This window comes from Vibrio sp. 1-Bac 57, from assembly GCF_037546855.1.
Lineage (GTDB): Bacteria > Pseudomonadota > Gammaproteobacteria > Enterobacterales > Psychromonadaceae > Psychromonas.
Genome location: NZ_JALAAC010000029.1, coordinates 1 through 55,759 on the forward strand (window position 1 = coordinate 1; position 55,759 = coordinate 55,759).

Sequence of the window (55,759 nt, forward strand, 5' to 3'; positions counted from 1 at the left end):
AGATGTTAACTTTGTCCCAGTCGAAAATGAAGCAACTGATAAATTTATCGTTGGTGGTGGTTCTGGCAGTTCAGATAAAAACTTAGATGGAGATCTAGACAATATTGCAACTTGGAACGTTGCATTAACTGAAGCACAAGTTATAGAACGAGCAGCTTTGTTCGGTTTATAAGGCTTAGCTTATGCCCTCCTAATTAGGGGGCATAAGCTCACAATTAAAAATACAGCATCTTTTATATGCATGAAATGTATAAATATAAAGCCTAGCTTTATTAATCAGATGCAAAAATAAAAATATTCTTCCTCAAAATATATACCTCTCTATCGATTATCATGAACATGGAATTCCACAATGAAACATAAATTAGTCAGTACCGCTTTATTCTCTGTATTCCTTGTCGCGTGTGGAGGAGGTGGAAGTGGAGGTAGCACAAAAACCACTTCTGTTAGTTCAGGTAATAATGCCTCATATACCGGCATCCCTTATGATTACCCGCAATATATCAATGCACTTAAAATGGCAAACTTACAACAGAGTGAACCATCCGATGGAACAAAAAGTGATGTAGTAAAAGCAGGCCAATATCAATACTACGATAATGATTACTTTTATATTGACAAAAACTCAGGCTGGCTTACTTTTGAAATGAATGGTGAAAGTAACCGTTCGGAATTACGCTTTATAGACAACTTTAAAAGTGACAACAGTGATACTTATACATTAAGTGCCGAAATACTGCCCATTAATCCCACTCAGTCGGTAATAGAAAGTAGTGACGGGCAAGAGATGACTTTATTACAAGTGCATAATAAAGGTAAAAATGGGGACACCGATGATACCGTTTTATCGCATCCTTTGTTGCGCGTAATTTGGGATGGAGAAAGCCGTAGCGACGATAGTACAGGTGATTCTTACAAGAATGCATATTGGGCGATCATTAAAACCAATGCATTAGAATGTAAAAATCAAGACAACCCGAATTACAATGCTAACTGCCCCGATTCATATAACTATTATTATCTAGCTGATTACAATGCTAATAGCCCAACTAAGTTTGGAATAGAAGTAGGTGACAGTAAATTAATCATCAACGTTGATGAATATCAAAAAGTAGATTTTGATATTAGTTACTGGTCTGACTTTTACAGTTATTTTAAAGCAGGTGTCTACAACCAATATCAAAATGGTAATAGTATCGTGCAATTTAAAAGCCTGATTTATAATAACAAGTTACCAATAGCAACCTTAAACCCCTCTTTACCACCCTCTGATAACTTCACCTTAAATGATTGGTATTTGAGTGTGCCCATTGATGATGACAACAGTGGTACGGTGGACTCGATTAAAGAAGGTGAATTAAGCGATGGTTACGAGTCGAGCGACTATTTTTATACCGGCATCGATGGTAGCATGGTCTTTAAAGATGATATTAATGGTTTTAAAACCTCTACCAACACATCTTATACGCGTACCGAATTACGTGAGATGTTGCGTGAAGAAAATACCGATATTGATACCCAAGGTGTTAATAAAAATAATTGGGTTTTCTCAACGGCTCCTAATAGCGAGCAAGCTAAAGCGGGTGCGGTCGATGGTATATTAAATGCTACTTTAGCGGTTAATAACGTCACTACAACGGGAGCTGATTATCAAGTTGGCCGAGTTGTCATTGGGCAAATACACGCCAATGATGACGAACCGGTGCGACTATATTATCGTTTATTGCCAGGACATAGCAAAGGTGCTATCTATTTTGCCCATGAGCCAAGAACAGGCGACGAAGTTTGGGTGGAAATGATTGGTAGTAGAAGTGACAACGCTAGCGAACCAAGTAATGGTATCGAACTCAATGAAAAATTCTTTTATCAAATTAAGGCCGTTGGTAATAACTTAACCGTGACTATCATGCGAGAAGATAAAGCAGAGGTAACCGCCTCCATTAATATGACAAATAGCGGTTATGATCAAGCTGGTCAATACATGTATTTTAAAGCGGGTGTCTACAACCAAAATAATACCGGTGAGAATGATGAGTTTGTTCAGGCCACTTTTTATTATTTAGATAATCAGCATTAAATCCTAAATTCATACCTAGATTCGCATAATAGGTATGAATTTAGACTTAAATATATTCATTATATTGAAATGAACCAACCTGTTATTGAGCTAGTTACACATAGAGTATCAATAACGGGTACCCCCCTATTCTCGACTATATCAAAGCACTCAAGATGCTGATAATTAGCACAACTTTAATCTACTGCATACATTTTCATAAAGATTATTAAAGCTTTTAGCCCTCCCATAACTTATATACCGGTTACCAATCAATAGGCATGATTCAATCATCAATTCGAACATCATGCGATGTGGCATGATGTGCCTTGGACATTTGGTGCATTAACTTCCCATCTGAAAGTGTAAAATAAGTATTTTATTTAAATACCTAATTCTCAGTGCTTAATGCTTACTTAGTGCTTATCGAATATTACAACGTCACCCTATATTTAAAATAAGAGTTAGTGCTCCACAGGGCAAGCCGTGATGCACACATCCTTATTCCTATTATGAAAGGGTAATAAAGCAACAATTTAATCCGTTAGATCTTTATGTTTATTGAACCGATTCACCGAAGCGTTAACTAATTTTTGTATCTTGATGGTAACCGATATAAATGGAGGTATGAGGTTTGTTTCAAATAACAGCAAACGAGTGATTTAAGGTGATAGCGGATGTAAAACTGAAGTTAAAGCAGGGTTTATTTAACGCAAAAAAAAGCGGTTAGATAAACTAACCGCTTTATATTAGAAAGTAAGATTAAAATTATATACGAATGAAATTAGCTCAATTCAGGCAATTTATCGTTATTATCGTCATCATCATCTTCATTAACAACACTAACAGCTTTCACTAGTAGTAGACCTATAGCGAACACGATACCGCCACATAAAACAAAGATTAAACTTTCGCTAAATGTATTTGGCAAGAAGAACATTCCCATAATACCAATACCAGCAATCGCAATTAATTTACCTAGCATTGTACGTTGTTTGTTATCAAGGTGAGCTTGAGCACTAGACGTATTATGTAAAGGTGTTGCTAAGTTAGTAAAGAAAGTATCAATATCTTTTTCACGATGCTCTGCTAAAGGTTTGTAGAACGCCATCGTACAGATGAAGAAACCACCAGTAATAACAATATGACCGATTAGACCAAGAGCAACTTTAAGATCTTTCCATTCACGACCAGTTAAAGCAGTATCTAGATTAAACCAGTTTTGAATATCTCCTGCCGTGATAACTAAACCAACGTAGTAAGATACACAAGCGCCCACTAGTAGTGTTGCCCATGCAGCCCAGTCCGGTGTTTTACGAATGAAGAAACCTAGGAACGTAGGTACTGTCATAGGGAAACTGATCAAGGCACCTACATACATCATGGTATCAAATAAGCTCAAACCTTTAAGTGAGTTGATGAATAATGCAACACCAATGATAATTAAACCAAACACAGTTGAGGTAATTTTAGAACAAGTTACTAACTCTTTCTCAGTTGCTTTAGGACGAACTACAACTTGATAGAAGTTTTTAACAAAGATACCTGAGTTACGATTTAGACCTGAATCCATTGAAGACATTGTCGCCGCAAACATTGCAGAGATAAGTAAACCAACCATACCAGCAGGCATGTACTCATCAACAAAGTATAGGTAAGCATAATCAGCTGCTTTTTTACCCGCGTCAGGGTACATAGCTGATAAGTCAACACCAGTAGATGCAAGGAACCAACTTGGTAGGAACCAAATTAATGGACCCATTGTCATTAATACACAAGCTAATAGTGCAGCTTTACGAGCATTTTTTGAATCTTTTGCTGCAAGGTAGCGGTATGAGTTAAGCATGTTATTAGTAATACTGAACTGCTTAACAAAAATAAAGAATGACCATATAGCAAAGATACTTAAGTAGTTAATCTGTGTACCAACAAGGAAGGTTACTTCACGTGTTTGCTCAAAACCATCAATGATATTTGAAATACCACCACCAAGATTAAGTGCCACAATCGCACAAGTAATAGTTACTGCCATGATGATAACCATCTGCATAAAGTCAGATGCGATAACCGCCCATGAGCCACCTGTTACAGACATTGCTAATACTACAAGTCCAGTAGCCCATATAGTATATTCAATATCTACGTTGAAGAGACCAGAAGCAATGATAGCGAGTGCGTTTAACCAAATACCAGCATTAATAACACTGGTTGGCATGCTAGTCCAAGTAAACACTTGCTCATTTTTACTACCAAAACGTTGGCGAACTGCTTGAATTACCGTTACAACACGTAGTTGGCGGAATTTAGGAGCAAAATAGGCGAAATTCATAAAGTAACCGAATGCGTTAGCCATGAAGATAATCGCTACGGTAAAACCATCGTTATACGCCTTACCGGCTGCACCAGTAAATGTCCAAGCACTAAATTGTGTCATGAAGGCAGTTGAACCTACCATCCACCAGAGCATGTTACCGCCCCCACGAAAGTAATCACTTGTATTGGTTGTAAATGTTCTAAACATCCAGCCAATGGCAATGAGAAATAGGAAATAAACTCCTACTACTAATAAATTAAAATCCATATTGATGTCCTTTAGAGTTAATAAGATTATGTAGACCATATAACAGACCTATGTTTATTTGTATTACAATAGTAGAAGTATGTGATTAGAATCATGTTTAATGATGACTGTTTACAAATAACCTAACCTAGATCAAATTCAAGCGGCTTCTTAATAAATGAAATAAATCCAGTGACAAAGCAAAAGCTTAAAAATAATTGCTGCAATTACTTTAATAAAAAAATAAAAATAACATTAAAAAACAATGACTAACTATAATTAAAGAATATTAAAGCTAATTTTTATTAACCTTACGCTAATGGAATTTAAATATAAAAGGCTAAAAATAAAGTTTGGATAGTTTGCGGCATATGAATAAAAAAAGAAGAAACGAAGTATTTATAATAATGTCATTAACAATAAGAAGGCTTTGCCACATAAAAAACACAAAAACAATACACCACCAAAAAGTAACACAAATTAAATACAATAAATGTTATCCACCTCTCTATAAATACCAATACCTTACATTTAAAAACAAAGAAATTAAACACAAGCCATTGATATAAAACAAATTTAAAATAAGTGAAAATACAGGAAATAATTTAACCATAAAAATAAGAGCCCTATCACAGAACAAAACAACAAAAATTATGTATTCTATTTGTATTATGAAATGCTAATTAAGAATCGGTATGGAATAAGAGATTTAAGTTTTACTGCTCAAGATGTAACAAAACCTATTTGGTTTTAATTGAATGTAACAACAATCGACTTATTAGCAATAAAACTAAAACATAAATTTAACACATCAACATCAACATGGATGATAACAATGAAATTACAAAATAAATTAATATTTGCTGTTGCAACAACCTTATTATCAGGTGCAGCTTCTGCTGCGCAAATCGATTTCCGTCATGAATGGCGTTCGCATGATAATAAAGAAGCGAGTCGCGTAAAATTAGGTACTGGCTTCAATATTGAGAGTGTTGATAACCTAAAAGCAAACGTTGGTATTGAGATGAAGTTTGCCAGCTTTGACAGAACTAAAACGCTGAGCAATACAGAATTGACGGAAACAGAATTAGACTTAGGTTTAACTTACAAAATGGGTAAGTGGCAAATTAAACCAGGTATGCCCATTGCTTTAACAGATCGTAAAACAACATTTAAACCACAAATTCGTGTTGTTTATAAATCTGATTTTGGTTTAACCACTGCATTACGTTACCGCCATGAATTTGCAAACTATTCAGATCCTACGGATGGTGATACCAACGTTGAAACAGGTTTAAAGGTAAACGATCCAACCAAGTCTAAAGTGACATTAACGGGTTCTTATAAATTTGAATCTTTACCTAACTTAAAGTTAAGTTACGAAGCTAACTACATTAAGTCATGGGATAAAGTTAAACAATTTGATAATAAAGATTGGGAATACGATGCAGGTATTGTTGTCGGCTACCAATTCGGCAACTGGCGTCCATTTGCAGAAATTTGGAGTATAGATGAAGGTTCAAGTTCAAGTAAAAGACAAGCTAAGTATCGCGCTGGTATTAAATACAAGTTCTAAAGCAATAAAATGATTTGGGTCCTTAAAAGGCGGCTTACGTAAAGTGAGTCGCCTTTTTTGCAAATTATAAATATCAACTTATTAATGTGTACTCAGTTGTTTCAACATGTTGTTAAGTGTTTCGAGCATATTGTTAAGTGAGCAAGTATCACCCCTCATTTCATTAAGTGTATGAAAAAGTTAAAATACTCTGCTGTAATCAAATTTCATATGACGTACCCTCGAATCTGCACCTTCAAAACATTTTTTTAATAATGCTAAGTACAACTCCCCGGTGGCTAAAGAATCTACCAGTGCACCATGTGCTGCATATTCGGGTAAATTATGTCGAGCACGAATAGATCCTAGCCTAAAGTCTTCAGTCTCAGCGCTATCTTTATAGGCATGTAAGGACTTCTCCATCTGTAAGGTATCAACCCATAACAGAGGTAAAGGCGGTAATTGATATTGTTGCGCAATGTAGTAGTTTAGAAAACGCTTTTCCACGACACTACCATGCACGATAAGCACTTTTCCTACCAGTTCATCTAATAATGTATCAAGCACCTCAGCCCAAGGTTTACCTTGTTCAAGCATTTCAGGGACAATATGGTTGATCACTGCGGTTTCAGCTTTAATATTTTCTGCACTGTTAATTAAGGTTTCTACAGCTTCAGATAGTAACAATTGTTGATTAATTAATGGTAAGTAACCAACACTCAATAAAGAGTCATATTTAGGGTCAAAACCCGAGGTTTCAAAATCCACAGAGAGGTAATCAAGCGAAAAAATATCTTCGCCTAAATCAGGTAAAGGTGCGGATAATAGCGCTTTTATATTATCAGGCACTTGGTGTTTATTGAGATAACGTTCACGCTCTCGCTTTAATTTATTGAGTGGATGAAAATGTTTTAAAATCAGACGCATAGTTTCCTTTTATTAATCAATAACCCTATAACATAAGTCTTTTTACTAACCATTAAACTTTAGCTTGGTGTAATCTTGCAAGTCTGCAATGATCCTAAAGGCATCTTTTAAGTGCTTTCTTTCAAAACTACCAAAAGTTTCAGGAACAATATTATTATCAGGTACTTTACCTTCCTGTAAGGCACTTAACTGATGTGATAAACGTACTTGTGTCAGGAATTGAAATGAACCTTGTACATTTTTAAGCATATCTTCGCTTAATAAATTATGTTCATGAGCATGTTCAAAACGAGCCATTGTTTCTGCTTTTTCTGAGCCCGATGACAATCCGTAAATACGCGCTAAATCAACCAACAAATTAATCGCAAACTTTTTGATATTTAAGGTTTTAGAATTTTCACCGCTTTTCTCTAATACTAATGAGTTAAAAATACCTAGTGGTGGACTCACTGAGACAGAATCCCTCACCATTGAAGATAGAAAAACATTTGAAGCCTTAATACTGGAAAAGAGATGTGCTTGAAGTTCTTTGTTGAAGCTTTCATTGCCATATAACCAACGTGTTTCTAAAAAAACAGTGACATTCAAAAGGCTCTCGTACTCTGGATTAGCTACCCACTTACTATAAGAGGCTTTCCACACCTTTAATGGCACACACCATTTAGGATTAACGGCCATAAATTTACCACTACACAAAGGATAAGCACAGGCATCTAACGCATTACATACCCACATCGCAACTCCCTGAAAATAAATACGATCTGCTGCCGTTGCATCATCAGCCAAAATAATTGCATTATCTTGATCTGACAACATATGTACTTCATTACGCGCATGGGAACCTGCCACAATCCAAGCAAATTCACAGGGAGGTTTACCAAAATGACCTTCTGCTATTTGCAATAAACGACGATTATAAGCATCCATGATCATGGTCATAACATGGCCAATAATATCGCCACTAACTTTACCTTCCACTAATGCTTCAAAAATAGCTTGTCGCTCGGGTGTCAGTTTTGTCAGGTCTGCGACACTATTGGCGTATTTAATTTTTTCAATTAAGAATACTGCCTGTATTCTATTATTTCGAACTAAATGTGTTGTTGTCAGTACACCAAGTACTTTATTCCCCTCAACCACGGGTAAACTACGTACATTATTTTGCATCATGATTGATGATGCCTTAAGTACTAAGTCATTTGGTCCAATAGTTAGGGGATTCGGAGTCATGATCTCTTTGACTGGGCGGTTATAATCTAATCCAGCGACAATTACCCGTTTAGTCATATCACGGTCAGTTATCAAACCAACAATTTCACCATTTTCGGTGATCACCGCCGTTGGTGAGCACACTGCCATGATCTCTTCAGCGACTTTTCTGATTGGTGTACTGGAGTCTGCGACTACAATTTTATCACTGGCGACTTCAGAGACTTTTTTAACAAAAATGCCCTTCTCACTATCTGACCAGACAACATCGAGTGCAGAATGCAAGCGTACTTGAACGTTACCAGCAAAGTGTTCTGCGAAATCAGGATACTCTTCTAGTAAGCGTAACAAGTCTGAATGCGGCACCAAATAAAGCAGGGTATTTTCAATGGCAATGGCATTGTAATCTTGTTGAGACTCTTTATGTTTATCCAAAAAAGTAAAACCAAACAGATCTTCAGGCCCTAATTTGGCTCGCAACATACCATTATGCTTACGCTGTTCCATGGAGCCAGTACGGATCACATATAGATAACGCAGCTCCTGATCGCCACCAAATTGAATTTGCTCACCTTTCGCCAGATAAGTTATTTTTATACAACAAGCTATTTTACGCTGTAAATCTTTTGGCAACTTATCAAAGGGGTCAATGGTTGCGATGAAGTCATGAACATTGGGGATTAAAGTTTGAGGCATAAATAGTCCTTTAAATGGCATCAATAGATTAAACCCAAAAACCATCTCTAGAGCAGTGAATTTCCCGAGGTTATTTTCAAGTGACTTGTATAAGATACAATCTATGTAATTGAGTAAGTTTATATAAAGTAATGTTATATAAACAGATGGCAAGCTTACAAGAAACAGCGAAAGAGAGTGGCTTTAAAATTTAATTAAATTATTGTCTGCTTCTTTTCAAGCATACTAGCTGTCTTCAGCGCACTAACTACTTTCAAGCGTACTGAACTAAATGTTTTCAGGCATAGCAATTTTGACAGTTTAAGCATAAACATCTAGACCGCTAGGTATATAAATATCTAGGTATATAAATATTTAGGCATCTAGCTAAACAGACACTTATTCTAAGAGCCTAGAGATCCTACTAGATCCTCTAATTACTGTTCAGTAATCGTTAAAGTACCCTAAGACTAAAAACTAACTTTTATCTTACAAGTCAAAATCCTAATAAAATATTGTAATACAATAAAAATAAAAAAGTTATTATTCAGTACTTGGTAAGCGGCGCTTACTTTTACTTAACAGCTCTACATTTGCTTGCCGCGCTTTGTTTGCATCTCCTGCCATTATTGCAGAATAGATAGCTCGATGCTCTCCAATACAGGTGCTGCCTTTAATTGAAGAATGAGCAATAAAGCTTTTAAACATGGTGCAGAGAACGTTTGCAAGCGGCAAATAAAAACTGTTTCCCGTAGACAAAAATATCAATCGATGAAATTCCATGTCAGCTTCAGTCCAGCGCTCAAGGTCGAAGTTTTTAGATATATAATCCATCTGTTGAAACGTAGCAGACAATAAAATACGCTGCTCTGCGGTTGCGTTTTCAGCCGCCAACGCTGCAGCTTCAGGCTCTAATGCATTGCGTAGTGATAAGAAATCACGATAAACAGCATTATTATCACCAATACCTGTCAACCAATCTAACAATTGAGAGTCTAAAAAATTCCAGTTTTCCCGACTTGTTACACGCGTTCCAACTTTAGGTTTTGATTCCAACAGCCCTTTTGATGTCAGCAACTTAATTGCTTCACGCAGTGAGGTTCTGCTGACCTTAAACTGTCCGCATAGTATCATCTCACCTGGAATTATTTCATTTTGAGCTACTTCTCCTGAAAGGATTTTACGCGCGATCTCACGTGCGACTTGCACATGTAGGCTACGTTTTCCTCCAGCGATTTCTTCAAATGCATTATGCATAAGGTATATTCCTTTAATAAAGTCACTTAATAGTAATACAAATAGGGCGGATTTCATATACACAAATACTAAGGCTATTTGTCTTCTGTGATTTATGTAGGTAAATAACTTTCATGTTTTGTAGTATTTGTGAACTAATACTCAGGTATAAATCTAAAGCAAGTCAGAAATGCCATCGTTAATGTGAAAAAATCCTAATTTCATTAAATGAGTTTTGCCAAAGCAGTCGCTAAGAGAAAATAGCTAGTAAAAAGCCCACTATGAAGTGAGCTTGAGTTTATTGTTTCGTGTATTACACGATTAACGTCTTGAAATGCTTATACTGAGAAAGGATATTTAATCGCCTCATGGCATTGGTAATTAAGCACTTCAAAGTCATCCATCGTTACCCACGTTTCTAAGTCTTCAAGGGATTTAATTTCTGGATTAATCTTCAATTGTGGAGATGGAAAAGGCTCTCTTTTTAATTGTACCTCTTGCATCAAGGACAATTGATCTTCATAAATATGTGCATTGACAATTTTATGGTATGCCTTACCCGCTTTTTTACCGGTGATTTGTGCCATTAAAGCCAAAAAAGCAAAGACTTGTACTTGGTTAAAATTAAGGCCTAAAGGCACATCACACGAACGCTGATAGCTAGTCAGGTGCAGCGTATCGCCTAATAATGAAAAAGTGTGCGTGTGCATACATGGACGAAGACAGCCCATATCAAATTCACCGGGATTATAAAAAGTAAGTATCTCAGCACGGTCATCAATACCGTTTCTTAAATTATCAACAATTTTTCTTAGTTGATCTAAGGTAGTTCCATCGGGTTTTGCCCAAGCGCGCCCTTGCACGCCATAGACTCTCCCCATATCATCTTCACCTTTACGGTATTTATTATTTAACCATGCCTCATTTAAATTAGCATTCGCATCCCACGTTTTTGTGCCTAAAGCACGGAAATCTGCAGCATTATCATAACCACGGATATAACCCAAAAACTCCGCAATAGCAGATTTATAAAAACTCTTACGAGTGGTGATCATGGGCAATTGATTATTACCGACGTCATACTCTAAATCTGCATTGATCACTGTTAAACAACGTTTACCAGTGCGCTCGTTTTCAATCCAAGTACCTTGATCAATAATGCGTTGGCATAACGCTAAATACTGTTTCATTATTTCTTACCTTTATTTTTTTTAGGTTGGCTTTGCGCTACTTCAACTGGATTGGTTTTGTAAGCATAAACCATCAAACCAGACCCAATCACGATCATAGGTAAAGACAGAATTTGCCCCATACTCAACCCTAACGTTAATAAACCAAGCTGTGCATCTGGTTCGCGTGCAAATTCAATAATGAAGCGGAATATACCGTAACCTAATAGGAATAAACCAGCGACAGAACCTGCGGGTTTTGGTTTGCGAATAAATAATAATAAGATAATTAAAAGTAATACACCTTCTAATGCAAACTCATAAAGCTGTGAGGGGTGGCGTGCTAAAGGCCCTGCATTTGGGAAAATGACACCAAAAGGTGAATCGGTTACTCTTCCCCATAGTTCAGAGTTAATAAAGTTACCAATACGACCAGCTCCTAGGCCGACTGGTAGTAATGGCACTATAAAATCGCCAACAGATAAAATTGAACGTTGATGACGTTTAGCATAAATAATGATCGCAGTAACCACACCGATTACGCCACCATGGAATGACATGCCACCTTCCCAAATCCTAAATAGGTATAATGGGTTATCTAAGAAGCTAGGCAATTGATAAAAGAAAACATAGCCAATACGTCCGCCGAGAATAACCCCCATGAAACCAGCAAATAAAAGATCACTTGCTTGTTCACGAGTCCATACACCATTGGAGTTATCACAAACTCTATTCGCCATCCAAAAGGCATAAGCAAATCCAACTAGGTACATCAGGCCATACCAGCGAATATCTAAGGGGCCAAGACTAATAGCGATCGGGTCGATATGGGGTAATACATAATGAGATGATGACATTTTATACTCTGGTTAGTGATTTTAATGGCGATATCATAACGTAATCCTCCTTCTACATTAAGCCGTTTTTGTCTATGATATTTTGAAAGATAAAGTCAATGCCCAACGCTGAAGTTTTAAATCCACTTACTATCATTAGATCCACTGCTACCAATGATATTTAATCAAATGCTCTTGTTGCCCTAGATGTTGTTGTTTACCTATATATTATTATTTTATATATCGTGCTCATAGTTGTAACATCGATATACGATAGCTATTTAACGGTTATCTAATTAACAGTTATCTAAATTCAAGGTCTATTCAGCTAAAAGTTAAAGTAATCTTCCTTCACTTGTATATAAATAAAGCAATCAACAAATAAGTTTAATGCAACATGTCTTCACAACGACTTCAGTAATGAAGCGTATTACTACCTCTATCACCTTATTGATTAAAAGTTATTAATTACAGCACTATATCGCAGTTAATTATGCTATTTTCTTTGCCAAATTCTGATCTGTAATAATTTCTAACATATATGAGTTGTTACAATCACCCTAAATCAATCATTATAAAAATAACGTTATGCCAATTATATTTAATAAGTGTGGTTGGTATTACTTATCGCTGAATGTCTAAATTAAGCATTTATGCCTTAATCGCTTTTAAAATAAAAATAGGAATATTTATGAGTTCAAATCCCACTCTCATTCAACGTATGATGAATGGCAGCTTAGTTTTACAGATTGTTGTCGGTATTATCGCAGGTGTGTGCCTTGCATCTATCTCACCAAGCAGTGCAACTTCTGTTTCTTTTCTTGGTGGATTTTTTGTTAGTGCATTAAAAGCTGTTGCTCCTATTCTTGTTTTTATTTTGGTTGCATCATCAATTGCTAACCAGACTAAAGGTACACATACTAATCTTAAGCCTGTTATTCACTTATATTTAGTAGGCACTCTATTAGCAGCAATCACAGCAGTATTATTTAGTTACGCTTTTCCAACAGAGTTAGTACTGATTACTACTGATATTAACGCCACTCCGCCAGAAGGTATTTTAGAAGTATTAAATACATTGCTATTTAAAATAGTAGATAACCCTGTTAATGCATTATTAACAGGTAACTTCATTGGTATTTTAGCTTGGGCTGTAGGCTTAGGATTAGCACTACGACATGCTAACCAATCGACTAAAGATATATTACATGACCTAGCACACGGTGTTTCAAGAATCGTACAACTGGTTATTCGCTTAGCTCCGATCGGTATCTTTGGTTTAGTGGCAGCAACTTTTGCAGAAACAGGCTTTGATTCGTTAATTGGTTATTCACATTTATTAGCCGTATTAATCGGTTCAATGTTATTTATTGCTTTGGTTGTAAACCCAATTATTGTGTACATCAAATTAGGCACGAATCCTTACCCATTAGTATTTCAATGTTTACGTGAATCAGGTGTGACTGCATTCTTTACACGTAGCTCTGCGGCTAATATTCCGGTTAATATGGCTTTATGTCACAAATTAAAACTGCATGAAGATACCTACTCTGTATCTATCCCATTAGGTGCAACTATTAATATGGCGGGTGCTGCGATCACTATTACAGTATTAACACTTGCAGCAGTAAATACCCTAGGTATTGAGTTTGATATTCTAACTGCTATTTTATTAAGTGTTGTAGCGGCTATTTCTGCATGTGGTGCATCCGGTGTTGCCGGTGGCTCTTTATTATTAATACCATTAGCTTGTAGCTTATTTGGTGTTCCTAATGAAGTCGCAATGCAAGTGGTTGCAATTGGTTTCATCATTGGTGTGGTACAAGATTCAGCTGAAACTGCATTAAACAGTTCAACGGATGTTATTTTCACTACAGCTGCTTGTCGCGCTGAAGAAGCAAGAGAGTTAGCAGCTAATCGCTAAGTTTTAATCGTATCAAAAGTTAATTTCAAATAATTGGCTTCAAATAAAAAAACCGAGCAATGCTCGGTTTTTTGTTTTTGTTATATACTTTTTTGCTGACTTAAGTTGTTAGTGAAGCTTCACATTAAAGTTTACTTTTTACCTGCTCGAACAAAACCACCCAAACCTTTGGTATCTAAATAATCAATAAAGGTTTTTTTAATAAATGCACCATCATGTCCTTTTAGAGCAACTTGCGTGCATGCTTCTAACTCTGGAATGGTCACTTTATTAAGTAAATATTTAACCTTATTAATATTAAAAGCATTCATACTTAGTTTACGATACCCTAAACCTAACAACATTAATAAACCGATAGGATCCCCAGCAAGCTCACCACAAATACTCACTTCAATGTTATTTTTTTGGCTCTGCTTTAAAATAAACTGCATTGCTTGTAGTACTGCAGGATGATAACTATCAAACAGGTCTGCAACACGGCTGTTATTTCGGTCAACAGCCAATAAATATTGTGTTAAATCATTGGTCCCAATGGATAAAAAGTCCACCAGCGGAGCTAATTGATCAATAATAAAGATAGCCGAAGGCACTTCAATCATTACACCAATATCAGGTAGAGGAAATTGTTCGGCGGTTAAATGTTGCTCCCAACAAATCTCTTGCCATGCTTGTTCAATTAAACGCTTCGATTCTTCCACTTCCCCTACAGACCCGACCATCGGTAACATAATGCGCAAATTCTGTGTATTAATACTGGCACGTAACATAGCACGGATTTGAATCAGAAATATCTCAGGGTGATCCAGTGTTAAACGAATACCACGCCAACCTAAAAATGGATTTTCTTCAGTGATTGGGAAATAACTGAGTTGCTTATCGCCACCAATATCCAAAGTACGCATGGTTACCGGTAGATTTTTGTATTGTTCAAATAAAAGTTGATAAGTGCTGACTTGCTCTTGTTCTGTCGGAAAAGCGTTACTGAGCATAAAAGGTAGCTCAGTACGGTATAAACCAATACCAGAAAAATTTTGTTCTATAAACACGTCCGGTGTGGTGTTGAGTCCCGTATTCAGAAGCACTTCAATCTCACAGCCATCTTGGGTAATTGCCGCTTGATTTGCAACCAGTTCAACCAGCGCTTTCATCTCATTTTCTTCATCAAGCAGTATTTGATATTCTGCAATTAAAGAAGGCTCTGGTTCAATAATAATAGTGCCGGCATAGCCATTAATAATAATATTTTTATGCGCTAGATTTTTAACCCTTAAAGACACACCCAATACAGCAGGGATCCCTAATGCTCGCGATAAAATGGCAACATGAGAACTCAAACCACCTCGTACCGAGACGATACCTTTTAGTTTATCAGGTGGGATCATTGCTAGCATCGAAATAGTGACTTCTTCAGCAACGAGAATAATCTCTTCAGTAAAGTCTTGCTTTTCATCATCACGATTTGAGAGATGGTATAATAAGCGCTGGCCAACATCTCTAATCTCAACAGCCCGTTCTCTTAAGTACGGATCACTCATGCTCTCAAACTGTTGAATATAAGTTTCTGCTACGGTTTTAACGGCACTTTTAGCGGTTAAATGTTGTTCCCTGATTTGCACTTCAACTGCAGTTAGTAATGCTTTATCTTTTAATAAATGACCGTAAACATCAAATAACATAAAAGCATCTTTAGACACTTGTTCCTTAAGTGTAATCGAAACTTTAGAAAATTCATCTGCACAAGCTTGTACCGCATTACTAAAAGATTGCATCTCCAAATCAGGATCTTGACTTAACTCGATACCAACGTCACTCAGTAATAAATGAGCTTGTAAAACATGTGCTTTATTGATCGATATACCAGAACTCGCTGGGCTACCTTGTAAATGCACCGAGCGATTTTTGGGTGCTTTTTCATCGGGTAAATCTAATAAAGTCCCACCTAATACACTGCCCAGGTGGACAGCTAAGGTCACTAAAAATGATTCTTCTAACTCATTAAACAATCGTGGTAATCGCTGCTGAGCAACTAATACACCTAATACTTGACGTTTATGAATAATAGGGACGCCGAGAAATGAACTAAATTGTTCTTCATTACTTGATGGTAGATATTTAAACTGAGGATGTTCTGAAACATTTGCTAAATTAATCGGTTCACCTTTTTGATAAACCAGACCAACAATACCTTCATCAAAATTAAAATGCGTTGCACCAACGACTTGGCTATCTAGACCTTCACTAGCCATCAATGTCAGCTTTTGAGTTTCTTTATTAGTAATAAAAATAGAACAACAATCCAAGATCATTGTGCTTTTGGTTTGTTCTACTAATAAGTTCATAGCATCAGAAAGTGTACTTGCCTCACCGAATTGCTCTACGATTTGACGAAGTTGGCTGAACATAAAACTCTCCTATTAATAAGGGAAGAAGCAATTACTTGAAGGAACCTCGGCGAGGTCGTTTATTTCTCTTTTTATCTGATTTGTGCATTAACGAAAATGCTGCATGACAAAATTCAGCGAGTGCTCTTCGGTATACATCACGTTTAAATGAAACCACTTGTCGAACCGGGTACCAATAAGTAACCCATCGCCAATCATCAAATTCGGGATGGCCGCAAGTGTCAAATCCAATTTGCTCTTCTTCTGTTATCAATTGTAATAAAAACCAGCGTTGTTTTTGGCCAATGCATATAGGCGCGGGAGACTCCCAGCGTACTAAACGTTTAGGTAACTTATAACGTAGCCACTGACGGCTACTTACGACTACTTTTACATGCTCAGGTTTTAAGCCGACCTCTTCATATAACTCTCGATACATAGCTTGTTCAGGTGTTTCACCTTCTTTAATTCCACCTTGTGGAAACTGCCATGAATGTTGACCGAAGCGCTTAGCCCATAAAACTTGACCATTTTTATTACAAATGATGATACCTACATTGGAACGATAACCATCAGCATCAATCATTAAAAACCTTAATAAGGTTAAGATCCATCTTCATTTATACACAAGTAAATAGGCGATAACACGGGATGGATGAAATTATAATTATGGATGCATTCTTTCACAGAAACCCTTTACCATCAAACCGATAAACGCTAAAAAAATTAATCGATACTACCTGCATCACGTTTACGGAAAGTGTACTGTGAAATATATCCACTAAATCTGTGCATAACTATGTGCACAATTAAAATTTAATAAAAGATCTAGAAAACAACATAAACTTCAAGATCTTTATTTAATTATTTTACCAATAAATTTTTCAATATAAAACAATAAGTTACCTTTTAAAGATAAACTACCACCTTTTGACCCTGTCATTAGATCCAGTGTTTTTAATTCACAACCCAATGTGAATATCTTACACGTTTAAAAAATAGTCATTATCTATTTGAGTGCCATTTTTTGTTTAAAAAATAAACACTAAAACAATTTATTAGCCTACTTTAAGTTCTTTTTTAAAATAAATCTTAGGATCTTATGATCTATTCAGTTATCCACTAAAATTGTGCATAACTCTGTGTAAGTTCATTTTACAACTATGAATAACCCCAAATAAAAAAAACACGTATAATAAATGGGTCTATATTTTTAAGTGGTTAAGAGAGTACCTATGAGGCCAACACCCCAATCAGAAGCTGAATTATTAACCTATTGCGAAGCAATTGCGGGCTATTCATTATCAGAATTAGCAGAGATTGCTAATATTGATGTACCTGAAAACTTGCGTAAAAATAAAGGTTGGGTTGGACAACTTATTGAATGGCACTTGGGTGCGGCGGCAGGCAGCAAACCAGAACAAGATTTCAAACACTTAGGGATTGAATTAAAAACAATCCCCATTGATAGTCAGGGTAAAGTTTTAGAAACAACTTTTGTTTGTAGTACTCCCATTCTACACACAACACACTTAACTTGGCATAACAGTAATATACGTAATAAGTTAAGCAAAGTATTATGGCTTCCTGTACAAGGTGAACGAAAAATCCCCCTTTCAGAACGTATTGTTGGTAACGGTTTTTTATGGACAGCCTCAACATTACAAGAGCAATTAATGCAGCAGGACTGGGACGAGTTAATGGAAAAAATAGCATTGGGTCAGATAGAGACGATTAGTGCTCGGGATGGACAAGTATTACAATTACGTCCAAAAGCAGCAAATGGTCAATGTGTTACCGATGCATATGGTGCACAAGGACAACTCATTAAAGTCCGCCCTCGTGGTTTTTACCTCAAGAAAGCGTTTACGCAGGACATTATTAACCATCAATTTAATCTAAATTAACTTTCATCGAATAGATGACTAGAATTTATACAGTGTTTAAAGTAAATTAAATACAGGATAATACCTTTAGGGAGCAACAAGTATGAGCATTAAAAAACAATTTTTAAAAAATAAACCAATCGTTAAAGTGACCTTTGAAGTAACAAAAGAGCTCGCAAACGGGGCAGCAAGTATCGATTTATTGTCTGAACATAATCAATGGCAAGCCATTGAACTGAAAAAGTTTAAAAATGGTAAATTTAAGGTTGCTGAGAATATTTCAACTGAAGAACGTGAAGGTTTACAGTTTATTTACAAAGTAACTTCTGAAGCAGGTGAAGAATCAATACTGCTTCCTGATGGTGCTGATAACTACGTTGATAATGGTATGAATGATGGCGGTAAGAATGCTGTTATATTACTTACTGAATAAATCCTTTGTGGTTTTACAGTTATTTATAAAAAGTCGCTTTTGCGACTTTTTTGTTATCTTCTCTGCAAAACTCTAAAAAGCAGACTAAAAGTAAGTAACAGCCAAAATCTATATTTTAGGATAAATGACCACAGTGTTTAATGTTGGTGTTTAGTGTTGATATTTACTGCGATCACCAAGGTCATAATGCAACGGCATACGTAGTTTTTTGTAGGCCATGTAAGCGCTGATCAGTGCGCTCACTATTGCAAAAGTGGCTGCAATTATAGGTTTTGAAAAAACCACCCCATAATAGAAAACACACAATAATAAGGGATTTATTTTCACTATCATTAATGAAAAACAAAAGCTTTCTTTGTAACTCACACCTGCACAACAAATTAATAGCGCCCCCAGGCTTAAATGAGTGGCGACTTGTCCGCTACTAATAAAGCTTAAAGAAACTAACCACACACCTAACCAAGCACTAGTGACTAGAATATAACGAATATTTTTATCATAGATATGTAGATTAGCTGCCATTAATAACACCGAAAAAGCCACCCACACTAAGCCATGTTTGTACCATACTGGATAGTACAATTGCTGCAACGCTATTATTAATAAGCTAATAGTGAAAAAGATCATGCCAGCACGATAACTAATGATGCTAACCTTATCGATCAAGGTGAGTTTTTCTTTGACTTTAATATCAGCCATTTATACGCTTTCGTTATGAATAGTAATACAGTTTCTACCGTTCTCTTTACTCTGATACAAGGCATCATCCGCCTGCTTAATAAGTTGCTCTACTGAGCTATTTTGATCTGGTATTACAGCGCTAATGCCAAAACTCATGGTGATAATTCCCCCTGGATTATGAGAATGAATAATGTGACTTTCTTTTAACGCTTGTTTTATTTTATTGGCAATTTGTCGGCCATCTTCTGCATTACTATTAGGTAATAAAATCACAAACTCTTCACCTCCGTAACGCGCACTTAAATCGGCACTACGTGTTGTTGATTGCTTGATCAAGGCACTGGTAATACGCAAACAGTGGTCGCCATGTTGATGCCCATAAATATCGTTAAACTGCTTAAAAAAGTCGATATCAGCAAGAATTAAACAAAGTGAGCCTTTTTCTCGTTGTAGACGCATCCATTCTTTGGCAATAGTTTGATCGAAGAAACGACGATTAAATAATCCAGTAAGACCATCCTCCTGCGATAATTGTTGCAATGATTTATTAACAGCAATTAGTTCAGCGGTACGTGATTTAACCGTTTTTTCTAATTGATATTTAGCTTTGTACAAATTCAAATACAGTGTGCTTTTATTGACTTGTAAATCATGTACTCGATAAGCTAAGGCTAATGAGAAGACAACTAATTCAATCAACGATCCAAGCATAAAGCCATAACGAGTAAAGAAATTAAAAGGTAAAACCCCAGCATTAACGCCTGCAACAGCAAACACACCTAATGCATACCAACTCAACCCAAACAGAGCATAATTAGCGAGTGGTACTTTCTTAAAGTATGCAATGATATTTACTAACAATAGAAATAAAGTGCTTGGCATGGCGATATAGATAATTAAATAATAATAATGAGTGTTAATACCACTAACCACACTTTGCAGGATAAACAATGCCATCAAGAACTGTAAACAAAAGTCTATTTTTGGCAAATTACTACTGGTCTGTAATAATGTTCGAACAAACTGCAATAGAAAAACAAACGAGACGGAAATTGAAATTATATATAAATAATGCACTGATGCAGATTCAATGACGTATAGATCAAAGCCACTGTACATAAAGACAAAAATAATAAAAGTAACGCAGTACAGTACGTAATGAAAATATAATTTGTCCCTTAATGATATCAATAAGAACAAATTATAAATAAACATAGCCAAGGACATACCAAAAAATAACCAGTATCCGGCAATCTCTATTTGCTCATCCTGCGCATATTGGTAGGGAGACTTTACCTCAAGCCCGACAGTCACCAAGTTAATCTCGGTGTTGATCTTGGCATATATCGTTTTTGTTTCGCCAGGCTGTAATGGCACACTAAAACTCGGTAGCCGATTATGAATACTACGCTCCGCAACAGGGATAGCTAAACCACTTTGATCATGAAACCATCGCGTATTCTTATGTTTCTTTTTAGTTGAGCTCGAATCTTTAACCCGATAGTAAATACCTGCTTGATAGAGGAAGGTTTCATCAAACTTAACGATCCGCTCTATCGCTTGCTCGCTTTGGTTGTGCATTTGAAATACAAACCAATAATTGGCACGTTCAACGGATATATTAATGCGTGAAGTGCTGTTATTTCCATCTAGATTAAGTTCACTGATATCATCAATGGTCATTGATTTAGAGTAATCAATATATAAATGTAATGGGAAATTCTCAGCTAGATAATTAGCTTCTGCAACTTGCAGTGGTTGGTAGTTATGGGCTAAAGAAACAGAACTCAAAAAAAGTGAGTATATAATCAAAAAAATACGTAACATAAAAAACCATCCGGTTTGCTTTAAACTTCAAAATACAAAACAAAAAGATGATTTTAAAGTAAAAATTTAGTAACAAGTAATATATTTTCAAAAATATGCGTTTGCTCCGACTCAATCTTGACTACCACTGTAATAATTCACAGTGTATTATGATTTAAATAAGCAAATCGGTTAACAAATAACACCCTCAACCCACTAGAATATATCTATTATTCAACATAATTAGCGAGTGAGAAGTAATGAACAACATTGAAATCCGCGGCGCAAAAACGCATAACTTAAAAAATATTAGCCTTTCCATTCCTCGCGATAAGTTAGTTGTGATCACCGGTCTTTCAGGCTCAGGAAAATCCTCATTAGCTTTTGATACTTTATATGCAGAAGGTCAACGTCGCTATGTTGAATCATTATCCGCTTATGCTCGCCAATTTTTATCATTAATGGAAAAACCAGATGTAGAACATATAGAAGGTTTATCACCGGCGATTTCAATTGAGCAAAAATCAACTTCTCATAATCCTCGTTCCACGGTCGGCACTATTACCGAGATATCAGATTATTTACGTTTATTATTTGCGCGTATTGGCGACCCTCGTTGTCCAACTCACGGCGTCACATTACATGCGCAAACCGTGAGCCAAATGGTAGATGCTATTTTGGAGCACCCAGAAGGAAGTAAAATGATGCTTCTCGCTCCGATTGTCAAAGATCGTAAGGGCGAGCATGCAAAAATATTTGAAAGCTTAGCGGCTCAAGGCTTTTTACGGGCTCGCATTGATGGCGATATTTGTGATTTAAGCGATCCACCAAAATTAGCATTGCATAAAAAACATAATATAGAAGTCGTTGTGGATCGCTTTAAAGTACGAGGTGACCTTAAACAGCGACTAGCTGAATCCGTTGAAACCACATTAGACTTAAGTCATGGGTCTGTGATATTAGCTGACATGGAGAATAACCACCCAGAACAACTCTTTTCTGCTAACTTTTCGTGCCCGCATTGTGGTTATAGCATTGCAGAATTAGAACCTCGTATATTTTCATTCAATAGCCCTGCTGGTGCTTGTGAAACCTGTGATGGTTTAGGGGTCGAGCAGTATTTTGATGAAGCACGAGTGGTGACCGACAACTCACTCAGCCTAGCAGATGGAGCCATCGAAGGGTGGAGCAGTAAATCTAATTACTATTATCAAATAATACAAGCAGTTGCTGCACATTATGATTTTTCAGTAAAAAGTCCTTTTAAATCGCTTAGCAAAAAGCAACAACAAATCGTTTTGAATGGTTCTGGTGCAGATAAAATTTCTTTCACTTATAGCAATGACAGAGGTGATCAAGTCTCTCGACTGCATTCCTTTGAAGGTGTTATTCCTAATCGTTCGCGTCGCTATAAAGAAACAGAGTCTTCTGCCATGCGTGAGTATTTAAGCAAATACATGAACCGTCAACCTTGTTCAAGCTGCCATGGCTCTCGCTTAAAAGAGTCATCACGAAATGTATTTATCAATGACGTCAATCTTGCTTATATTTCCGAACTTTCTATTTCAGATGCTGAACAATTTTTCAGAAATATTCAACTGCAGGGTCAGAAGGCGCAAATAGCAGAAAAAATATTAAAAGAGATTTTAGAACGTCTCAGCTTTTTGGTAAATGTCGGCCTTAATTACCTCAGCCTAGAGCGAAGCGCAGAAACCTTATCAGGCGGGGAAGCACAGCGTATCCGTTTGGCGAGTCAAATAGGTGCTGGTTTAATGGGAGTAATGTACGTATTAGATGAACCTTCCATTGGGTTACATCAACGTGATAACGAGCGTTTACTAAAAACGCTCACTCATTTACGTGATTTAGGTAATACCGTGATTGTTGTAGAACACGATGAGGATGCAATACGTCAAGCTGATCATATTATTGATATTGGCCCCGGTGCTGGTATCCACGGGGGAGAGATAATTGCGCAGGGTAATTATCAAAAAATATTAAAAGCTAAAAACTCACTAACTGCCGATTACTTGAGTGGCCGTAAAGCCATTGAGATCCCAGCGCAACGAACGCCACTCACTGGTAAATGGGTAAAACTTAATGCTGCAAGTGCAAATAACTTAAAATCTGTGGATTTAGCGTTACCTATTGGTGTTTTAACCTGTGTAACGGGCGTATCAGGATCTGGCAAGTCGACATTGATTAACGATACTCTATTTCCATTAGCACAAACCAAGCTCAATAAAGCGACCACAATACAAGCCGCTAAGCATAAGAGTATTAGTGGCTTATCGCAGCTTGATAAGGTGGTTGATATCAATCAGAGTCCAATCGGTAGAACACCACGCTCAAATCCTGCGACTTATACTGGTATTTTCACACCAATTCGAGAGCTATTTGCAGCCACACCTGAATCTCGATCTAGAGGTTATAAACCAGGTCGTTTCAGTTTTAATGTTAGAGGCGGACGCTGTGAAGCATGTCAAGGCGATGGCATGATCAAAGTAGAGATGCACTTTTTACCAGATGTTTATGTGCCTTGTGACGCCTGTAAAGGGCAACGTTATAACCGTGAAACCTTATCAGTGAAATACAAAGGTAAAAATATTCATGAAACCTTAGATATGACTGTTGAAGATGCATTTAAATTCTTTGAGCCGGTGCCTGTTATCGCACGAAAATTACAAACATTAATGGATGTTGGTCTATCCTATATTCGATTAGGACAAGCAGCGACGACTTTATCGGGTGGTGAAGCGCAACGTATTAAGTTAGCTAGGGAGCTGTCTAAGCGAGATACCGGCAAAACGCTGTATATTCTAGATGAGCCAACCACAGGATTACACTTCCATGACATTGCTCAACTGCTAAAAGTGATCCATACTCTGCGCGACAAAGGTAACACTTTAGTGATAATAGAACACAATTTGGATGTTATTAAAACGGCAGATTGGATCATCGATTTAGGCCCTGAAGGCGGTAATGGCGGCGGCGAAATAATTGCAACGGGCACACCGGAAGAGGTAGTAAAAGTAAAAGGCAGTTATACGGGACAATTCTTAAAAGCGCTTTTAGACAAGAAGAAGTAACTCAATAGCGATTATTTATTATTTGGATTCAATAAATAATCGCATCACAAACAATCCTAAATAAACATGAGAGATAAATGGATTTACAACAAAAATTAACACGTACGTTTTTTATTAGCTTTACACTTTTAATGGGATTCGGAGCGCATTACTTTCAACATAATCAAGGGGGAAGTGGCTTAGAACTTGCGGTTAATAATGTCGTTTGGATATTTTTCTCTCTGTTAATCGGATTAGGATTATGGAAAATAAGTGCACAACAAAAAATAATTTATTCTAAATATACTGCCATTATTTTTATTGCCTTAGGATTATTCTTTGTACCTGTTTTCTACCCCAACAATGTCTTAGCAGATCAAAGTTATACGCGTTTATTAGGGCTATTTGCAGGCATTTTACTGTTCCTCAGTCTGCAACAATTTAACTTCACTCGGCAACAAGTTGAAAAGATCTTATTATTAGTTGTATTAGCAGGTTTAATACAAGCTTGTTATAGCCTGATGCAGGACTATTTATTATCCGCCGATAACTACTTTGGTTACAACGTAGGTTATGGGCGCCCCTATGGCATTTTCCAACAGCCGAATGTATTAGCTAGTTTTATGGCGACAACACTTATATTAAGTGGCTACTTACTGCAGAAAGTAGACAATAAAAAGCTTCATATATTCTTATTACTCACTGCAATGCTGAATATTTGGGTGATCACCGTTGCCATGTCTCGCACTGGTTATTTAGGCACTGCGATTGCGCTTGTATTGATTGCACCGTGGGCATGGCAAACTAATAAAAAACGTTTAGGCTTATTTTTACTAGCGATTTTATTAGGTACCGGCTTTGCTTCAATGAAGGGTGATGCGTTAGGCGCTCGAAATGTAAGTAGCCTTGCAGAAGGAGGCCAACGTCTCGTTCACTATAGTAATAGCTGGGACATGATCAAAGAAAAACCTTTGCTCGGTTACGGATATGGTAGCTTTGAGAAAGAATATTTAATTCATACCGCAGAAAAAGTAAAAAATGGCCAATCAAAGCCTGAAAGTTCAGTACTGACACATCCACACAATGATCTACTTTTTTGGGCAATTGAAGGTGGTGTTGCTCCTATACTGGGTATATTACTGCTAGTGTTCACTTTTATACTTTTATTATGCTCATTTAAGTTAAGCAAAGCTTTAGCATTATTGGCTTTAGTCGTGCCGATTGCAGTACACACTCAAACAGAATACCCCCTCTATCATTCCGCCTTACATTGGTTGGTATTGATAGTATTGGTTTTTTATGTCGATTACGAATCCGAAACAACGCATCAAAAACGCTTTACCCCGACTTTTTTCCTGCGTGTTACTGGCACCTTGATTCCGCTTTTCACTGCTATTTTTATGGTGACCAATTTATTTACTATTGCAAAAATAACCGCATTTGAACGCAGTCAAAATCCAGATATTAGAATCTTAATGCATATTGTTAACCCATTAGTTTTTGATACGAATTTCACTTTCCACCTTTATAATTTTCGCTTAAATGGCGCTATACAAAGTGGTAATAAAGCGGAAATAAAACAAATTATTAACGAATTAGAAACAACGGTTTATCGCTCTCCAAAACCTTTTTACTTTCATATTTTATATCTCGCTTATAAACACAGCGAACAACCAGAAAAAGCACTTCAAACATTACAATATGCTCGATTTTTATATCCCAAAGATAAAGGTTTAAAAAATGCAGATGCAGTGCAAAAATCAGCTTCAAGCCCAGTTTCAACGGCTTTAACAACACATTCACCAAAAGTAGATGTAAGTAGCAATGACCTCAGTATTAATAAGATGGCTTCTGATTCAATCAATAGTGAGAATGAGGTTTCTCAGTAATATGTTAATGAGCAGCTTAAAGTCACAATTAACCGCTCAGATGAAGGTAAAGCTAAAGCTTATATTACCTTCATCTATCTGCTTATTGAGCTTAATTATAAGTGTATTTGTATCCACTGCAAGCGCCGATATTTATATGTATACGGACAAAAGTGGTAACAAATTTTTCTCCGAGCGGAAGGAAAACAAAAATTATAAGTTATTACTTCGCAGTGATAGCAATAGAGCGCCACCTAGTTTTAAAAACTGGAAAGCTAAGAGTTATACCAATATCGCCATTCCACGTAATAAAACGCTACAGAGAAAATATCATCCGATTATTGTTAATGCAGCCAACAAACATCAGTTAGATCCGGCATTTTTACACGCAGTGATCACTGCAGAGTCTGCTTATCAACGAACAGCAATATCATCGGCAGGTGCTCAAGGGTTAATGCAACTAATGCCTGAAACAGCAAAGCGATTTGGTGTTAACGACCCATTCGATCCCACGCAAAGTATTTTTGCTGGGGCACTTTATTTAAAAACATTATTAAAAGAATTTCGTAGTAAGGATTTAGCATTAGCGGCTTATAACGCAGGGGAAGGGGCTGTAAGACGATATAAACGTCAGATTCCACCTTATCCGGAGACACAAAAGTATGTTTCCAAGGTGCTGACGTTTTATCAATATTATAAACACAATTTATAGCAGTGTTGAGCAGATAAAAGAGGATATTAAATGCATGAAAGATAAGGTAATAAAGCGCAGCTTAACTATCTTATCTTTCTTATCTTTCTTATTTTTTCTTATTTTTCTTATTCTTTAAGCGGCCCTAATCTACGATGAGTGTTCGCATTCAAGCTGAGTGCATAAAAGGTATATTATTGACTAATACGTAGTTTGAATTGTTCACGCGTTTTTCGATCTGCTTTCTGGTACCAATAATCTAACATTTTACCCGCAACATCTACTTCAGACTGAGTACCTGGAGTGGTAATAATGGTCACACGCTGTTGTAATGAAGCAGGTTGAGAGGTCAGATTATAATCTTTCATTTCTGCCACTAAATCACGGTCAAACTGCATACCGTTTTTCAATAGTTTGCCCTGCTCAAATAGTACGTCCTGTGACTGGCTATCTTTTAAGCTAATACTGGGCTTTTCATTAAAAGCATCACGTTCAGCTTGTGATGTTAATTTAGGTATAGCCATCACATAATTATCATCCTTTCCCGCAAAGGTCATAATGATAATATCAGAGGAATAAAATACATCATCCCCCCCTACGCGATAACGATCTTGATAGCGAAATGCAATTTGATTTTGACCATTTTTTAATAATACCGGTGAGGCACTAGATGACTTTTCACCATTAACAAGCTGTAATTTAACTTGTGAAGGTATGGTTAACTGGATATCCGCTAGCACCTGTGAACTTATGCAACAGGCCATTGCGATGCTCAAAACATTCCAAAATTTCATCTTTAATTATCTCCAACTAAAACTAAAAAAGCACTCAAAAAGAGTGCTTTTCTGAATGAACTATATCGTGAACAATAACTTAGAAGCCGTAACGAGCACCTAGTTGTAGTTCATTTTCACGGTCACCAGCGGACGTATCATTATTTAATGCTAGTTTATAACTGCCGTATACAGCAAAGTTACCGACATAACGTGCATATTCAACAGCAACAAAGTTCGTCTCTAATGATGCGATGTCATCGGCTGAATAGTAGCTGTAACCAATGTTGACCAAGTTACCGTTATCTTCACCAAAGTAATAACCTGCATAAGCATCTGCAGCAACAAAATCAGAATCTGCAATACCAGCAGCTGAGATATTACCTGTCATGCCTGTCGCTGCTAGGTAAACATTATCTTTTGAGTATCGTGCACCAATCATATAAGAGTCAGATTGTCTTTTTTCCACACCATTATCATATTCTTGGTCACTGCTTGCTACACCAGCAGCTAATTCTACTTCTGGCGAAATTTTATAAGCGGCCATTACACCAAAACCATCGGCATTATCATTTGCATTTTGAGTACCAGAGACTTGGAAAGTTAACGCATCTGCTTCATAAATATAACGTAACGTATTTTTTGAACGGTCGCTTGATGTGGCTGTATTTTCATTAATATAGCCACCAAATATTTCAGCTACATCGGTGAAGTCAGTTAGGTAGGTAACGGCATTACTTTGATGACCGTAAATAACAGTACCAAATTGAGTATCGCCACCCACATAAAGATGACGTGTTGTTAGGTTTGCTTCATTGTCATCTTTGTTTTCTTTAATTTCAAATTCATAACGACCAAAAACAGTCAAATCTTCATTTAACTTGTTTTTACCGTTTACATTCAAACGTACACGAGATTTATCAGTGTATTCGCCATCAGTTAGGTTACCACGTACTTCTACACGTCCACCTACATTGAATTCTTGGGCATCGTTTTTGTAAATAGTAGCAGCAGAAAGCGGAGCAGAGAGAATAGCACCAGAGGCAACGGCAATTAAATATTTATTGAATGTCATATTCATTTTCCTATAGTTTAGAATCATTTTTATTGATGATTTTGAGAGATAAGTGCTCGAATAAGCACCATTACTTTAGTCAAAAATGTAGACGATCCGTGTCCCTGTTAAGTAACGCCCCTAACTTATATAAGTTTTCAAAGAAATTCATGAAAAAATGACATAAAAAACCAAAATGGTGACCTGCATCACACAAATAAAAAGGTTCAAATTTAAACTATTGAAATATAAATAAAAAAATGTAATTTTTATCAACGACAATTAACTATTGTGATCCTTAAAAGCTAATTGGTTTTCGATTTTTTTTAGCAGCTTGTGGTAATTCTGATTGCTTATCTTGTTTGCTATTATTATTCGTAATCGGCTGCTCCTGCTCTACAAACTCATAATCAGCTGTTTCACCTTGTACGGCAATCTGAAAATATTGTTCATTAAAGTAAATCAGATCGCCCGCATAAACTTTTTTACGCTTTTGAGTTTCGACTTCTCCATTCAGTGAAACATAACCTTCTGCGATCACTTGCTTCGCTTCGCCACCACCGGAAACAAGGTTTTCAATTTTTAATATTTTATATAACTCGATCGGTTCACGCTTAATTTCTACTAACGTCGCATAAATCTCTTCTTCTTGTTCGAACTCTGTCATCTTTATTTTCCTTATATCCGTTACTCATCAAAATACATTATTTTTGCACTTAAATGGTAACGGGAATAGCCATTATTTTGCAGTTAAACTATGATCCCAATCTTTCCAGACCACTTCATAACCTTGTTTTTTAACAATCTCCGCCATCATAGCAGGTGAACGCTCATCACTGATCTCAAATTGCTCTAATGCCACCTCTGATTGCTCTGCATAACCGCCTGGTTGAGTACTTGAACCAGCGCTTAGAGAGGTAATACCTAAGGGTAAAACATGGTTGCGAAAGTGTTCAGATTCACGTGTTGATAATGACAATTCAACTTCGGGGTTAAATAAACGATAGGCACAGATTAACTGTACTAGCTCTTTATCGTTCATCACTGACTTTATTTCCATTCCACCTTCACAGGGGCGCAAACGCGGAAATGAAATAGTATAACGACTTTGCCAATATTTTTTCTCCAAATAACTTAAATGCGCCGCTACATAAAAACAGTCCGTACGCCATTCTTCTAGGCCAATCAGACTTCCTAATCCCATTTTATGAATACCCGCTTTACCTAGTCGATCATGCGTATCCAATCTGTAGATAAAATCAGATTTTTTACCTTTAAGATGGTGCTCAGCATAGGTGACTGGATTGTAAGTTTCTTGGTACACCAATACTGCGTTGACTCCATATTCAATCAATTCACTGTATTCGTTTTGATCAAGTGGTTGTACTTCGATGGTGATGTTTGCAAAGTGTTTTTTGATAACAGGTAAAGCTTGCTTGAAATAATCCATACCTACTTTACGTTCAGATTCCCCAGTCACAATTAAGATATGATCAAACCCCATTTTTTTAATGGCGAGGCATTCATTCTCAATTTCTTGCATGTCGAGAGTTTTACGACGCAATGCATTGTGCATTGAAAAACCACAATAAGTACAAATGTTACTGCACATGTTAGACAGGTAAAGTGGAATATAAAACTGCTGCGTTTTACCAAAACGTTGCAAAGTTAACTGCTGTGATTTTTGCGCCATTTGCTCTAGATAAGGTTCAGCAGCTGGACTTATTAACGCTTTAAAATCTTCTAAATCTAAACGCGGCTTTGATAAGGCACGTTGTACATCGGTATCTGTTTTAGCGTAGATAGATAAGCGAATATCGTCCCATTGATACTCTTTTATTTTGTCACTGAAATTCATAGACTTGCCTCAAGAAATGCCGTTAGCGGGCTTGAAGCAATAGCTTGTGAGCTTTGTCCGCCTAAGCCAGCTAAATAGCCTTGACGACCAGCTTGAACCGCTCTAGCAAAAGCTTCACTCATCGCCACTGGATTGCCAGCTACGGCAATTGCAGTATTCACTAATACCGCATCAGCGCCCATTTCCATCGCTAAAGCCGCATGAGATGGACTACCTAATCCAGCATCAACAATCACAGGAATATTGGCTTGTTCAATGATAATTTCTAAAAAATCACCAGTTTTAATGCCTTTATTTGAGCCAATCGGAGCACCTAATGGCATCACAGCAGCACAACCTGCTGCCTCTAAGTGCTTACACAAAACAGGATCAGCATGAACATAAGGCAAAACAACAAAACCTTTATTCGCTAATATTTCGGCCGCTTTTAAGGTTTCAATTGGGTCGGGTAGTAAATACTTCGGATCGGGATGAATTTCTAATTTAACCCAATTCGTTTGCAATGCTTCACGGGCCAGCTCTGCTGCAAATACGGCTTCTTTGGCATTACGGGCACCAGAGGTATTTGGTAATAGGTTCATGCCATTTTTAATGAGCGGCGCAAGAATGTCATCATCTCGATGTTGCATATCCACTCGTTTTAACGCCATTGTGACTAATTCTGATTGCGATGCTTTTAAGGCTGCTACCATGGTTTTTTGGTCGTTAAATTTTCCAGTCCCTGTAAATAAACGAGAAGAAAACGTTTTATCACCAATGATTAATTGGTCATTTTTATTCATTTCATCAAATAACATGATTTACCCACCTGCAATCGCTTGGAATAGAGAGATATTGTCACCCTCGTTAATAATAGTATCGGCCCAATGAGAGCGACTGATAATGTCTTGATTAACCGCAACAGCACTGCCCATAAGGGGTTTATTTAAATGTGCTAATAATTGCTCGATATTGGTATTCTCTGAGAGTTCTACTATTTGTTCATTAATTTGTATTTTCATTACTTACCGTCCAATTAACCTTTTTCTATCAGTGCAATTTAATGAGCGTAACCAGATTAATGCTGTCCACATACTTTGCATTTCGGATCTTTATTAACCGTAAAAGTTTGCCAATCTAGTGACTTTCCATCGAATAACTTTAATTTATTTTTAATCCCTGAAGGCAAACCCACAAAGTATTTAATCGCTTCTAATGCTTGTAGTGTCCCGATGGTACCAACCACAGGGCCAATAATGCCTGAGTTACTACAATTGAGTACTTGCTCTTCTGAACTTGGAAATAAGCAATGGTAACAAGGTGAATTTACTTCACTATGATCAAAGAACATTAGTTGACCTTCAAAGCGGATCGCGGCGCCGACAATTAAAGGCACTTTTGCATTAACACAGGCTTTATTAATCAACTGTCGACTCGCCATGTTGTCAGTGCAATCCAACACTAAATCCGCCATGGTCAATTCCATGGTCAATTGCATCTCGTGCATTTCTTTATTGATACTTCGAACTTTAATTTCTGGGTTGATTTGTTGTAATTTACGCTTAGTCACTTCAACCTTGGACTCACCAATATCTGAACTTTGATATGCGATTTGACGCTGTAAATTACTGACTTCAATATGGTCAAAATCATTCAACACGATATGCCCAATACCTGCAGCCGCAAGATATAGTGAAGCAGGCGCCCCCAACCCACCCATCCCAATAATCAGTACTTTGGCATTCTTGAGAGCCTGTTGACCCGTTTCTCCAACATCTTCTAATAAAAGATGGCGGCTATAACGTAATAATTCGTCGTCATTCAACATATTTTTATCCTTTATTCACTACTAGCACATGATCTCATTAAACTGATTAATCACCTGTTTAGGGTCATCTGCTAATGTAATTGCTGTTACAACCGCAATACTACCAATTCCCGTCTGCCATACTGCTGGAGCACGTTCTAAACTAATACCTCCGATTGCAACGGTTGCCATATCTGACATCAAGTTCGCATACTTAGACAAACGCGTTAACCCTTGTGGATCGGAAGGCATATCTTTCGTTTGTGTTGGGAAAATATGACCTAGTGCGATATAACTTGGCTTGAGTTGTCTTGCACGTAACATTTCATAATAACCGTGTGTACTAAGTCCTAAACGCAATCCTGCATCGGCAATTAAAGGCAAATCAGCCACATCCATATCTTCTTGACCTAGGTGTACTCCATAAGCATTATGTTTAATCGCTAACTGCCAATAATCATTGATAAATAATCTTGCGTCATACTTTTTACCTAACGCAATAGCATCAATAATTTGTTGTTCTACTTGCTCAGGCTGTTTATCTTTAATACGCAACTGTAGTGTTTTCACACCCATTTTTAAAGCTCGCTCGACCCACTCCACAGAGTCTAAAACAGGATATAAACCTAGTTTAGTCGTATCACAAGGCTCGAAACCAGGACCCGCTTCTAAGTTACCAGGTAGGTCAAGTTCGTAACCAATAGAGGATTCAGGTAAAACGACTTCAGGAAAGTTTTCTCTTAGTGTTGGCCAGCCACAATGAGCGACAGATCCTTCACCAGCACCGAGTGCTTTAGATGCTTTTAAACCTTGGTTTAAATAAGCTTTTGCAATAACGAGAGCATCCTCAATAAAATAATCGAGTGCCATCGCTGCGGCAATCGCACTGGCTAAGGTGCAACCTGTCCCGTGTGTATGAACATTATCTAAACGTGGGCTGGTTAATGCGATTTCTCTGTCTCCATCACTCCAATAATCAAGTGCAATATCATCCACCAGCTCAAAGTGCCCTCCTTTAATCAGAACACTAGCGCAACCCATGCTGATTAACTTATCCACTGCCGGTTTAAAAGATTCACCAGAAATTAATGCATGACCAGATAACGTGAGGACTTCATTTGCATTAGGTGTTAGAAGATCAATTTGTGGTAATAATTTTTTTTTAATGACCTCAAGAATTCCCTCTTCAGCCATTTCATCACCCGTTGAAGCAACGGCGACAGGGTCGTAAATAACAAATGGCTTATGTGCCCAAGTTTGCTTATATAAAGCTAACTGTTGAGCCAGTATTTTGACGTGCTCAACACTTGCAACCAAACCTATTTTAATGATTTTAGCGGGCATATCTTCCGCTAAGCTAGCTAACTGTTGTGTGAACATTTTTTCTGAAACACTTTCAACTAACTGCACGGCTTGAGAGTTTTGTGCCGTCACAGCGGTGATCACAGAGCAACCATCAGCCCCTAAATCATGAAATGTACAAAGATCGGCTTGGATCCCTGCACCGGCACTAGAGTCTGATCCAGCTATTGTCCACACTATGTTCTTCATATTTAACCTTAAACTTGTTTGTAAACCAGCGATCAATAAAGGACTAATCGCCGATAATTTTTGCCATCATACTTTATCTAAGCTTTATATTTTATCCACAAAAGCTGGTTGATAAATTTCAGCACCATTGTCATTAAATTCTTTAGCTTTAAGCGCCATACCTTGCTCCACTGTCATTTCTGCCGTCATAACAATGGTTTCATCTAATATTTTAATCGATATTTCACCTGAATCTAACTTCGCAGTAAAGTCGCGTACATCTTGCGTAATTTTCATTGAGCAAAATTTAGGACCGCACATAGAGCAAAAATGCGCAACTTTCCCTGATTCTTGCGGTAGGGTTTCGTCATGATACTCACGTGATGTTACGGGATCTAAACCTAGATTGAACTGATCTTCCCAACGGAATTCAAAACGTGATTTTGATAGTGCATTATCACGAATTTGTGCACCAGGATGACCTTTTGCTAAATCAGCTGCATGTGCAGCGATTTTGTAAGTAATCAAACCCACTTTTACATCATCTTTATTCGGTAACCCTAAGTGCTCTTTAGGCGTCACATAACACAGCATTGCACAGCCATACCAGCCGATTTGGGCAGCGCCAATACCAGAAGTAATATGATCGTAACCCGGTGCAATATCCGTGGTTAATGGACCTAAGGTATAAAATGGGGCTTCAAAACATTCTGTTAACTGTTTATCCATATTTTCTTTGATCATCTGCATCGGTATATGACCTGGGCCTTCGATGATCACTTGCACATCATATTCCCACGCTACTTTAGTCAGCTCACCTAATATTTCTAATTCAGAAAATTGTGCTTGATCATTTGCATCAGCAACCGAACCAGGACGCAACCCATCTCCGAGTGATAACGACACATCGTACTGCTGACAAATTTCACAGATTTCACGGAAGTATTCGTAAGCAAAGTTTTCTTTGTGATAAGTCAAACACCACTTCGCCATGATTGAACCACCACGAGACACAATACCAGTCACACGTTTAGCCGTCATCGGAACAAAGCGTAACAATACACCGGCATGAATAGTGAAATAATCCACCCCTTGTTCTGCTTGCTCAATTAACGTATCGCGAAACACTTCCCAACTTAAATCTTCGACCACCCCATTCACTTTTTCTAGAGCTTGATAGATAGGGACAGTGCCAATTGGTACTGGAGAATTACGCATGATCCATTCACGTGTTTCATGAATGTTACGACCCGTTGATAAGTCCATCACCGTGTCTCCGCCCCACAGCGTTGACCACACTAATTTTTCCACTTCTTCTTCGATGGAAGATGAGACAGAAGAGTTACCGATATTAGAATTAACTTTAACTAAAAAGTTACGGCCAATGATCATCGGCTCTAATTCTGGATGGTTGATATTTGATGGGATGATTGCACGGCCTCTCGCCACTTCTGAACGTACAAATTCAGGTGTGATCGATTCCTGTAAATTCGCCCCGTAACTTTGCCCTGCATGTTGTGAATGTAATGCTTCACATTTAATACGCTCACGGCCTTGGTTTTCACGAATCGCAATATATTCCATTTCTGGTGTGATAATACCCTGACGAGCATAGTGCATTTGTGTTACACACTGCCCTTTTTTAGCACGCAAAGGCTTAGGTAAATTTGCGAAGCGTAATTCATCTAATGAATCATCCGCTAAACGTGTTTGTGCAAACGCAGACGTCACTCCGTCAAGTTTTTCAACATCATCACGCGCTTCTATCCAGCTTTGGCGTAGTTTTGGTAACCCCGCATGAACATCTATTTTAGTATTCGGATCAGTATAAGGGCCTGACGTATCGTAAACAGGAATGGGCTCATTTTGTTCATAAACTGGATTATCTTCACTGCCGCCAACAAACGTATCGGTTTGGTGGATCTGACGCATCGCGACTTTGATAAGATGGATATCCCCATCGATAAAGATTTTTTCAGAGTTGGGGTAAGACTCATTATTCAAATTTTGAATATAGTCTTGTGCAGCTTGGCGTGATTCTCGGCGTGATAGACCTTTACGATCGGTTGTTTTTAATGTTGAGTTAATATCTTTAGACATAGCATTCTTTACCTGTTTATTATAAAAAGCTTATAAAAAATTAGAAGAGTGCTTGTCGAATTTGTGTGGAAGTTAAAAAAAATCAATGGAATGAAATTTTCTACTTGTTCCCTTCGTAGGTATTAGCCCAATCAGGTTCCACGGATCCCACATAATTTTGTTAACACTGATTAGTACCATGTATTAAAAAATTATTTAATGTGGTCTCAGCCTTTGGGACATTCCCATTAGCACTCCGACAAGATGCAGGCAGTATAGAATAAAAAGCAATCAAGTTAAACAGGTGAAGAGAATTAAGCAAAAAAGACCTTAACCCTTTAATCGTGTTTCTATTTAGTAATGGGCAGGAAGTAGTTAAGTGATTTAAACCAATAAACTAAACCACTTATTATTTAAAGCTAACTCAACATTTTAGCATTCAAAATGCAAAAATCCTCAAGGCCTGAAGCATGTAGATCTAAGCTATAAAATTGATGAATAACGAATATATTATCTAATGATGACTACAGCATCGACCACCAGCATTTTTATGTGATGCTTTTTTCAACACCCCTTGCTCAGGTGTATTTAAAGAACGACGAAGTAATTTAGCACTTTCCAATAATGTTTCAATATCATCCCTTGTATTACCTTGCTCTACTTTTAAACCTGCATTCAGTAGTTTTGCTAAGGTTTTCTCACCTACTTTTCTAACAATCACAACATCGCAGTGCATTTCTTGTAAGAGTTGAATAATCAATAACTTTGCAGAACAACCGCTAAGGCCTAAAGCTGGATTATCATGCACAGCTATTATCTGATTGTTTTCATTATAAAAGGCGAAGTTCTCAGATTTTGAAAACTGGTGAGAGAGCTTATTATTACTCATTGCGACAGCATAAATCATGGTATTTTCCTTAATTATCTAGGTTGACTAATTCATTGGGTAACACTAATGCATGACCGTTAATCAATGCATTACTTATCTTAAAACGTGACTTTTTTAAAATATTGGCAAAGGTTTGTCGTGAAACTTGCATTCTTTTGGCTGCATCCTGTTGCGAAAGCCCTTCAATATCTACCAAGCGGACAGCCTCCAATTCATCACTTTCAATGCTGATTTTGATTAGCTTAGTTGCTGGAATGCCATTGGGTTTAAATAGACTGCATTTAGCAAATTTCTCAGCACAGATATGTCGCTTTATTTTAGGTCTCATTTACAGTTCTCAATCCTTATTTCTAAATTTCAGTTATCAGTTATCAATTACCTTTTGATATGTTATCTTAACCAAGTAATTAGCATATGCCAATTACTTTATTGTCAATAATGAATGATAGAGGTCAATATGTCTGCTACACATGACTCAGAAAAAACACAATTATTAAAAGAATTACAATCACTTAATAACAATAATATCCCTCAGCCACTAACCTTAGTGCGTAAGAAAAAAAGCCATCAAGGTTGCATGTTGTGTGGGCCAAATGCGGTATTAGGTTTGAAATTAGATTTTTACAGTGATCCTAATCAGCAAGTCTGGGCTCATTTTAAAAGCTCAATTCACCAACAGGGTTATGAAAGTATATTGCATGGTGGTTTTTTAGCGGCATTGTTAGATAGCAGCATGTGCCAAGCAGTTTTTAATCAAGATATTGAAGCAGTAACGGCGGATATGAATATCCGTTTTTTACATGAAATGAAGATCAATAGTAATATTTTGATGACAGCTAAAGTTCTGCCTTCTCGTCCTCCTCTTTATAAAGTAGAAGGTGAGTTATATGTAGATGGCATATTGATGGCAAAAAGTAATGCGCGTTTTATGACAAAAGGATTTGCTAAAAGCAAAGTAAATTAAGTGTCTGTCAGCATAGCTTTTATCAAGACTATAGCGTAGTTTTAGTGCCTATTATTATTCGAAATATAACCCCTAACTCGAATACTTACGAAGCTTAAAATATCTGCTATTAGATATTGGGATAAGCAAACATCCCCTTACAAGGGTAAGGAGATGTTTACCTATTAATTACACATGGAAAACTGAAACTTTAGCACTTAATAAATTAGCTTGGGCGTTCAATTCACTCGCTTGTAATTTAGATACCGTAGCGTCTTCAGTTAACTTATCAGTTACATCTTTAATGGATGTAGTATTTTTAGTGATCTCAGAGGTCACTTGATTTTGTTCTTCTGAAGCGGTGGCGATATGAGTTGCCATATTACTAATCACTTCTACTGAGTCCTTAATTTTAGCTAAAGATTGTGCGGCCTGCTGTGCATCATTCACCGTACCTTTCGCTAATAAAGAACTGTTATTCATCAATTTCACTGCATTATTAGTGCTCGTTTGCAAAGTGCCGATCATACTCTGAATTTCTTCAGTAGAACTATGGGTGCGCTGCGCTAAACCACGCACTTCATCAGCGACCACAGCAAAACCACGTCCATGCTCACCAGCTCTTGCCGCTTCAATAGCAGCATTAAGTGCCAATAAATTAGTCTGATCCGCAATACCTTGGATAGTTGTTAAAATTCCATTTATATCTTGTGCATGCTGATGTAGTGCACTAATAACATCAGTTGCCTGAACGATTTCAGTAGCTAAGTTGGTAATCGAATGTTGTGTTTTTTCTACTTCTGATTGACCTTGTTGTGCATAATCAGCTAAAGAATAAGCGGCCTGTGCTGTTTGCTCTGCATTTTCGGCAATTTCATGCGTTGCTGATGACATCTCAGTCACAGCCGTTGCTACCATAGTTACTTCTTGCTGCTGTAATTGTAACCCTTTAACTGATTCATTAGCTCGCCCTTCACTGTTACGCGCTTCTATTTTAAGCTGTTCAGCCAAAGCAAAAACATCTTGAATAAGCATTTGTAAGCTACCCATAAACTGATTGAAATGCTTCCCCAATGTACCCACTTCATCATTACTATCAATATCAATACGTCTAGTTAAGTCACCTCCACCTTGTGCAATCGTTTCCAGAGCGCGAGATACACCTTGTAATGGTTTGAAGAGATAATTACAAAATAGATTAAAAGCTAACAAACAAACTGCAACAATCACTAATGCTCCTAACAATTGTTGCCAGAGCGCTGTAATTAAAGGGGCTACAACAGATTCCTTATTAATTATCACAATCGTTTGTAAACGCGTTCCCTTAATAGGAGCGACATAAACATAACTCTCTTGATTCGCCACCATCATGATTTGTAATTTAGCATTTACGGAAGATAAATTTGATAATCCTTGGCTCAATTCAGGATCCATTGCACTAAGCGGTTTATTTAATAACGAGCTATCGGCATGTGCAAAAATATTACCTTTATTGGTTGCGATAAACATATAACCTGTGCCGGGCAAAACAGCACTTTGTAATTGCTCAATGATATCGCTGATCTGTACATCTGCACCTAAAACGGCAGTTTCGCCTATAACCTGAACGGCTTTACCAAGAGAAACAACATTTTCACCTGTCGCGGCTGCTACTGTTGGGTTATCCATAAAGACATCCTGTGGCTTAGCCATTGCATTTTTATACCACCCCCACTTTCTAGGATCATCATTGCCTGAAGGTAGAATTACGCCATTTGCATTTTTTTGACTACCATCTTGAAATGCTAAAAATACATTATCAAAACCAGCTCCAACTCGTAGCTGCTGTAAATGTTTTTCTAATTGATCAAGTTCGACGGTAGCGGGTAGAGACTTTAGAGCTTCTCCTTTTGCCGCAAGCCAGTCACTTACGTACCGATTATAATAGCTAGTACTACTTCATAGGTTGGATCTTAAGAAAAAAATCAGTTGAAAACATGCTCTGAATTTGATCTGATAGTAATCGCCAAACCACTATCAATGAGCAAATCAGAGCATGAATAAAGATAATACTGAGTTACTGCAAATAACTAAAGTGCTTAATGAATTAAAAATTAATGAAATAGGTAAAAAGGTTAACTTTTGTAACCGAAAACGAATTATTAAACCTTTTGAATTGGTGATGTCATTAATCACTGCTTTAGGTGATAAGTCAGTCGATACGGTCACGGATTTACATCGCTATTTTGTAAAGTTAACTGAAACGGATGTGCAGTATAAGCCTTTTCATAATCAGCTGAGTAAACCGGAATTTGTTGGACTGATAAAAGAGCTAATCGGGGTTGCAGTCAATGATTGGCAGCAACAAGTACTTGGCACTGAAGTTGAGTTATCAGCCTTTAAAGGTATCGTATTACAAGATGGTAGCTCTTTTGCTGTTCACGATAGCTTAAAAGATATTTTCAAAGGTCGCTTTACCAAAATTAGCCCTGCAGCCATCGAGGTTCATGTTAGCTGGGACGTATTGAAAGGCTATCCTGAACAAGTCTCTATCAGTCCTGATAGTCAAGCGGAGTATGACTTTCTACCCGATGCCGACGCATTAGCAGGTAGGTTATTGCTGGCTGACCGAGGTTATTTTAAGCTGTCATATTTAGATGAGATTGACCAGGCTGGCGGCGCTTATGTTGTTCGTGCCAAAACAACAGTTAACCCGATGGTTGTTGCCGGATTCAATAAAGCGGGTAAGCCATTAAAACGATTTCAGAAAATAAAACAGAAAGCGGTTAAGAAGCATATTCGCCGTAGCGGTATTGTGGACATGGACGTAGAAGGGAAAACAAATTACCGATTAATTGCCAGTTGGCCGGAAGGAAAAGATGAACCGACTTATTGGGCAACTAATTTAGATAGAGAGCAGTTTAGTGCAGAAAAGGTGATGAAACTCTATCAGTTACGTTGGCAAATTGAGCTCCTCTTTAAAGAGTGGAAATCATATTGTAACTTACAAAAGTTTAACACTCGAAAAGCGACAATGATGGAAGGATTGGTCTGGAGTAGTTTACTCTCATTGTTAGTTAAACGACGTATAGGGTTAAGTGTTCAGCAACTTACAGGCGTTGAGTTGTCGACGTTTATGGTTGCTAAAAATACACAGGGTTGGTTTTATCCACTGATGGAATTGATAACGCAAAACATATTATCGAAGCTCAAAAAAACGTGGAAAAGCACAATCCATTTTCTGTCAAAATATGCCAAACGGGCACATCCTGACAGAGATAAAAAAACGGGACGATTGCAATACGGGTTAAAACCCATTATTTCTTAAAGTCCAACCTATGAGTACTACTTAGAAGACGCTGATTTAATTCAATATCTAATCGTTTGAGTGAACCTTGAAAAGAGATTGTCATCACTAATATAGCGCCAACTAAAATGGCAAAACTAGCGGAAAAAGCTAACTTTTGCTTAAGTGTAACTCGGCCAAAAATCATAATTAACTACCCATTATTGAATATAAATTTATTATTGATGCGAGGATAGTTTAAAATGTTATATAAGTAAAAATAAAAAATCATATCAATAAAAACAGAAAAGCCCACACAACTTTCATTACGAGAGAAAAGCTAAAAATTATTTTTAGCCGCTGCTTTGTCAGCTTTAACTTTCTCGACTTACTCTGGGTATGGACATCAGATACTGAAGCAGGACAAAGCATGGTGTTTTTGAACTCAATGGAGAACTGACCACTTCATGAAGTCATTACTGGTAATGAAGTTAATGTTCGAACATTTCTAGAATTTAATATAAAGCATAAAAAAACCCTCACTATTTTCATAGCAAAGGTTTATCAACTTAAAAACATTTCTTTATCCTAATTTAGGACAGAAATTATTTTTTAGCCGCTGCTTTGTCAGCTTTAACTTTCTCGACTTACTCTGGGTATAGATATCAGATACTGAAGCAGGACAAGGCATGGTGTTTTTGAGCCCCATGCAGAACTGACCACTTCATGAAGCCATTACTGGTAATGAAGTTAATGTTCGAACATTTCTAGAATTTAATATAAAGCATAAAAAAACCCTCACTATTTTCATAGCAAGGGTTTATCAACTTAAAAATATTTCTTTATCCTAATTTAGGACAGAAATTATTTTTTAGCCGCTGCTTTATCAGCTTTAACTTTTTCGACTTACTCTGGGTATAGACATCAGATACTGAAGCAGGACAGGCATGGTGTTTTTGAACTCAATGCAGAACTGACAACTATATGAAGTCATTACAGGTGATAAACTGAAGTTAATGTTCGAACATTTCTATAATTTAATATAAAGCATAAAAAAACCCTCACTATTTTCATAGCAAGGGTTTATCAACTTAAAAATATTTCTTTATCCTAATTTAGGACAGAAATTATTTTTTAGCAGCTGCTTTATCAGCTTTAACTTTCTCAATCACAGCATCAGATACTGAACCAGGGCAAGGCATGTAGTTTTTGAACTCCATAGAGAACTGACCACGACCTGAAGTCATTGTACGTAGTGAACCGATGTAACCAAACATTTCTGAAAGAGGTACGTCAGCTTTAATACGAACACCAGAAGCACCAGCTTCTTGACCAGCAATCATGCCACGACGACGGCTAAGGTCACCGATAACATCACCAACATGGTCATCTGGAGTGAACACGTCTACAGCCATTACAGGCTCAAGAAGTTGAACACCAGCTTTTGGAATAGATTGACGGAATGCACCACGTGCTGCTAATTCAAATGCTACTGCAGATGAATCCACGGCGTGGAAACCACCATCGTAAAGTTCAACTTCAACGTCAAGTACAGGGAAACCAGCAAGTACACCATTATCCATCATGCCTTCGAAGCCTTTCTCGATAGCAGGGAAGAATTCTTTAGGTACGTTACCACCAACAACCACTGATTTGAATGTGAAACCTGAACCAGCTTCGCCAGGCTTGATACGGTAATCGATTTTACCGAATTGACCAGAACCACCAGATTGTTTCTTATGTGTGTAAGAATCTTCAATTTCTTGCGTGATTGTTTCACGGTAAGCAACTTGAGGTTCACCTACTACTAAATCAACACCGTATGTACGTTTAAGGATATCTACTTTGATATCTAAGTGAAGCTCACCCATACCAGATAGGATTGTTTCACCTGAATCTTGGTCTGTTTCAACACGGAATGTTGGATCTTCTGCAACCATTTTACCGATAGCAATACCCATTTTCTCAGTTGAACCTTTATCTTTAGGTGTAACAGAGATAGAGATTACTGGTTCAGGGAAAACCATTGCTTCTAGAATGATTGGATCTTTTGGATCACATAATGTGTGACCAGTTTGAACGTTACTTTTCATACCAACGATAGCGATGATATCACCCGCTTGTGCTGAAGTAAGTTCGTTACGGTCATCAGCTTGCATTTCACACATACGACCAACACGCTCAGTTTTACCTGTAGCAGCGTTCATGATGGTATCGCCTTTCTTCAATGTACCTGAGTAGATACGTACGAAAGTTAATGAACCAAAACGGTCATCTGTGATTTTAAATGCTAGTGCTTTAAAGCTTTCTTCAGCAGAAACAAGTGCGAATTTACCGTTTGGCTCGCCTTCTTCATCTGTAAGAGGCTGTGGGTCAACTTCTGTAGGTGAAGGTAGGTAATCAACAACAGCGTCAAGGATGTTTTGCATACCTTTGTTTTTAAACGCAGAACCACAGTAAGTAGGGAAGAATTCCATTGTACGCGTACCTTTACGGATACAACGTTTAATGTCTTCTAGAGATGGCTCTTCACCTTCAAGGTAAGCTTCAAGCAAATCATCGTCTTGACCTAGTGCTTCTTCAAGCAACATTTCACGGTATTCTTCTACTTTATCAACCATGTCCGCAGGTACATCAGTAAGCTCGTAGTTTTCTGGAAGACCAGTTTCATCCCAAACGTATGCTTTACGAGTTAGTAGGTCAACAACACCACAAAATTCGTCTTCTATACCGATTGGTAGAACCATAACTAGTGGGTTAGCACCTAGTACGTCTTTAGTTTGTTTAACTACGCGGTAAAAATCAGCACCCATACGGTCTAATTTATTTACGAAGATAATACGTGCAACTCGTGAGTCATTCGCGTAACGCCAGTTAGTTTCTGATTGTGGTTCAACACCACCAGAACCACAGAATACACCGATGCCGCCATCCAATACTTTAAGTGAACGGTATACTTCAACGGTGAAGTCAACGTGTCCAGGTGTATCGATTACGTTAAAACGATGATCTTTCCAGAAACAAGTTACAGCAGCAGATTGTATAGTAATACCGCGCTCAGCTTCCTGTTCCATGAAGTCAGTAGTTGATTCGCCATCGTGAGTTTCACCAGACTTGTGGATCTGTCCAGTAAGTTTCAAGATACGCTCTGTAGTAGTAGTTTTACCCGCATCAACGTGCGCGAAAATACCAATGTTTCTGTATTTACTTAAATCTGTCATTTTTTATACTCTGTATGTAAAAAATTGGAGGCTATATTCCCGCGGCATTATACAATCTTTGTAGTTAAACAGAACACAGTATTTAGAAAAAAGCGGAAATATGTTGTTTTTTTCGACTTTATTTTGTCATGTTTTATAAAAATAGCAAAAAAAACCGAAACAACTGGCTTTAAAACCAGTTATTAGCAGAATAATTAATCGATTTTTAAGCGATTAGAACAATCGCAAATAATAATGAAAATACAAAAGCACTGATTGCAGTGTTTTTCAGTTGTTCATTAAAAATCGAACCTTCTCGATCATCTTTCTTGATTGCTTCAGCAATTTGAATGCAGCTTTTCGCCAATGGGCTAGTAATTAATAGAAATAGATATTGCCAAAATTGGCTTCCCTCAAGCTGATAAATATAAAGTGAACTACATAACATTGCAGTACTGATAAGCAGTAAGTGATAAAAAAATGCTTTTTTACGCCCTAATAAAACCACTAAAGTGATTTTATTAGCCGCTTTATCACTATAAACATCACGCATGTTGTTAATATTTAAAACAGCTGCGCTTAATAAACCGACACTGATAGCAGGTAATATTAAAGAAATAGGCAACGTTAACGCTTGTAAATAGAAGCTCCCGAGTACACCTAATAAACCAAAGAACAGGAAAACAGCAATATCGCCCATGGCACGATAACCATAGGGTAATTTACCCATGGTATAAGTAATTGCAGCAATAATAGCAGCCACACCTAACCCTAAGAAAACTAGCCAACGAGTTAAGTCTCCGGCAAATGAAACGCTTAATAAAGAAAGTCCAGAAATGAGGCATAACCCAGTGACAAGCACTATTGCCTTTTTCATGGATGTTGCACTAATCAAGCCACTTTGCATCGCCCTTTCTGGGCCCGTCCTCTGATCATCAGCCCCCGTTAACGCATCACCGTAATCATTGGCTAGATTAGACAATATTTGTAGTAATAAAGCAGTTAATATAGATAATAAAAAAATACTCGCACTAAAAACTTGATGCTGTACCGCTAAGCCAGCGGCAACAATAATAGAAGCAACAGCTAGCGGTAAGGTACGTAATCGACACGCTTGAATCCAAACTTGAAATGATTTCACTAAAAGTCCTATAAAATGGTGATAATTGATAACGGCACTAGGAATAAGGTTAATATCGCGCTACATTAGCAAACATGAATAGATAAATATAGCACTGGGTTATAGTCGAAGATATGAACCAACTTCAACAACTACAAAAAACATTAACACAGCAATTACAATCATTTAGTCTTATTCACGGACACTTTCCGAGTACCAATTTAACAGTAACTATTGAAGCAATCAGTTTATTACCTTTATTAAAAGGACAAAGATTGGCTGGCCAAGAAAACTTACCTTTATTACCGCATATCTATTGGCAAAATAAAGAAAAAAGTACAACTATTGCGTGTTTCGGCGCTATTGAAACGTTACATCATATCCCCAAAGCTACTGAACAAGCATTTTATATAGGCGGCTTAGCTTTCCAACAGCAAGGTGAACAATGGCCTGACTTTCCGGCGATTCTTTTCATCAGACCATTAATGGTCTTTGAACAGTTAAAAGACTCTGATGAAGGCAAAGAACAAACACAAGTCACTTTCCATTTTAATGGTGTCCATAACATTAAAAAAACAATTGATAGCGTTAACTTGTTGCAACCTGCAGTACCATTAGTCGCATTTAATTCACAATTTCTGAAACGTCAAGATAGCCCTAATCAACAACAATGGGCTAAATTAGTTGATCTTGCCATAGAATATAAAGCTTTATTACCCAAAGTCGTGTTATCAAGAGAAACCGAATTATGCTTTGATACCCCAATCAACACTTGGGATATGATGGCACTTTGGCAGCAAGCTAACCCTAATAGTTTCCATTATGTTTTAAAACTATCTAATAAGCAGAGTTTTATCAGCTGCTCTCCGGAGCGCCTTTTCTCTCGTCGGCAGCGAACGGTAACAACTGAAGCTTTAGCAGGCACAGTGAATAGAGGCAGAAATAAACGCGAAGATGATCTGTTATTACAAAGTTTATTAAATGATAAAAAAATAGACCGTGAAAATCATATTGTCCAAGAATTCATTATTGCTAATTTAAAACAACTCAAAGCACAAGTAAGTTGCGCACCTGCTCAGGTTATGCAACTACACAATGTACAACACTTATGTGTGCCAATCACAGCTCAACTACTTGATGAAACCGAAGATAGGGATCTGTTATACAAATTACACCCTACTCCTGCAGTGGGTGGTACACCTAAATTACCAGCATTACAATTCATTAATGATAATGAGCCCTATCAACGAGGTTGGTACGCAGGTGCTGTTGGTTGTATAACTGAACATGAAAGTGATTTTAGTGTTGCCATAAGAAGCGCATTGGTAACTCAAAACTGTATTAAATTATTTGCAGGGGCAGGCATTGTCACCGGCTCTATTGCAGAACAAGAGTGGCAAGAGTTAGATAATAAGATTCGAACAATATTAACCATATTGGGAACATATTAGAGGGCATGCAATGACACAGGTAGATCACCAATATACCTTTCCCCATCAGCATCATAATATTAATTTATTATGGTCTAGCCTGTTTATTGAAGAGTTAACTCGATATGGTATCAGTGACTTTTGTATTGCACCGGGGTCTCGCTCAACCCCATTGACGCTGGCTGTTGCTAATCACCCCAAAGCAATAACACATGTTCATTTTGACGAACGAGGCTTAGGGTTTCTTGCATTAGGTTTGAGCCAAGCTTCATCAAAGCCAGTTGTAATCATCACAACATCAGGCACCGCAGTGGCTAATTTATATCCAGCAGTGATAGAAGCAAAACAAAGCCATATTCCACTGATCATTATTTCTGCAGATAGGCCTCCTGAACTAATTAATTGCGCAGCAAATCAAGCAATAGATCAGTATAAAATTTTTGCCGATTACCCAATATTTTTTGCACAAATCCCAACGCCGACGGAATCTATTAAAAGTAATTCTTTATTAACAACGCTCAACCAAGGTTTATTTCAGCAACATATAGATAAAGGCCCTATTCACTTTAATATGGCAATTGCTGAACCTTTTTATCCCGAACACAAAACCATTAACTTCAAAAATTATCTCAGTAGTTTAAAGGGATGGGATAGCCACAGTAGTCTTTACACAACTTACCATTCAACACAATACGATAAAGTTGTAGATAAAAATATTAACTTGAATGCAGAGAAAGTTTTAGTGGTTGTGGGGCGTATCAGTGATAAGCAGCAGGCAATGGCAATCGCACAGTTTTGCCAACAATTTGATCTCTTAATGTTCGCAGATGTTCAATCTCAGTTGCAGGGAACAGTAAATAATATAACCGGCTACGATCTATTATTATGCAGTCCGTCATTTAAGCACCATATTGATGAAGCAGATCTGATTATACAATTTTCAGATCACTTAGTAAGCAAAAGGCTAACACAATATATCGGCTCAACGGCCGCACCTATTTGGGTGGTTTCTGAATATACACAACGCATAGATCCTGCACATTGTGTCACTCAACGTTTTGTAAGCAACGCAAAAAACTTCATAAAACAAACCTACAATAATAAAAAAACAGATAAAAATTGGCTTGAAAAAGTAAAAAAATATCAAGAACGATTACCAGACATTATTAATCCCTATTTACTAGATGATCAGATTAGTGAAGCAAATAGTACTGCCCATGTATTAAATCACAGCAAAGATAATATTATGCTAGGAAACAGCCTCGCGATCCGCTTAGCTGATATGTTTGCCAATACAAATGCAACGATTTATAGCAATCGTGGTGCAAGTGGTATAGATGGAGTGATTGCAACGGCAGTGGGTATTGCAAAAAAGAGACAAGGGGCAACGACGCTATTAATTGGTGACACCTCTTTTTTATATGACTTAAATTCCTTAGCTTTATTAACACAATTAAAGCAGCCATTTGTGATCGTACTTTTAAATAATGATGGTGGGGGTATTTTCAATCTATTGCCCGTCCCTAAAGCACAACAGCAAGCATTTTATCAATTACCACATGGTTTAACGTTTGCCCAAACCTGTGCGCAATTTGCAATAGCTTATCAACAGCCTAAAACGTTGTCAGACTTTAAACAGAATTACCAACATGCGGCTTCAATAAACACAGAAAATAAAGCGACACTGATTGAGATCTGTATTAGTAATTTGATAACACCGACGCAGTTACAAGAGATCAAGGAGCAACTACAAAATGCCATTATATAGTGAACAGCAAGGCTCACCAGACCACCCTACTTTGGTTTTTTTACATGGCTTTTTAGGCAATAGAAAAGATTGGAAAAGGACCATTGAACATCTTAAAAATGACTTTCATTGTGTCACCATCGATTTGCCAGGTCATGGTTCATCAGTTGCTAATGTAGCACCTTTAGAAGGCGGCTTTGAACACTGCCATCAATTAATCAAATTCACCTTGGCATCACTTAACATTAACTCGTTTTGTCTAGTCGGATACTCACTGGGTGGGCGGATTGCATTAGATTACGCTCGAAGCCAACAGGACCCTCGTTTAAAGCATTTGATTTTGGAATCATGTCATATCGGATTAACGGATCAAGCATCCAAGCAAAGTCGCTATCAATTTGATCTAGCCTGGGCAGAAAAATTTTCAACTCAATCTATCGAAGAGAGTTTACAACAATGGTATGCACAGGCCATTTTTAATGATTTAAGTGAGCAACAAAAACAAACAATAATAAAGAAAAGAAGCCACAATTATGGTGTTTTCTTAGCGAACATGTTGCTTTCAACCAGTTTATCCCAACAACACTGTGCGCAAGACTTTCTGAGCAAAACAACGTTAGCGATTAGTTATTTTTATGGGCAAAAAGACACCAAATTCACGCAAATAGCTCAACTTATTCCACAAACAAACAATATAAAAACCCACTGTTTTAATGGTTTAGGTCATAACACTCACCAACAAGATCCCATAAACTACGCCAATAATATTAAACAACTATTCTTAACAGAGCATTTTTAAACATTAAGTTGGAGCCAATATGACTGATGCAGATTTCTATGCAGCGATAACGTGGAACGAAAGTTCTTTACCATTTGAAGATATTATTTATCACAAGGCCGAAGGTATTGCGAAAATAACCATCAATCGACCACAAGTTCGGAACGCCTTTCGTCCTCAAACGGTCAATGAAATGATGCAAGCTTTACATGACGCACGATATGATCAAAAGATTGGCGTAATTATTCTGACTGGTGCTGGAGATTTAGCATTTTGTTCAGGTGGTGATCAAAGTGTCCGTGGTGATTCAGGTTATAAAGATGAAGAAGGCGGCCATCATCTTAATGTTTTAGACTTTCAACGTCAGATCCGGACTTGTCCCAAACCTGTTATCGCAATGGTTGCTGGTTATGCTGTAGGAGGAGGTCATGTATTACACATGATGTGTGACTTAACGATTGCAGCGGATAATGCAAAGTTTGGTCAAACAGGCCCGAAAGTAGGATCTTTTGATGGTGGTTGGGGAGCCAGTTATATGGCACGTATTGTAGGGCAGAAAAAAGCACGTGAAATCTGGTTTCTTTGTCGTATGTATGATGCCCAAGAAGCAGTTGATATGGGCTTAGTGAATACAGTCGTTCCATTGATTGACCTTGAAAAAGAAACCGTGAAATGGTGCCGAGAAATATTACAAAACAGCCCAATGGCATTACGTTGTTTAAAAGCAGCACTGAACGCGGATTGTGATGGTCAAGCTGGATTACAAGAATTAGCTGGCAACGCAACCATGTTATTTTATATGAGTGAAGAAGGACAAGAAGGAAGAAATGCCTTTAATGAAAAACGTAAACCTGACTTCAGTAAATATGGACGAAACCCTTAATGCTTAGACTAAGCAACTAGTACAAGCACAAATAAATATCTGAATAAACCCGCCTTAATAAGCGGGTTTATTCATTCAGAACATAAAAACAACATTTCAATAGCTAAAAACTATCAAATTAATCGCTATAAACAATTCGCATATTTATTCCATTTAACGCATTCTACAGAAGTTATGCCTGATAAAAATTGTGCATGGCTTCATTTAAATCTATATAAAGGAAAATCTCATGGTATTAGTAGGTAAGCAAGCTCCTGATTTTACAGCAGCAGCAGTATTAGGAAACGGTGAAATTGTTGATAGTTTTAACCTAAAAGAATTCGCAAACGGTAAAGAAACAGTTATCTTCTTTTACCCATTAGATTTCACTTTTGTATGTCCTTCAGAACTAATTGCTTTCGACAAACGTTTTGGTGATTTCCAAGCACGTGGTGTTGAAGTTATTGGTGTATCAATTGATTCACAATTCTCTCACAACGCATGGCGTAACACTGCTATCAATGATGGCGGTATCGGTGCAGTTCAATATCCACTAGTAGCAGACGTTAAGCACGAAATTTGTAAAGCATACGATGTTGAATTAGAAGAAGCTGGCGTTGCATTACGTGGTTCTTTCTTAATTGACAAAAACGGCGTTGTTCGTCATCAAGTAGTTAACGATCTACCTTTAGGTCGTAATATTGATGAAATGTTACGTATGGTTGATGCATTACAATTCCACGAAGAGCACGGTGAAGTTTGTCCTGCACAATGGGCTAAAGACAAAGCAGGTATGGAAGCGACTCCAGAAGGCGTAGCAAAATACTTATCAGGTCACTCTGACGACCTATAATATTGATATTTAACTATCTTTTATTATGAATAAAAATGGCCTCGTTGAGGCCATTTTTGATCGCGTTGTAATATGAGTATATTTATTTCAACGAAGAATAATAAGCGGCTAGGTTAGCGATATCAGTATCACTTAAAGCTGCAGCCTGCGGTATCATCAATGCAGACATCCCCCCTTGTCGTTGTGAAGCTTTATACGCTTTTAAAGAAGAAGCTAAATACACTTCTTTTTGCCCTTTAAGGTTAGGGTAAATAGGTACAGCAGAAATACCTTCCGCACCATGACAAGCTACACAAACTGCCGATTTTGCTTTACCAGCTTCAATATCCGCAGCACTTGCAAAAAAAGGCAGCCCAACTAACAACAAACCAATTAACTTTTTGTTCATATTCCACTCCATTTGAATTTCACTATTTATTTTTGTACAACTAGCCTATTACTACAGGGCTATTAATTAATATGATATAAATCATTAATACTGTCGATATTATCAAAATTCACTTGTAAATCTTTTAAGCGTCGGTTTTTTACAGAATAAATCAATCCGTGCACCGTTAGATCTTGACCTTTAAGCCATGCGTTTTGGACACAGGTGGTATGGCAAACGTTTTTGACTTGTTCAATAATATTAAGCTCAGTAAGGTGATCTAATTTCTGCTTATCAGTCATTGACTCTAAAAATTCATGACGATGATTTACATACACATCTTTAATGTTTCTTAACTAGCCATCTATCAATTCAAAAGATTGTTTTTCCATCGCTGCGCGTATCCCACCACAGTCATAATGACCAGTTACTATGATATGCTTTACCTTTAATACATCAACAGCATATTTAATCACAGACATACAGTTCAAGTCGGTATGAATCACTAAATTAGCAATATTACGATGTACAAAAACATCACCGGGCATCAGACCTAATAATTGATTGGCAGGAACTCGACTATAGGAACAACCAATCCATAAAGACTCTGGTGATTGTTGTTCAGCTAAATGTGTAAAAAACTCAGGATCTTCTTTCAAGATATCCTCAGCCCATTGATTATTATTTTTGAGTAAATCATTTAACAAACTCATACTTCACCTTTAAATTACTGTATTGTTAAACAAAAGCCTAGATGAGTCCTTTTATGTTAATACCTTACCAACAACTTGATGCAATGACATTAAACAATTTAATTGAACAATATATTTTACGTGAGGGTACTGATTACGGAGAAGTAGAGTTTTCATTACAACAAAAAACGCAACAAATTTTAGCGCAAATAAAAAATGAAGAAATATTTATCATGTATTCAGAGCTAAATGAGAGTGTCACTTTGATTAGTAAGCAAGAGTTCAAACAGACTCAAAATAAATAAATAAATCATAGATCTTTGGTTAATTCCGAGAGCATAAGTGCAGAATTAATCAAAACCATAATAAATAAATCTTGTTTATGACCAAGATCTAATTTATTGCACAACTAATGTTGAGAAACATTATAGAGTTTGAAAAAAAAGCGATACAATTCATATACAAGTCTATTCGTGCAACAAATGAAAAGAAATAGCCATTAGCTATTCAATACAGATAAAGGGAAGTTTATGATCATTACCAAACCTCAAACCGATCCTACTTTAGAATGGTTTTTATCACATTGTCATACGCACAAATATCCGGCAAAAAGTATGTTAATTCATGCAGGTGAAAAAGCTGACACGCTGTACTTTATTGTTAAAGGATCTGTTGCTGTTGTAATTAAAGATGAAGATGGAAAAGAAATGATCCTATCTTATCTAAACCAAGGTGATTTCATCGGTGAATTAGGTTTATTCGACAAAGAAGAAGAACCAATTCGTAGTGCTTCTGTAAAAGCCAAATCAGCATGTGAAGTAGCTGAAATTTCTTACAAAAAATTTACTCAGCTAATTACAGTAAACCCTGAAATTCTAATGCGTCTTTCTCGTCAAATGGCGAACAGGCTACAAGTTACTAGTCAAAAAGTAGGTAACTTAGCATTTTTAGATGTAACAGGTCGTATCGCAAACACATTATTAGATTTAGCTAAGCAACCTGATGCAATGACACATCCAGATGGTATGCAAATCAAAATTACACGACAAGAAATTGGTCAAATCGTGGGTTGTTCACGTGAGACTGTTGGACGTATTTTGAAAATGTTAGAAGAACAAGGCCTTATCTCTGCACATGGTAAAACAATCGTAGTATTTGGTACGCGTTAATCGTATAACAATACAACAATAAAAAACCGCTTAATTGCGGTTTTTTTATATCCATATTTTTTATTTCTAACAATAAAGAACAATAAAATAGCGATATTTCACAATCATGATTCACACCGCAAAAAAACAAAAGCATTATGTTAAAATATTGATGATATCGTTTTTACTCTAGTCGAGATGTGTATTTCATATCAATGCCACCCAAACATCACAACCTGCATACATCTAATATATAAAATAGTAACAATACATTATTAAGGAGATGGCATTTGAATATTCCAGATCTACCTAATAATCATGCACTTGCAGTGTTATTGATCACCGTACTCGCATTATATTTATTTCGTCGTGAAGATATCCCTCTAGAAACATCCTCCCTTTCAATCATAGCGGCCCTCTCTCTATTATTTGTTTTCTTCCCTTTCTACGACGAGAAAGTCGCCCATTACTTTGAGCCAAGTTCATTATTTTTAGGATTTGGGCACGAAGCTTTAGTCACGGTTTGCGCATTAATGATTATTGGCCATGGTATTGTCCGAACTGGCGCATTAGAGCCTATCGGTAGATACATAGCCAAACTATGGAGAATAAGCCCAAAATTATCTTTATTATTAACGTTAATCTTAGCGGGTGCGCTAAGTGCATTTATTAATAACACACCTGTTGTTGTTCTATTACTGCCCATTTTAATCAGTGTCTCGTTACGTACTAAAACAGATTCATCACCATTACTTTTACCAATGGGATTAGCTACGTTAGTTGGGGGTATGGCAACAACCATAGGAACGTCAACAAACTTATTAGTCGTTAGTATTGCAAAAAATGTGGGGGTTATTGAATTTGAGTTATTTGATTTTATTCAACCAGCATTGATCGCTGCCGTTGTCGCAGTTTTTTATTTAGGACTTATAGCCCCTAAATTATTACCTACTCGTACACCTTCAATGCCAGATACTTCACCACGATTATTTACGGCGTATTTAAATATCAATGAAGACAGCACTGCTAATGGTAAAACCATTACAGAAATAATTAAACTGACCGATGGCGTGATCAAAATTGGAGGAATCCAACGTAATCAAAACCAGCAAAATATCATCCCTTTACCAGATACAGTGCTTATTGCTGGTGACCGTTTAAAAATACACGATTATCCTGATAATATTAAAGAGTATGAATCTGTATTGGGGGCGACTTTATTTTCTGATTCGGATAAGACTGATCAGCTACCTGCTTTGAAAGCAGGAGATCAAACACTAGCTGAAATTGTGATCATTGCAGGATCTGGGCTAGAAGGAAGAACTTTACAACAAACGAATTTTCTTAATAGAAACGATATATCAGTAATTGCATTACATCGAGCAGGAAAACCCATGGAAACTGCTCGTAGTGGTATTCCAAATACCTCTTTGAGAATTGCTGATGTGTTATTAGTACAGGGTAAAACAACACAAATAGAACGACTAAAATCTCAACAAGGTTTATTAATCATAGATGGTGCAGAGCAATTACCACAAACTAGTAAAGCGCCATTAGCGTTAGGCACATTACTTGCTGTCGTGCTCTCTTCAGCATTCGATTTATTACCAATTGAAATTAGCTCAGTATGTGGCGTACTAGTATTATTAATAACTAAATGTTTAAACTGGGAAGAAGCTTCTTCCGCCTTAAGTACCCAAGTCATTTTAATAGTCGCCGCCTCTTTAGCACTTGGTGCTGCGATGATGTCTACAGGAGGAGCAGAGTATATTGCACAAGTCTTTGTCGCAGTATCCTCTGATCTTCCACCAGGCGGAGTTTTATCGGCTTTGATGCTACTGCTAGCTATCTTAACTAATATTGTTTCTAATAACGCTGCGGCAGTTATTGGAACCCCCATTGCCATTTCTGTTGCTACTCAGCTTAATCTTTCACCAGAACCATTTATACTTGCTGTATTATTTGGGGCTAACTTAAGCTATGCAACTCCAATGGCTTACAAAACTAACCTATTAGTGATGAACGCAGGTGGTTATCAATTTTCTGATTTTTTACGTATTGGTATTCCCTTAGTCGTATTAATGTGGATAACCCTCTCATTATTATTAAATTGGATGTATTTATAGATATTATCCACTGAAGATTTAACAATATTGTTTAAGGCTAATGATTGTATTAGACATCTAGCAGATTTGTAGGGGATATTGTCGATGCAAAGATACCGCAGCATTCCACCATTCGCGAACTATTGCTGTTGGAACCGCCAAAGTAGACAAAGCCTAGCCCGCTCATAAAACGATGCTGTCGCATCATTCACCACTATCTATCGCACTCAAGGATAGCCACTGCGTGGCGCTTTATTTATCTTCTGCAAAGTAGTCAGTGCAGTCTAAACGCCTAATACCATTCCGCATAATTAGTTGG

At 37.2% G+C, this 55,759-nt stretch carries 41 protein-coding genes, 3 pseudogenes and 1 riboswitch; of the genes and pseudogenes, 18 read left to right on the top strand and 26 right to left on the bottom strand.

Annotated features, from left to right (window positions below; all coding sequences use genetic code 11):
- The first annotated feature begins 352 nt into the window (after positions 1-352).
- Positions 353-2,077 carry a polysaccharide lyase family 7 protein gene (locus MT391_RS15810; protein ID WP_499498934.1) on the top strand — a complete coding sequence of 575 codons (1,725 nt, stop codon included), beginning with the start codon at positions 353-355 and terminating at the stop codon, positions 2,075-2,077.
- A 763-nt stretch (positions 2,078-2,840) separates the two neighbouring features.
- On the opposite strand, the gene MT391_RS15815 is transcribed toward MT391_RS15810, so the two are convergent.
- Positions 2,841-4,637: a sodium:solute symporter family transporter gene (locus MT391_RS15815; protein WP_499498936.1), complete on the bottom strand. Its 1,797-nt coding sequence runs from the start codon at positions 4,635-4,637 to the stop codon at positions 2,841-2,843.
- Positions 4,638-5,451: 814 nt separating this feature from the next.
- Between MT391_RS15815 and MT391_RS15820 the strand changes: the two genes are divergently transcribed.
- Positions 5,452-6,192 carry an oligogalacturonate-specific porin KdgM family protein gene (locus tag MT391_RS15820; RefSeq protein WP_166371711.1) on the top strand — a complete coding sequence of 247 codons (741 nt, stop codon included), beginning with the start codon at positions 5,452-5,454 and terminating at the stop codon, positions 6,190-6,192.
- A gap of 180 nt (positions 6,193-6,372) precedes the next feature.
- Here the strand turns inward: MT391_RS15820 and MT391_RS15825 are convergent, their stop codons facing one another.
- From MT391_RS15825 to lgt, 5 genes are all read right to left on the bottom strand, one after another.
- On the bottom strand, positions 6,373-7,098 hold the full coding sequence (locus MT391_RS15825; protein WP_499498938.1) for a 3'-5' exonuclease: 726 nt from the start codon (positions 7,096-7,098) through the stop codon (positions 6,373-6,375).
- Between the two features lie 45 nt (positions 7,099-7,143).
- Complete coding sequence (locus tag MT391_RS15830) at positions 7,144-9,003, bottom strand: putative nucleotidyltransferase substrate binding domain-containing protein (RefSeq protein ID WP_166371709.1); 1,860 nt, start codon at positions 9,001-9,003, stop codon at positions 7,144-7,146.
- Between the two features lie 522 nt (positions 9,004-9,525).
- Complete coding sequence (locus MT391_RS15835) at positions 9,526-10,239, bottom strand: FadR/GntR family transcriptional regulator (protein ID WP_166371708.1); 714 nt, start codon at positions 10,237-10,239, stop codon at positions 9,526-9,528.
- Between the two features lie 317 nt (positions 10,240-10,556).
- Entirely contained in the window at positions 10,557-11,408 is an 852-nt protein-coding gene (locus tag MT391_RS15840) for a thymidylate synthase (RefSeq protein WP_499498940.1), read from the bottom strand.
- A complete protein-coding gene (gene lgt, locus MT391_RS15845; RefSeq protein WP_499498942.1) occupies positions 11,408-12,244 on the bottom strand; it encodes a prolipoprotein diacylglyceryl transferase in 837 nt (278 codons plus the stop codon). Before lgt ends, MT391_RS15840 begins: the two co-directional genes overlap by 1 nt.
- A gap of 670 nt (positions 12,245-12,914) precedes the next feature.
- Here lgt and sstT point away from each other — a divergent pair.
- On the top strand, positions 12,915-14,147 hold the full coding sequence (gene sstT, locus MT391_RS15850) for a serine/threonine transporter SstT (protein ID WP_499498944.1): 1,233 nt from the start codon (positions 12,915-12,917) through the stop codon (positions 14,145-14,147).
- A 131-nt stretch (positions 14,148-14,278) separates the two neighbouring features.
- Here the strand turns inward: sstT and ptsP are convergent, their stop codons facing one another.
- A complete protein-coding gene (ptsP, locus tag MT391_RS15855) occupies positions 14,279-16,549 on the bottom strand; it encodes a phosphoenolpyruvate--protein phosphotransferase (RefSeq protein WP_499498946.1) in 2,271 nt (756 codons plus the stop codon).
- A gap of 31 nt (positions 16,550-16,580) precedes the next feature.
- Positions 16,581-17,114, bottom strand: a complete 534-nt coding sequence (gene rppH, locus MT391_RS15860; RefSeq protein ID WP_028868637.1) for an RNA pyrophosphohydrolase — start codon at positions 17,112-17,114, stop codon at positions 16,581-16,583.
- A 649-nt stretch (positions 17,115-17,763) separates the two neighbouring features.
- Between rppH and mutH the strand changes: the two genes are divergently transcribed.
- Together mutH and MT391_RS15870 are read left to right on the top strand one after the other, a co-directional pair.
- The gene (mutH, locus tag MT391_RS15865) at positions 17,764-18,435 is read left to right on the top strand and encodes a DNA mismatch repair endonuclease MutH (protein WP_299664324.1); all 672 of its coding nucleotides are present in this window, start codon (positions 17,764-17,766) and stop codon (positions 18,433-18,435) included.
- 82 nt (positions 18,436-18,517) lie between these two features.
- Entirely contained in the window at positions 18,518-18,847 is a 330-nt protein-coding gene (locus MT391_RS15870) for an early set domain-containing protein (RefSeq protein ID WP_166371702.1), read from the top strand.
- Between the two features lie 150 nt (positions 18,848-18,997).
- Here MT391_RS15870 and MT391_RS15875 read toward each other — a convergent pair whose 3' ends face one another.
- Together MT391_RS15875 and MT391_RS15880 are read right to left on the bottom strand one after the other, a co-directional pair.
- Positions 18,998-19,546 (bottom strand): DUF2301 domain-containing membrane protein, encoded by a 549-nt coding sequence (locus MT391_RS15875; protein ID WP_499498948.1) that lies wholly within the window; start codon positions 19,544-19,546, stop codon positions 18,998-19,000.
- Positions 19,547-21,355, bottom strand: a complete 1,809-nt coding sequence (locus tag MT391_RS15880; RefSeq protein ID WP_499498950.1) for a sensor domain-containing diguanylate cyclase — start codon at positions 21,353-21,355, stop codon at positions 19,547-19,549.
- A 239-nt stretch (positions 21,356-21,594) separates the two neighbouring features.
- Here MT391_RS15880 and uvrA point away from each other — a divergent pair, with 239 nt between their 5' ends.
- The 3 genes from uvrA (at position 21,595) to MT391_RS15895 (ending at position 26,982) form a co-directional block, all read left to right on the top strand.
- Entirely contained in the window at positions 21,595-24,423 is a 2,829-nt protein-coding gene (uvrA, locus tag MT391_RS15885) for an excinuclease ABC subunit UvrA (RefSeq protein WP_499498951.1), read from the top strand.
- Between the two features lie 77 nt (positions 24,424-24,500).
- A complete protein-coding gene (locus MT391_RS15890; RefSeq protein ID WP_499498953.1) occupies positions 24,501-26,291 on the top strand; it encodes a PglL family O-oligosaccharyltransferase in 1,791 nt (596 codons plus the stop codon).
- Between the two features lie 136 nt (positions 26,292-26,427).
- Positions 26,428-26,982, top strand: a complete 555-nt coding sequence (locus tag MT391_RS15895; RefSeq protein WP_499498955.1) for a lytic transglycosylase domain-containing protein — start codon at positions 26,428-26,430, stop codon at positions 26,980-26,982.
- Between the two features lie 173 nt (positions 26,983-27,155).
- On the opposite strand, the gene MT391_RS15900 is transcribed toward MT391_RS15895, so the two are convergent.
- From MT391_RS15900 to MT391_RS15950, 11 genes and pseudogenes are all read right to left on the bottom strand, one after another.
- Entirely contained in the window at positions 27,156-27,755 is a 600-nt protein-coding gene (locus MT391_RS15900) for a YccT family protein (RefSeq protein ID WP_299664311.1), read from the bottom strand.
- A gap of 79 nt (positions 27,756-27,834) precedes the next feature.
- A complete protein-coding gene (locus MT391_RS15905) occupies positions 27,835-28,809 on the bottom strand; it encodes a porin (protein ID WP_499498957.1) in 975 nt (324 codons plus the stop codon).
- A 429-nt stretch (positions 28,810-29,238) separates the two neighbouring features.
- Positions 29,239-29,455, bottom strand: a pseudogene (locus MT391_RS15910) (RNA-binding S4 domain-containing protein); the annotation flags it as partial.
- Between the two features lie 72 nt (positions 29,456-29,527).
- Positions 29,528-30,646 (bottom strand): 2-iminoacetate synthase ThiH, encoded by a 1,119-nt coding sequence (gene thiH, locus MT391_RS15915; RefSeq protein WP_166371694.1) that lies wholly within the window; start codon positions 30,644-30,646, stop codon positions 29,528-29,530.
- A complete protein-coding gene (locus MT391_RS15920) occupies positions 30,643-31,428 on the bottom strand; it encodes a thiazole synthase (RefSeq protein WP_499498983.1) in 786 nt (261 codons plus the stop codon). The genes thiH and MT391_RS15920 overlap by 4 nt, the downstream gene beginning before the upstream one ends.
- 18 nt (positions 31,429-31,446) lie before the next feature.
- On the bottom strand, positions 31,447-31,647 hold the full coding sequence (gene thiS / locus MT391_RS15925) for a sulfur carrier protein ThiS (RefSeq protein WP_499498959.1): 201 nt from the start codon (positions 31,645-31,647) through the stop codon (positions 31,447-31,449).
- Positions 31,648-31,703: 56 nt separating this feature from the next.
- Positions 31,704-32,453 (bottom strand): HesA/MoeB/ThiF family protein, encoded by a 750-nt coding sequence (locus tag MT391_RS15930; protein ID WP_499498961.1) that lies wholly within the window; start codon positions 32,451-32,453, stop codon positions 31,704-31,706.
- A gap of 21 nt (positions 32,454-32,474) precedes the next feature.
- A complete protein-coding gene (gene thiE, locus MT391_RS15935) occupies positions 32,475-33,983 on the bottom strand; it encodes a thiamine phosphate synthase (RefSeq protein ID WP_499498963.1) in 1,509 nt (502 codons plus the stop codon).
- 84 nt (positions 33,984-34,067) lie between these two features.
- Positions 34,068-36,062: a phosphomethylpyrimidine synthase ThiC gene (gene thiC / locus MT391_RS15940; protein WP_499498965.1), complete on the bottom strand. Its 1,995-nt coding sequence runs from the start codon at positions 36,060-36,062 to the stop codon at positions 34,068-34,070.
- Positions 36,063-36,153: 91 nt separating this feature from the next.
- A riboswitch (TPP riboswitch) is annotated at positions 36,154-36,310 on the bottom strand.
- Positions 36,311-36,555: 245 nt separating this feature from the next.
- Positions 36,556-36,948: a NifB/NifX family molybdenum-iron cluster-binding protein gene (locus MT391_RS15945; protein ID WP_166371690.1), complete on the bottom strand. Its 393-nt coding sequence runs from the start codon at positions 36,946-36,948 to the stop codon at positions 36,556-36,558.
- Between the two features lie 10 nt (positions 36,949-36,958).
- Positions 36,959-37,258, bottom strand: a complete 300-nt coding sequence (locus tag MT391_RS15950) for a DUF134 domain-containing protein (RefSeq protein WP_166371689.1) — start codon at positions 37,256-37,258, stop codon at positions 36,959-36,961.
- 129 nt (positions 37,259-37,387) lie between these two features.
- Between MT391_RS15950 and MT391_RS15955 the strand changes: the two genes are divergently transcribed.
- Positions 37,388-37,894: a PaaI family thioesterase gene (locus MT391_RS15955; protein ID WP_499498967.1), complete on the top strand. Its 507-nt coding sequence runs from the start codon at positions 37,388-37,390 to the stop codon at positions 37,892-37,894.
- Between the two features lie 168 nt (positions 37,895-38,062).
- Here the strand turns inward: MT391_RS15955 and MT391_RS15960 are convergent.
- Positions 38,063-39,784, bottom strand: a pseudogene (locus tag MT391_RS15960) (methyl-accepting chemotaxis protein); the annotation flags it as partial.
- A gap of 124 nt (positions 39,785-39,908) precedes the next feature.
- Between MT391_RS15960 and MT391_RS15965 the strand changes: the two are divergent.
- Positions 39,909-41,180 carry an IS4-like element ISMps1 family transposase gene (locus MT391_RS15965; RefSeq protein WP_499498969.1) on the top strand — a complete coding sequence of 424 codons (1,272 nt, stop codon included), beginning with the start codon at positions 39,909-39,911 and terminating at the stop codon, positions 41,178-41,180.
- 1,085 nt (positions 41,181-42,265) lie between these two features.
- Here the strand turns inward: MT391_RS15965 and fusA are convergent.
- Positions 42,266-44,359 (bottom strand): elongation factor G, encoded by a 2,094-nt coding sequence (fusA, locus tag MT391_RS15970; RefSeq protein WP_499498971.1) that lies wholly within the window; start codon positions 44,357-44,359, stop codon positions 42,266-42,268.
- A 205-nt stretch (positions 44,360-44,564) separates the two neighbouring features.
- Positions 44,565-45,479: a 1,4-dihydroxy-2-naphthoate octaprenyltransferase gene (gene menA, locus MT391_RS15975; RefSeq protein ID WP_499498973.1), complete on the bottom strand. Its 915-nt coding sequence runs from the start codon at positions 45,477-45,479 to the stop codon at positions 44,565-44,567.
- Positions 45,480-45,592: 113 nt separating this feature from the next.
- On the opposite strand from menA, the gene MT391_RS15980 reads away from it, so the two are divergent.
- From MT391_RS15980 to MT391_RS16000, 5 genes are all read left to right on the top strand, one after another.
- A complete protein-coding gene (locus MT391_RS15980; RefSeq protein ID WP_499498975.1) occupies positions 45,593-46,909 on the top strand; it encodes an isochorismate synthase in 1,317 nt (438 codons plus the stop codon).
- 10 nt (positions 46,910-46,919) lie between these two features.
- Entirely contained in the window at positions 46,920-48,656 is a 1,737-nt protein-coding gene (gene menD, locus MT391_RS15985) for a 2-succinyl-5-enolpyruvyl-6-hydroxy-3-cyclohexene-1-carboxylic-acid synthase (protein ID WP_499498976.1), read from the top strand.
- A complete protein-coding gene (menH, locus tag MT391_RS15990) occupies positions 48,643-49,434 on the top strand; it encodes a 2-succinyl-6-hydroxy-2,4-cyclohexadiene-1-carboxylate synthase (RefSeq protein ID WP_499498978.1) in 792 nt (263 codons plus the stop codon). The genes menD and menH overlap by 14 nt, the downstream gene beginning before the upstream one ends.
- A 19-nt stretch (positions 49,435-49,453) precedes the next feature.
- Positions 49,454-50,296, top strand: coding sequence for a 1,4-dihydroxy-2-naphthoyl-CoA synthase (gene menB, locus MT391_RS15995; protein ID WP_166371681.1), 843 nt, complete (start codon positions 49,454-49,456; stop codon positions 50,294-50,296).
- A gap of 229 nt (positions 50,297-50,525) precedes the next feature.
- A complete protein-coding gene (locus tag MT391_RS16000; protein ID WP_028868779.1) occupies positions 50,526-51,128 on the top strand; it encodes a peroxiredoxin C in 603 nt (200 codons plus the stop codon).
- 82 nt (positions 51,129-51,210) lie between these two features.
- On the opposite strand, the gene MT391_RS16005 is transcribed toward MT391_RS16000, so the two are convergent.
- Both MT391_RS16005 and can read right to left on the bottom strand, forming a co-directional pair.
- Positions 51,211-51,516 (bottom strand): c-type cytochrome, encoded by a 306-nt coding sequence (locus tag MT391_RS16005; RefSeq protein WP_166371679.1) that lies wholly within the window; start codon positions 51,514-51,516, stop codon positions 51,211-51,213.
- Between the two features lie 62 nt (positions 51,517-51,578).
- Positions 51,579-52,208, bottom strand: a pseudogene (can, locus tag MT391_RS16010) (carbonate dehydratase).
- Between the two features lie 53 nt (positions 52,209-52,261).
- Here can and MT391_RS16015 point away from each other — a divergent pair.
- The 3 genes from MT391_RS16015 (at position 52,262) to MT391_RS16025 (ending at position 55,461) form a co-directional block, all read left to right on the top strand.
- Positions 52,262-52,492, top strand: a complete 231-nt coding sequence (locus MT391_RS16015) for a YheU family protein (RefSeq protein ID WP_166371778.1) — start codon at positions 52,262-52,264, stop codon at positions 52,490-52,492.
- 225 nt (positions 52,493-52,717) lie between these two features.
- Positions 52,718-53,356, top strand: a complete 639-nt coding sequence (gene crp, locus MT391_RS16020; protein WP_028868783.1) for a cAMP-activated global transcriptional regulator CRP — start codon at positions 52,718-52,720, stop codon at positions 53,354-53,356.
- A gap of 269 nt (positions 53,357-53,625) precedes the next feature.
- Entirely contained in the window at positions 53,626-55,461 is a 1,836-nt protein-coding gene (locus tag MT391_RS16025; protein ID WP_499498981.1) for an SLC13 family permease, read from the top strand.
- Positions 55,462-55,759: the final 298 nt, after the last annotated feature.

Excerpts from the sequence above, each read along its gene's own strand:
- MT391_RS15900 (WP_299664311.1), bottom strand. The coding sequence starts at position 27,755 with ATGAAATTTTGGAATGTTTTGAGCATCGCAATGGCCTGTTGCATAAGT.
- lgt (WP_499498942.1), bottom strand. The coding sequence starts at position 12,244 with ATGTCATCATCTCATTATGTATTACCCCATATCGACCCGATCGCTATT.
- MT391_RS16015 (WP_166371778.1), top strand. The coding sequence starts at position 52,262 with ATGTTAATACCTTACCAACAACTTGATGCAATGACATTAAACAATTTA.
- MT391_RS15955 (WP_499498967.1), top strand. The coding sequence starts at position 37,388 with ATGTCTGCTACACATGACTCAGAAAAAACACAATTATTAAAAGAATTA.
- MT391_RS15820 (WP_166371711.1), top strand. The coding sequence starts at position 5,452 with ATGAAATTACAAAATAAATTAATATTTGCTGTTGCAACAACCTTATTA.
- crp (WP_028868783.1), top strand. The coding sequence starts at position 52,718 with ATGATCATTACCAAACCTCAAACCGATCCTACTTTAGAATGGTTTTTA.
- thiS (WP_499498959.1), bottom strand. The coding sequence starts at position 31,647 with ATGAAAATACAAATTAATGAACAAATAGTAGAACTCTCAGAGAATACC.
- MT391_RS15825 (WP_499498938.1), bottom strand. The coding sequence starts at position 7,098 with ATGCGTCTGATTTTAAAACATTTTCATCCACTCAATAAATTAAAGCGA.
- thiH (WP_166371694.1), bottom strand. The coding sequence starts at position 30,646 with ATGAATTTCAGTGACAAAATAAAAGAGTATCAATGGGACGATATTCGC.
- menH (WP_499498978.1), top strand. The coding sequence starts at position 48,643 with ATGCCATTATATAGTGAACAGCAAGGCTCACCAGACCACCCTACTTTG.
- mutH (WP_299664324.1), top strand. The coding sequence starts at position 17,764 with ATGAGGCCAACACCCCAATCAGAAGCTGAATTATTAACCTATTGCGAA.
- thiC (WP_499498965.1), bottom strand. The coding sequence starts at position 36,062 with ATGTCTAAAGATATTAACTCAACATTAAAAACAACCGATCGTAAAGGT.
- MT391_RS15980 (WP_499498975.1), top strand. The coding sequence starts at position 45,593 with ATGAACCAACTTCAACAACTACAAAAAACATTAACACAGCAATTACAA.
- MT391_RS15810 (WP_499498934.1), top strand. The coding sequence starts at position 353 with ATGAAACATAAATTAGTCAGTACCGCTTTATTCTCTGTATTCCTTGTC.
- MT391_RS15870 (WP_166371702.1), top strand. The coding sequence starts at position 18,518 with ATGAGCATTAAAAAACAATTTTTAAAAAATAAACCAATCGTTAAAGTG.
- MT391_RS15880 (WP_499498950.1), bottom strand. The coding sequence starts at position 21,355 with ATGTTACGTATTTTTTTGATTATATACTCACTTTTTTTGAGTTCTGTT.
- MT391_RS15920 (WP_499498983.1), bottom strand. The coding sequence starts at position 31,428 with ATGAATAAAAATGACCAATTAATCATTGGTGATAAAACGTTTTCTTCT.
- sstT (WP_499498944.1), top strand. The coding sequence starts at position 12,915 with ATGAGTTCAAATCCCACTCTCATTCAACGTATGATGAATGGCAGCTTA.
- thiE (WP_499498963.1), bottom strand. The coding sequence starts at position 33,983 with ATGAAGAACATAGTGTGGACAATAGCTGGATCAGACTCTAGTGCCGGT.
- ptsP (WP_499498946.1), bottom strand. The coding sequence starts at position 16,549 with ATGTTCAGCCAACTTCGTCAAATCGTAGAGCAATTCGGTGAGGCAAGT.
- rppH (WP_028868637.1), bottom strand. The coding sequence starts at position 17,114 with ATGATTGATGCTGATGGTTATCGTTCCAATGTAGGTATCATCATTTGT.
- MT391_RS15965 (WP_499498969.1), top strand. The coding sequence starts at position 39,909 with ATGAATAAAGATAATACTGAGTTACTGCAAATAACTAAAGTGCTTAAT.
- MT391_RS15840 (WP_499498940.1), bottom strand. The coding sequence starts at position 11,408 with ATGAAACAGTATTTAGCGTTATGCCAACGCATTATTGATCAAGGTACT.
- MT391_RS15815 (WP_499498936.1), bottom strand. The coding sequence starts at position 4,637 with ATGGATTTTAATTTATTAGTAGTAGGAGTTTATTTCCTATTTCTCATT.
- MT391_RS15930 (WP_499498961.1), bottom strand. The coding sequence starts at position 32,453 with ATGTTGAATGACGACGAATTATTACGTTATAGCCGCCATCTTTTATTA.
- MT391_RS15895 (WP_499498955.1), top strand. The coding sequence starts at position 26,428 with ATGTATACGGACAAAAGTGGTAACAAATTTTTCTCCGAGCGGAAGGAA.
- MT391_RS15950 (WP_166371689.1), bottom strand. The coding sequence starts at position 37,258 with ATGAGACCTAAAATAAAGCGACATATCTGTGCTGAGAAATTTGCTAAA.
- MT391_RS15945 (WP_166371690.1), bottom strand. The coding sequence starts at position 36,948 with ATGATTTATGCTGTCGCAATGAGTAATAATAAGCTCTCTCACCAGTTT.
- MT391_RS16005 (WP_166371679.1), bottom strand. The coding sequence starts at position 51,516 with ATGAACAAAAAGTTAATTGGTTTGTTGTTAGTTGGGCTGCCTTTTTTT.
- MT391_RS15905 (WP_499498957.1), bottom strand. The coding sequence starts at position 28,809 with ATGACATTCAATAAATATTTAATTGCCGTTGCCTCTGGTGCTATTCTC.
- fusA (WP_499498971.1), bottom strand. The coding sequence starts at position 44,359 with ATGACAGATTTAAGTAAATACAGAAACATTGGTATTTTCGCGCACGTT.
- menB (WP_166371681.1), top strand. The coding sequence starts at position 49,454 with ATGACTGATGCAGATTTCTATGCAGCGATAACGTGGAACGAAAGTTCT.
- MT391_RS15830 (WP_166371709.1), bottom strand. The coding sequence starts at position 9,003 with ATGCCTCAAACTTTAATCCCCAATGTTCATGACTTCATCGCAACCATT.
- MT391_RS15890 (WP_499498953.1), top strand. The coding sequence starts at position 24,501 with ATGGATTTACAACAAAAATTAACACGTACGTTTTTTATTAGCTTTACA.
- MT391_RS15875 (WP_499498948.1), bottom strand. The coding sequence starts at position 19,546 with ATGGCTGATATTAAAGTCAAAGAAAAACTCACCTTGATCGATAAGGTT.
- MT391_RS15835 (WP_166371708.1), bottom strand. The coding sequence starts at position 10,239 with ATGCATAATGCATTTGAAGAAATCGCTGGAGGAAAACGTAGCCTACAT.
- uvrA (WP_499498951.1), top strand. The coding sequence starts at position 21,595 with ATGAACAACATTGAAATCCGCGGCGCAAAAACGCATAACTTAAAAAAT.
- MT391_RS16000 (WP_028868779.1), top strand. The coding sequence starts at position 50,526 with ATGGTATTAGTAGGTAAGCAAGCTCCTGATTTTACAGCAGCAGCAGTA.
- menD (WP_499498976.1), top strand. The coding sequence starts at position 46,920 with ATGACACAGGTAGATCACCAATATACCTTTCCCCATCAGCATCATAAT.